Source organism: Bacillus cereus group sp. MYBK5-2, from assembly GCF_051915685.1.
Classification (GTDB): domain Bacteria; phylum Bacillota; class Bacilli; order Bacillales; family Bacillaceae_G; genus Bacillus_A; species Bacillus_A cereus.
In genome coordinates, this window is sequence record NZ_JBQAFE010000001.1 from 228256 (window position 1) to 284192 (window position 55937).

Below are 55937 nucleotides of genomic sequence, written 5' to 3' on the forward strand. Positions count from 1 at the left end.
AAGGCATTATGGTTTGATGCTGGTATAGGTACTACGGAAAATTTTGAAGATGATTTTGGATGTTCTGGGGAATTAGATAAACTTATAAAAAAACCTGATAAGTCGGTATCTGAAATTGAAAAAGAAGAGAAGGAAAAGAAACAAGAGTAGTCTTTGTACTATTCTTGTCTTCTCTATCCCATTTTAAGAAAAATACATTGGTAGGCTTTTTATAAGGAGATTTCCAATGAAGAAAGCAATGATTTTGGTTATATCTGCTGTGATACTCATAGCAGGAGGATATTTTACTATGGAATACTTAAAACAAAAAGAAAAAGAAGAAGAGTTTTGGAAAGTACAAGAGGCACGAGTAGAAAAGTATATTCATTATAATATCGAAGGTGTAAAATCGATTACGTTTACAAAAAAAGATGTAAGTCCAATGGGAGTTCCTTCTGTAGAAGGATATATAAATAATGATAAGGAATTATGGTTTGATGCAAGTATAAGTACTACAGATAAATTTGAGGATAAGTTTGGTTGTTCTGGGGAATTAGATAAAATGATTAAAAAACCAGCAAAATCGGTATCTGAAATTGAAAAAGAAGAGAAAGAAAAGAAACAAGAGTAGTCTTTTTAACTACTCTTGTTTTTTATTCTAGGGGTACCGCCCATCACCGTTAAGCTCACAGAGCAGGTTGCTCCTAAAATGAACTTCATTGCTATAAAAGACTCTAATTTTTCGTTTTGGGGCAAATATTATATAAAGTAATAGCTATCTCTAAATCACTAGTTTCAAAAAGCCTTCACGCAATGATGATTGCATGAAGGCTTTTGATGTTTTCTTATTTTTTTGTCTCGTTAACCCATGTAATAATGTCCTGGATGACGTATTCGGGAACGTTAGCAGGGATTTCGTATTCACTAGGAAGACTTAATTCCCCGTCACCCTCCGTGAAGAAATGATTCAATTTCGGGTATTTTTTGAACTGAACATTCCCGCGGTTTGAAAGTCCTTTCTGCCATTTTGTATATTCGTTTTTTACTGTTACTTGATAATCGCGTGCTCCTTGCAGAATGAGTAAAGGCTCTTTTCGTGATTTTGCCTCTTCAACTGGACGCCACCTAGAAACATCATACATAAAATGAGGTGACCCAAAATTGTAGCCAGCTGGAGGATGGTCAGGATTGAAAGTAGGATCCTGAATAAAAGCAGCTTGTCTTTTTAGTTCATCGATTTCTTCCTTTGACGCCCCAAGGTATTCATACTGATCAATGGAAATTTCAGTCAAAGGGCGTGCAGGTGGTGCGAGTAAGATGCTTCCTCGGACAAGTGAGGAAGGCGCTTTGCTCAGTATACGCGGCATTGTGCCAGCTCCTAGGCTATGTCCAAGAATGAAAATATTATTTGGATCAATGCCTTCCTGCTGCGCTGCTGATTTTGCTGCATATATGGCATCATCTGTAGTATCACGGTCTAACGTAATGGGTTCTGCACTCATCTTTAATGCATGTTCTAAGGTGCGTTTTTCATAGCGCAACACTGCAATTCCGTTGGATGAAAGGCCCACCGCAATGTCTCGTAAGATTTTTGTTCCCATATATGTGCTATCGCGATCATGGATGCCAGCACCATGAACAAGAACAACTACGGGCAGCTTTTCACCACGCTTATGTTTCGGAACTGTTAATGTCGCTGGTAACGGATAGGTAGAATTTCCAATGACGATTTCACGTTCTTGATAGGAGTTAGGTTGATCATAGCTAGGATGGGGGATGGTAAAAGATTCCTCGGGTGGCCTTTCTCCAATTTCATCTACTTTCCCGCCAGGTGTGAATTTAAGGAGTAGTGGTATGGTAGTTCCTTCGGTAGCTGCTGGAATTTCTACCGTCTGATGGACCAAGTTTCGTTCTTTTATCACAGGGGTTCCCATGCTTTTTATCCCGCTCCAGCCACTTTGTGTCCACCAGTTTTGTAATGTGGTTGCTGTAAACTTGGATTGAAAAGCAGTAGACGTCAACTGTAGTGCCTCTGCATATTTACTTTGCTGGAGATATTCAAAAAATAATGATGTAAGCTCCGTTAAAGAGACTAGTTTCTTTTCAGCAGATTGTTCCTCGTGTGTATCTGCGTGAATAGTTGTGGTAAGCGGGAAAGATGAAACGCCTAAAGAAAAGAGGAGGGGAAAGGTAAGTATTGATCTTTGTATTTTCTTTTTTTTATTCATGTTTTAACCTCCAATATGTGATGGTAAAAAACAGGTATGGTAATTAGAATTCTGGTGCGAAAACTTCAAAATATTTGCAAGCAATCTCCAAAACTTGGACATACTCATATTATTATTCTAAAAAAACGTAGCTTTCTTCTCTTGTCACATGCATATTAATCCCAGAAATAATCTTTCTTCCTTCACTTTATATTTTGATTATACGAAGCAAAGCTCTCGTTTTTCTTACTTGATACTTACAAATTCCTTAAGTAGGGGATATTTTAAAAATGGATTTGTGGCGGTACTCCTATGTTAAGAGATAGCTTAAGGACCGAGGATTATATTGTTTTTATAAAGAGTTGATGTTATGTTTGTTTTGTAACATATGGTGTTTTATGCATGTAGGAGGATTTATTGAAGAAATTATTAATATTGTTTTTATTAGCTACATTTTGTCTACAGATTACAGGATGTTCTAATAATATGGGTACACTAAGGGAGAAGTCTAAAACTTCAACAACTTCAACAACTTCAACAACTGTGAAGTCTAAACGCATCAATAAAGGGTGGTACAAACATATGTAATAGTTTGTATCACCCTTTGTTGATGTTAGAAGTCATAAAGAAAAGGTTGATAGTTAGATATTTTTCATAAAGAAAAGACACCCTAAGGTGCCTTCCTTCGACTTGAACCATCTTAATTTTAATAATATATTGGACTCCCATCCAACTATTATTTTACCATGTTAAGTTGTTTTATTCCTTGAGAAATATAGTGTTAACCTATATTTAAAAGAATTACATCGATTTGAACCAACTATTAATTAGGGGGATGCTGTATACTATCCCCAGAACGGAAATTATGAGCAATATGTATATGAGTCACATATCAAAAAAAAGACACTCTCAAGAGTGCCTCTCCTTAGCAGCCGAATCCGCCGCCCCAACAGCTAGCGCCAACGATGATTAATAAGATGAAGAGCACAACAAGTAAGGCAAATCCGCCGCCGAAACCACAGCCTCCACCACAACTACCTCCATAGCCCATATTAACTCCTCCTTCCATAAAGACCATTTATTAATGGATTTAATTTAATTTATGTTTTTAAGGGTGAATGGAGCAGGTCCTTAAAAAAATAAAAGGATTTTGGAAGTTAAAAAGAGTTGACGATCTTATTTTTGTCACCGGAATTTTGTCTTCTACATATTGTATTTTATTCTGTGTATTGGGGGAAGGAGGATCTTATGGCTAATTCTGAGATGATTTTACGTTTACTTACGGATTTAAAGATTGAACAACAATTGTTGAAAGAACAGTTAGAGAAAATGCAAACAACTGTGACTATTCTTGAAGAAAAATCAGTGACGCTTAAAGAAAAACCAGCGACTCTTAAAGAAAAAACAATGACTCCTGAAGAAAAACCATCTGTTACAAAGCAAAGAGCTTTTTCTGGACGCCCAACATCTTTTCGTGATTGGAGAGCAGCTGCTCAAAAAAATTCATAAAACTATAAAAAAAGAAGACATCAATTAAGATGTCTTCTTTTGCTTGTACAATCCAAATGAAGTTAAGAAGATATATCCATATTGCTTTAGAAATAAGAAGAAAATAACGATTGTCGACTCCTATTTTAGTTATCTATTATTTGTTTTAATTCATTTATTCGTATTATTTTTTGAGAGCCCCAGTAATGAGGCCTTTTTTATAATTGTGTTAAAGTAGAAACCCCTCAAGCATAGTGAGGGGTTACATGACTAGGGAAATGAATGGTTATTAGTGTTTAATGAGCTGAAGTTCAGGATATTGCTTCTGAATTTCTTCTAAATGATTTTCGTTTATCCCTTTTAAATTTTGATCAAAGAAGCTAGTTACTAGTTTATTAATGAGTGTATAATTTGCGGCTACATCTTCGTCTGGTTCATTAATAATAGGTGAAAATGCTGCTAAATCTGTAAAACTGGTATGGTTTGTTTTTGGAATTACCACTGTGTACACGCCCGGTTTTTCAATCGTTTTATTTCTTAAATAGGATATTTCCAATAATTCATTTTGGATTCCGGTTGTCTTTTGATTCTCCGCTTCTTTCATATAATGAATCGTCGCCTCAGCATTCATCAACATGAATGGTTTCTGAGGACCGTCTTTAGGCATTGGGTCGCCAAACAATCCGCCATCCATATCAATTGCAGCTTTAATACGCGTATCCTTTACTAACATTTGTGCGGAGGTTGCTCCGCCAAAAGAGTGACCGAACATTCCAATTTTGTCATAGTTAATTAAGTCTGCAATAGTTTTAAAACTTTTATCGAAATTACCTTTTATTACTTCGTTTAAAACAAAAGTAGTATCTTGTTCCCATTTTTGAACTATGGTATTTAAGGCCGTAGGTGTATTTTCAATTGGTATAGAGTCTACACGGTTTCCGTTAGGGAAAATCGTTGTTGCTGCATATCCTGTGAAATTAAGAGCGATTACTACATAGCCTTGACTAGCTAATTCCTCTAACTGGAATGTATTTTGTTGACCATATAATCCCATCCCATGGCCGAATAAAAGGAGGGGGAATTTTTCTTTAGCTTGAAGTGGCTTAGCATTTTGATAAGAATGTGTTTTTGTCAGCCCTAAATGTGTCGTTACGATATACGGAGCACCGTTTGTTACTGCCAATTGTTCGGCCAGTTCGTTTATGTTCTCAAAATAGACAGAAGGATTCCCTGATCCTTTTGCGGCAGGATAGTATACTTGTATCATTAACTCACGATTTCCATGATTATTTGGTACAGTTGTTTCTTTTCGATTTGTATCAATTAAATGAAAAGCTTTCGTGCCTACTGTATATTTTCCAGTAGGCTCTGGGAGTGTTATGATCGGAAAAAGTAAAGGTAATGTAAACATTGCGATAGCAGTTACGATAATTCCTAAACCTTTTAAAACTTTCATCACTAACTTTTTAGAAACGGCTGTAGTTTTTGGTTTCAAAAAAACTTGTAATGTTAAAACGAACAATAAGAAATAGGCGGGAATCATACGCCAGTTTGCACCAATTACAATGATGGTGACAAATAATAATGCATAATTTATTAGTAAAATGACTCCATTTTTTTTCGTCAAACCCCGTTTGATAAAGATGGGAATGATACTAGATAAAAGTAATACAGCAACAAAAATGATTTCTAACATTTTTAGCTCCTTTCCTAATCAACATAAATATAGATTGATAATTTAAAACCTTCTCAATTATATAACTATCTTTGATAATTGTATGCATGTAAGTAAGTTTAGAATGTTTTTATATGACATTTAAAAAAGTACTCATACGAGTACTTTTTCTTAAATGAATTATTATTTATTTTTAAACCGTTCCCCATAAATGATAAACCATACCGATAACAAAAAATACTAGTCCTAAAAATAAAACAATTAAAGCAAGCACTCCATTTTTATTATGTTCCATAAAATTAGCTCCTTTTTCATTTACTTACATACAAAAAGCCTTTAGTCGTAATTATGGCTAAAGGCTTTGATCTTCATACTTTTTAGTTTATAAAAAAGTTGCACTGCTGTATTAATTTGGAATATGATTATTTAAAGAGAAGGTGATGAGTACATGCAGGACAAAAAACAATTCCCGCTTATATCTGGAAATCTCTCATTAGATTTAGTAAATACAGAGCTAGTTAGGCGTGGACAACGTTATGATTTATTAATAACAGATGAAGATGTATTAGAATGGTTATATGTAATAAAGGTTAATCTTCCTTTTTGGAATGAAAAAACACTTATAGGAATTCAGAAGCGAATGAATCAAGTTACATCTAGTATATTAGAAATAAGAGAAGTACTGAGAAAACAGTTTGAGGCAATTGCTGATCAGCAAAAAATTTCTAATGATTTTATTACGTATTTAGAAAAACAAATTGAGAAGGCACCATTTACATATAAAATCATTGAACAACAGCTAGTATCTATCCCGGTTGGAGAAATCGAGGATGTACTCGCATCGTTAATTGCATTTGATGCTTTAACGTTAATAGCAGAAAATAAGCTGATTTTCCTTAAAAGGTGTTCAAATCCTGAATGTGTTTTATTATTTATAGATAAGAGTGGGAAACGAAAATGGTGTTCTATGAAAATATGTGGGAACCGGAAAAAGGTAGCAAAATTTCAGGATCGAAAATTTGAGGAAGTTTAGAGAATCAACTTATAATAGTTGATTCTTTTTTTGTATTCTATAACTAACCTCTAAAATTAATATTTACAGGTTAGTTATTGCCGAGTTATAATGGTTGGTAAATAAAGGAGGAGAACGATGAATAATATAACAGCAACTAAGCAAAAAGACCCTCAACCAATAAGTGTAAGATATTTTACAAAAATGAAAGGGAAAGGAAGAAGTCCATTACAAGTAAATGTAAAGGACTCTTTAACGGGACTACTAGGGGGATTTTTAACAATTCTTACCTTAACATATTTAACGAGCATAACCTCTACAGAATTATTAATGGCTCCATTTGGTGCGAGTTGTGTATTAGCGTTTGGAGTTTGGAATGCGCCATTATCTCAGCCACGTAATATTATTGGAGGACATTTGATTTCAACTTTCATTGGTCTATCAATATATCATTTGTTTGGGAATGAATATTGGACAATTGCTTTAGCGGTGGGGATGGCAATAGCCGTTATGATGTTAACGAGAACGACGCACCCTCCGGCAGGCGCCGATCCGATTATCGTTATTTTAGGGGCAAATAGTTGGAGTTATTTAGTAACACCAGTTTTAATTGGCTCCGTTGTTATTGTAGTTATTGCTTTATTCATTAATAATATGAGTAGTAAAAGAAGTTATCCAACTTTTTGGATGTAGTTTGTGAAGTGAAAAATAATTTAAGTGAGTATTCTATTCTTACTATGTTTTATTTTTTATATAGTAAAAGCCTTAGTCGTAATTGCAGCTAATGACTTGGGGCCTCATACTTTGTAGTTCATAAAGAAAAGACACTTTAAAGTGTCTTCTACAGATTTGAATTATTTAATTCATGTAATTAATATTCGTTAGCATAAAACTCTTTTATTAATTTCATTTCATTTGTATCTGGATTAAACTTAAATATTTTAATTTGATTCGATTCGTCTTTGTATGCAAATGTATTCTCACCAACTTGGGTCATATTGCTGGTGTTTAAGATAGGATCGCTACCGTGATCAGTAATTTCCACAGTTTTCTCACGATCCCAGAATGCAATGACAATAATCAAAATGATAAGACATACCCGTATAAAACGTAATTCTCTTGCAACAGGATGTTCCATCTGTTAGTCTCCTTTACTGTTTGATAGAGTTTGTTTATAAAAGAGATAATTGCAATGAATATAAATAAAAAAGACACCGTAAAGTGTCTTTTTTATTTTAGTTATGCGCATTACTTAATAAGACGCTAGTTCCTCAGTCTGGCTATGAGTAACTATGTAGGGTGATTCCATTATAACATTTTAACCAGTAATGGGTCTATATGGAATTTAATTGATTTTCTTTTTGATTATTCAGAACGATTAATTGGGTATTTGGATGAAGGAAGCAGTGAGGAAGAAGGGACTTAACTTGTTTTAGAAGAGTGTCTTCTTTTTTGTATCACTGTGAGTAAAGTGTAGCGTTATATTTCCCTTTACACGAACATAACGGTATACTATATTTAAGTTAAGTAAACTTAACTATTAAATGAAACGAAATAAAAGCATGGAGGAATAACGCTATGACTAGAACGTATAAAGAAGTAATTAATGAAATGAACCGAGCTTATAATGAATTCTACATTTTACTATTCCAGGAGTTAAAAGATGAGTTCGGTCTTACAGGACAGCAAGAGAGCATGCTATTTCATATTAATTTAAATGAAAACACGACAGCAAATCACATTGCGACTACCTTTAATGTATCCAAAAGTGCCGTTAGCCAAGTTTTATCTAAATTGGAGAAACAGAAGATGATTTCAAAACAAGTAAACCCTAATAATAAACGGGAGTATTTTCTTACACTTGGTCCAAACGGTAGTAAGTATATAGAGCGGTTGTCTGAGTTAGATGATGTATTAATTGAGAAATATTTTTCTAAAATCGATATAAATGCCCTTGAGCAAATGACCGAGACGTTAACGAGAATAAATAAAGTGATATTGGAAGAAAAACAGAAGGATCTTAATTGTAATGAGTAAGAACGTAGATGAAGCAATTAGTAGAAAGGAGGAGAAGCGTGTTATGAGTTACATACCAAATATGATTACGATAGCAAATTTTGTATGTGGACTTTTAGCTATTTACGCTGTTTTCGTTCACGATATTTATTTGGGAGCAGTTTTTATTATTACGGGTATGTTGTTTGACTTTTTAGATGGTATGGTCGCTCGGAAACTTGATTCTGTTTCGGAAATTGGTGGAGAGTTGGACTCATTTGCGGATTTAGTTACTTTTGGTGTGGCACCGTCTATTCTTGCATATAGTGTCGCGTTAAAAGATTTGCAGTCTATCGGGATGATATGTGCGCTTGCTTATAGTATTTGCGGAATGCTTCGGCTTGCGAGATTTAACACGCAGCAAAGCAAACTCCCAACCTTTATCGGCATGCCCATTCCATTCGCGGCAATGTGTCTCCTCATTTTATGTTTTTTAAAGAATCCAGTTTCCGTGGCGTTTGGTACATGTGTACTCGCTTATTTAATGGTGAGCAAAATCAAATTCCCTCATTTTAAAAAAGATATAGCTGAAAGCTTGAAGCCTGGGAGATTGGATTGATGATACGGAATTACAATGAGAAAGATAAAGGAGAATAACATGATTCGTATGGCATTAAGATCGTTCAACATACAAATGTATTGTTTGCTAGGCGTAATGTTATTGGGATGGTTGCTGACACCTTTTTCAGCCCAGTTCGTAGGGATAAGCATTGGCCTTTTGGTGAGTATGTACTGCGCCTGGATTTTAGGAAGACGTATTGAAAAGTTCGGAGATAGCATTGTAAAAAAAGAAAAAGCACCGATGCTCGGAATGATGAACCGGTTCGCAGCCGCAATTCTCGGCGCAATTATTATGTATGAAATTGAACACCATGAATTCATGTGGACATTTGCTGCTGGAATTATGAGTGGGTATTTCTTGGTTATTATTAATTTGGGGTATTACAGTATGAGGGATGAGAAGGAGTAAAGTGAAAACTAAGTTTAAGCATACTGTTGCCTAACAACGAATAGCGGATTAGTAATTAGAGTAATAATAAAAACTAACATAAAATTTAAGAAAAATTTTATATTTACCCCACTTTTTATTTTAAAAGTTTTTCCTATCCTATAAACAAGTTACATCAAGGAGGAGACTGAAAATGAAGAAGTGGGGATTTTTTATTTTTAATATATTCCCTATATTCGAAGACAAAGTAGAAGATTAAATATATGAACAAAGTACCGATTCTTAAACTATGTTCTAAATAATAGATGAAAATGTAAAGTTAGGGGATTCCACATGCATACAGGAGTTTTGATGAGTTATTTGTATACTTATTTTTTTACTATTATGTTTTGTGTTGTGTTTCAAATTGGATTTTATTTTAAAACGAAAAGAACTATATCTATTCTGCATTTTTTGTGGGTGTATGTTTTTCTGTTCTATCTTTCGCTAGTGTATAAGGTGACGCAGATTGCAACTGTATGGGATATAAGTAGATATGAAACGTGGATTCGTGTAAATCAAATCAACTTGACTCTATTTGATACGGCAGGTAGTACGACGTATCTTTTAAATATTGTACTGTTTATGCCATTAGGTTTTTTATTACCGACTATTTGGCCTCAGTTTAGAAAAATGAAAAACACGGTATGCGCGGGATTCTTTTTTTCATTGGCTATTGAGTTAAATCAATTACTAAATAATAGAATTACAGATATTGATGATTTATTTACGAACACCCTCGGGGCGATTATTGGGTATTTATTATATAAAGCATTATTTAAAATGATATATAAAAGAGAGGAAAAAAAGCTGGATACAAACTCTTCTCTAGTTATAAAATACGAGGCTATTTTTTGTTTAGTGTGTTCATTTGTAGGGGCGATGTTAATTTATCATCCAGCTTTATTTGGAAGACCTGTCATCATCCAGTGAGGTAATTACGAATTTCTTTTGAACGCTCGAGCGATATTTCAATTTGCAAAAAGCCTTTAACTTGTTATAGTTAAAGGCTTTTATCATCATAATTTTTACTTACCAATTACCCACTCTAACATCCGCCTTCAACCACTTCACCCAATCCAAATCTTCTACCTTAAGCAAACTAAGCGAAACACCCTTCATATCTAAAGAAGTTAACAGTGTACCAACCTTTACGAATGTCACTTGCAATCCTTCAAGTTCACACAAACGGCGAATGTCGTTTGCGAAAATGTATTGTTCCATTAATGGAGTTGCGCCGAGTCCATTAATGAGGATAGCGAAGTTGTCTCCTTTCCTCCAGCGATAAATGCTTTTTAGTTTGTTCATTAGTTCGATCGCTAATATTTCAGAAGAGGATAGTGCTTCTTTACGGTAACCTTTTTCGCCATGGATGCCGACGCCATAAAACACTTCATCGTCATTTAATGTGAATGAAGCTTTTCCTTTTACTGGATCGTTGGCAGGGGAAAGGGCAACTCCTAATGTGTGTAAGTTTTCAGTGATAGAGCGGCCAAGTGTTGTTAGTTCTTCTAGAGAATGGCCTTCAAGAGCGGCCACACCAAGTATTTTTTGAACGAAAACGGTGCCAGCTACGCCGCGTCTTCTTTTATTAAAAGAAGCATCATCTTCAATTGAAACGTCGTCATTTACGATAATATGGTCAATTTTTCTTCCTTCTTCTTTAGCGATCTGCTCAGCCGCAAGAAAGTTCTCAACGTCATCTTTAAAGTTTTTAATGATGAATAGTATACTTTTATCTTTTGGCATAAGGCGAGTTGCCGCTACAATTTGATCCACTGTAGGCGGAGTGAAGATGCTTCCGTTTACTGCGGCTGTAAGCATACCTTTTCCTACATAGCCAATATCAGCAGGTTCATGTCCGCTACCACCGCCACTTATAATAGCGACATCTTGCTTCATTTTTTCGATATCTTTTACATAAATGATGTTATTCGTTTCATCGTAATTTACTTTGTCGTTATGTTCAAAATAAAAGCCGTGCAGCATATCTTGAACGATATTTTGTACATCATTCATAATCTTTTTCATTGCTTTTGCCACCCTTTAATTACTTTGCTGATTGCTCCAGTAATAGTAGTAATTGATTGTTTATCATATTTTTCATAAGAGAAGACATAATGGAAGGATCTACTTCGCACTTACTTTCAATCCAATCTTTAATCGTTCCAACGAAGCCGTGACTATAAAAAGAGGCAATCGTATTTTTTGTCTCATCAGAAAGGCTGAATCCACAGCTTACAGATAGTTCATCAATAATCTTCATATATAAGTTTTTCGTATGCTCAAATAAATAGTGATTAAACGAGTTTTGCTCAATAACTTTAAAAGCATTTCGGTAAAATTTTTGATTTTCATAAAAGTAATCAAATAATAAATCAAAAATGTTTTCCCATTTTTCATAATCGAGAAAGTCTATAATATTTTCTTTCGTTTCTTCTCTATAAATCCAGCTTAATAGTTCAAATTTATCTTTAAAATGATAATAAAAAGTTTGCCTACGCATTTGACAGTGTAACATAATATCGCTCACTGATATTTTATGAAACGACTCTGTTTCCATTAAATATTTCAATGAGTTCGCGATTATCTTTTTAGAAATTATAGAAGAGGTCATCTGAATCATCCCTAGAATGTTAGTAATATAAAAATCCTATCTATAAATGAGAGCGGTGTCTTTAGACAGATTGTCCATTTTGTCCGTTTACTATAAAACGCTTTCATTTTAACATGAGTAGTAAGAAGAAGATTTCAAATATATCACAATATATTAAAGGAATTGAGGGAGAACTACAATGAAAAAGATTATAAACAAACCAGAAACATTAGTAATGGAAATGTGTAACGGAATGGTTATGGCTCATCCAGAGCTTGAGCTTTTGAAAAAATATAAAGTAATTAAGAAGAAAGAAATGAACGAAAATAAAGTAACGTTAATTAGTGGAGGCGGTAGTGGTCACGAGCCGGCACATGCAGGATTAGTTGGAAAAGGAATGTTAGATGCGGCAGTGTGCGGAGATGTGTTTGCGTCACCTTCACAAATTCAGGTATACCAAGCGATTAAAGAAACAGCTAGTAAAAAAGGTACGTTATTAATTATTAAAAATTATAGCGGCGATATTATGAATTTCAAAAACGGTGCGCATTTAGCGACGGAAGATGGAATTGAAGTCGACTACGTAAAGGTGGACGATGATATTGCGGTAGAAGATAGTCTGTACACAGTAGGACGCCGCGGCGTTGCGGGAGTTATTTTAGTTCATAAAATTGCTGGCGCAGCAGCGGAAGAAGGTATGAATTTAGGAGCGGTGAAAGCTGTAGCAGAAAAAGCAGCGGCTAACGTGCGCACAATCGGTTTAGCATTAACGTCTTGTACAGTTCCAGCGAGCGGATCACCTACTTTCACACTTGCGGAAGATGAAATGGAATACGGCGTAGGTATTCACGGCGAACCAGGAATTAAGCGTGAAAAAATGCTGTCAGCAGATGAACTAGCGAACCGTATGACAAATGATCTTGTAAAAGATTTAGGAGTAAAAGATGGCGAGGAAATCGCAATTCTAGTTAACGGTTTTGGCGGAACACCACTGCAAGAACTTTACTTATTTAACAACGCCGTTACGAGAGAACTAGCTGCAAGAAACATTAAAATTAATAGAGTATTTGTCGGTAACTATATGACAAGTATTGATATGGCTGGTATGTCTTTAACGGTAATGAAGTTAGATGAAGAGCTAAAAACATTACTATCAAAAGAATGTAATACACCAGCGTTTAAAGTAGACGGTCCAGTTGAAAGTGTAGAGTACGTAAATGTACTTGAAGAGACAGAAGAGAAGGAAGTTTCATTTGAACTAGAAACGGCGGAAGAACACGCTGTGATAAAAAATAATGTTATTACATTAAACAACATGATTTATCTCGTTGATAAAATGAGCGACGTTATTATTAAAAATGAAGTACCGTTCTGTGAGCTAGATACGCATGCTGGTGATGGCGACTTCGGAATGAGTGTGGCAAAAGGATTTAAGCAGTTAAAACGTGAGTGGCATTCGATTGTAGAACAAGAGAACGTAACGATCGGATCATTCCTTGACGGTTGTTCTATGATTATTATGGAACATTGCGGCGGCGCATCTGGTCCAATTTGGGGCGGTGCATTCCGCGCAGCTAGTAAAGCAGCAGGCGAAAAACGTGAGCTAACAGTGAAAGAATTCGCTGAAATACTGCAAGCAGCACTGCAAGGCATACAATCTATCGGTGAAAGATCATTCGGTAGAGGAGCGGTAGTTGGTGACAAAACATTAGTTGACGCACTTGCTCCATGTGTAGATTCTTGGTTAGATAGCGCCTCAAACGAAGTAGACGTAAAAACTGCCTTTGAAAAAGGAGCAGAAGCAGCGGTCAAAGGAGCAGAGTACACGAAAGAAATCGTAGCTCGCATGGGCCGCGCTGGTACAGTTGGCGAAAGAAGCTTAGGATATCCAGATGCAGGTGCACATGCACTTGGGGTTATCTTTACGGAGATTGCGGGTAGTTTGAAATAGGAATTGGAAAGTCCCTCTGCCTTAAGGTGGAGGGATTTTTCTGTAGTTTTCGAGAATAATAGTATGTGTCTTTTTGTATTACCAAAAACGACCGATTTTGGTGATACAGAAGGACATAAATCTCGTTTTTTATCGGACTTCTTTTTACTGTACTTTTATTTTCTTTATGAGTTATTAGAAAAATAATTGTCTATATAAGTCTTTATTTTTTCGAAATTCTTTTCCATAAATAAAATTGCTGGTACTTCAATTATTGGAAGATTATTTTCATTATCAAAAGGTGGACACGGTTTGGGAACTACCAAATAGTCAACTGAGCCTTTATCCCTAATATAATTAATTGAAACATCATAATTATTGGAAAAATATTCCTTAAAATCATCCTGATTCCTTAAAAATGGTAGAGAAAATATTGAACCATAATTTATACCAGCGTCGACAATTAATACAAAGCATATTTTTTTCATGATACACCCTCCTCGTATAATAAGTTGTAAGTTAATAATTGTTCCTTGAAAATTAAATAGTTTTTATATTCAAGAGCTACATCAAAAAAATGATGTATGGGTAAAATTTAGTCTTGGATACTGGGGGGGGTCCTAGATAATGGAAGTATATAAGTAAAAAGATATGGTTATAATTTAAGTCTTCGACACGATATAACATATCTCCTGTAAAAATTTTGTAAAATAGCCTGTGAAAAACTGGATTTTCACTTGTAAATAACAGAAATAGGAGATGGAGAGAATGTTATTTACTTTGGATGAAATTATGACGCCGAGGGAAGCATGTGATTGTTGGGAGATTACGCTGGATAATCTACACATGAAATTAAATAGATTAAAAAATAGTGATGTGTTGAATGGATTAATTAAAGAAGGAAAAGCAAAATATTATAAGCCAGAAGGAAAAAAAGAGGGGAATGGATATTTACAATAGAAGAGATTAATAAGGTGCAGCAAGTAAAATTATTAGAAATGGAACAAAGATTAGGTGATCGCATTGATCAAAGAAATAAATTAATTGAAAATGATATAAAAGATCGTAAGGAACGTGAAGAAAGAATAGAAAAAAGGCTAGAATTAAGAGATGATAACCTTATGGAAATGGTAAGAGAAATCCAAGATGCAAAACGTACTATCGTATTGGCTCAACAAGAAATAGCGGCAGCTAAAAAGAAGTCCTAGTAGAAGTTTTGGAAATGAGTATCATTTTTAAATTAATACAAGTAAAAGAGACCTTATATGGTCTCTTTTTTTAGGGTATTTTACTGTTTTCGCTCAAATGGATTGTCTTATACATCTAAGTTGTTTCTACATAAATATCTGTAATCTCACCTATTACTATATCTTTAAAAAATTTTCCAACAGAACCAATAAACCGTTATAAAAAGTATTTAAAATAATAACAAATAGGTATAATAATTCCCACTATAGAAAATACAATACTTCCTAAATTAAATGCAGAAAGTTTCGCACGATGAACTTGAATTTCACCTAAATCTACCCCTCCACTAAAATGCTTATCCATAACTTTAGCGACGTTTTGTTGTTGATTAACAAAATAAGGTATTAGCCATATACAGCAGAACAAAATAATACTACCAAAAAAGAGTGTGTCAATAATTGAAGCTTTCCAATTTAATGAAGTAATGACTATGAGAACAAATTCTCCCACCATAACAATTATCATAGTTACTACATATCTGGTTTTTTCAGAAACGTTTTTAAATACAGTCTCGTCCATAATTTTTTCTATTTTAGTCCATATTACACTGATTAACACGATTAGGCTAATTAAGAAAATAGTAAATAAAGCTTTAACTAAAAGGTACTCAAACACTACCGACACCACCTAGTAATTTCTAAATTAGAATATAAAGTTGATTTTTTTAACTCTATCAAAAGATTAAATTCAATAATCTATTAACTAGCTTATCGAAAAATTTATTGATTTAAAGATACAACACTATATGTATTAGTTATATAGGATAAGATCTCCCAAAATTCCTTTTCTAATATATATCTTCTAATCGTTGTTGGACTTCAATTGTCTAAATATTTTATTTAGCACTTTATATCAGTTAATGATTAGAATTTTCTGGATTATAATTCCGTGATATTATTAAGAAAATAATTATTATTATGATATCTCGATGTAATTGCTGCTAATGCTTTATCTTCAAGGGGAAATATAAGGTTTTCGTTACCGTAATACTAATAACAACCTAACAAATTGAATAGTTACCAGAAAATACTAAAATATGTCCCTCGGCAATTTACAGTATAATACACTTTTAGAAAAAATGGAATATTTAAGTATTTCTTTATTAATAATATGAATTAATAGAATGTTTATATTATTGTCCGGATTAAAGATAGCTCAGCTGTGGTGATCTTTATTCATTTTTTCTAGAGTTTATATTAACTTAACAAACTTTGTAACAGAACCATATATAAGATCAAATATGATACAAGCAATATGACAAGTTTTTTATTTTTTATACAGTAACCATTTGTTAGCCAATCTCCTTTCTATATTAAGAATATTCCGTTAATTTTTTATCAATTTACAATTAGAGGTTGAACTATTATATAATTTACAGAATTATGGTAATGTTTAGGCGAATAGAAGTAGTTGAGGAGGACGTAGTGATATGAGCACAAATATTTTAATGCATGAAGCAGTTATGCAACAACTTAATGATTTTTATCAAATGATGTTGTCGCAGCAAATTATAAAAGCAACTGAATTAAAGAAAGAAATAGATGAAAAAATTGAACAGATTAAACATGCAGAAGAAAAAGAAAATCAAAATTTATTATTATATTATTCTTTACTAGACCTAAAATATAGAATGCTAACTGATCGAGTGAGTATTCGAAAAGATAGTTTTGAAGCAATTGATACAATTGATGAATCGACAGATACACTCACAGCTTATTACTATCATTCTTTTAAAGCAGAACATGCTTTAATGTTTAGTAACTATAATGAAGCCAGAAGGCAATATGAAGAAGTATTAGCGGTTCGCTTCCGCAAATTGAATAAGCATGAAAAAGTTAGTGATTATTTCGATGTATGTTACGAAGCGAAACAAAAATTACTAAGCAAAGGGGCGTTAAAATAATGAAGAAGCTTGTATTAGCGACGTTAGGATTAGTGATAGTATTATCATTTAGTAACAATACAGGTGATACACAACATGCTCTAAAAAAGGAAGAAATTATACAATACTCACATGCTGATCATTTTTAATATCTCATTAACAAAGGGACTCCAATTATGGAGTCCCTTTGTTAATGGGATATTGCTTTAGTTTATCTAATTGTAATAATGCTTGTAAAAAGTGTAGATATTTTCTAAATTTGCAGAGGTAATTATTTGTTAATCTTTTAAAACATTGGCTTAGTAATACCGAGGGTTATTATAGATATATTAATCATGTAATTTGTCCATATCAAAATGAACGTTTTTTGCATTTAATATATTGTAAATATATTTTATTTTGGAAGGATGTGATTATATGGCTCATAAATCTACTGGAGTGTTTCGAGTTCCAGTTTCTGAAAATGGGATTATTCCAACTGCTCTCAACATTATGTTAAACAATGATTCACGCTGTCATACTAGTAATGTAACGGTAACTGTTAAGAGAAGTCGAAACACCTTTTTCCCAACTCAAAATGAATTAGTTGAAATCTCTCGTACTTTTGTTTCTTTAGAACCAAACAGAACAACTAAGATTGTGTTGTTTACTCCAGAATTCCAAGTAGAAGATTTCCTTGATGTCATCATTAGTGGAAATAGAGAGGATGTTAAGGATGTTCTTGTATATTCTTTCTTAGCAGATTCAGTAGGTCATAATCTGCCATCTACTGTTTTCAGAAATGCAGAATACACTTTTGCTTGCTGACACCGTGATAATGTATTCTTTACTGTCGTATATCTGAATTGAAATGTTACAAGTAGCATTTCACGGCATACAATCTATTGGTGAAAGAAGTTTAGGATATTCAGATGCAGGTGCATATGCGCTTGGGGTACCTTTACGGAGATTTCGGGTAGTTTGAAATAGAAATTAGAAGATCCCTTCTGCCTTAAGGTGAAGGGTTTTTTTAATATGTTTTTTGATATATATTGCTAAATATGTTCCCATAATTCATTCTATTGTATTGAAAATAATGTCATCTACATCAAAACAAACGGCTTATAAAAGGAACTAGTATTTGAGGTGGATTTATTAAAGAATTTTATATATAGCATGAATGAAAATGAGATAAATAAAACAATATTCCCTATTATGTTTTTAAGAATTAATTGAGCAGGTCCTTGTAAAAATAAAGAAAAGACACCAAAAGGTGCCTTCCGCCGACTTAAATTATTTTAATATTATCGATCTAAGTTTAAAAGCTATAAGGATTTTTTCTGTGGGATTTGTAAGTAGTTTTTACGAAATTATGAGTGTGTTTTACTTTGTATTTCAATAAGTTGATCTGGTAGCGTTTTTGTATAATATTCTTTTTCTGTTAGTTCAAATATAAACAATGCTTTTTTCCAGTTATAAATAACATCTTCTACATTATGTTGTTTCATTTTTAATAAATACTGACCTTTTAAATAGAATAGTTCACCTAATAGGTATAAAGTATTTAGATTAATTGCTAATTTGATGCCCTTATCAAGGTATTTTATTGCCTCTTCATGTTGATATGTGAAGTCTAAACATTTTGCTAAATTTAACATGATTTTTAATTTAATTTCTTTATCTCTAGGAAAATCTAACTTATTAAAATTAGTTAAACATCTTTTTAATATATTAATACTTTTTTCATATTCTTTATTTTCCGCATAAAATATAGCCATTGATTGCATAATATCTATTTCTCTTTCTGATAAAAAATCAGAATTAGTTAAAGTCAGTTTTAATGCATTATTTAAAAAATCTAAAGCAGTTTTTATTGATTTATCCACCATAAATATAGCAATTGCTTCATGCCACATTAGAAATTGTTTCTCATCTTTTGTTTGAAAATTATTTAAGTTTTTCTCTTTTTTTACTATTTCATAAAGTTCTTTATATTGTTTTTGCTTTAAGCAATCTTTTATTACGTATTTTACATTTTCTACATATTTTAATCTTTTGTTTTGAGTTAGTGCAAATATGTTATTCGGATCAATACCAAGTCTTTCTGATAATTGATATAACAATATACTAGATGGATAAATCATACCTTTTTCAATCTTGCTAATTTGACTTTGTGAACATATTCCATGACATAATTCGGATTGTGATATATTTTTTTTAATTCTAAGTTCTTTAATGGTAATACCCAAATCGTTAAATTCCATTTTGCCACCTACTATTTAGCACTTTATTAATATAAGAACATTCTCTAACCTTAATGTAATGTAAAATTAATATAGTTGCAATTATTGTTTTAAAGGGCTTATCGTTTCGATAAAATGGTGAGATTTTTTTATGTACAAAAAAGACACCCTAAGGTGCCTTACGCCGACTTGGACCACATTCGTTTAATATAAACCTATCTGTATTTTCACATGCTTCTCTAATTCCTCTATTTTCCATTTGATAAAATAAAATCCTAATATTACTAATAATTAAATAAATATTTCTACATATTCAAGATATTTACATAAATTACAAAAATGATACATTTAAGTTGTAAGCTATAAAAACTATTAAAGGGGGATTTATTATGTTCAAGAAATTAGTAGTAGGGCTATTGGCAACAGGTATTGCATTAACAGGAGGAATTGGGGCAGCTTCAGCTGATACGCAAAAAGCTGTGAGCTCTCCGAAGCAAGCAACATGCTCAATTCCTTATGAGTATTCTAATGGTAAATTCAAAAGAACTCTTTATTACTCAAATGGAGTATATGCTAATAGTTTTAATGAAAATGTTTGTGGCGGGACGATTACGTGGTACTTAAAACATGTTCAAAATGGAGTTGCTTTTTACGAAGGTAATTTAAAATAGTAGATTTTTTGAACCTCATTTATTGAGGTTCTTTTATTTGTAGTTTTTAAACCGATTCTCTATAAAAAAGACACCCTAAGGTGCCTTCTTGCGATTTGCTCCATTGTAATATGGTATTGGATGCCAGTCCAATTATTATTTTACCACGTTAAATAGTTTCGGTTATTGAGAAAAAAGACAACTCATTATTTGAATGCAAAAAGTCCTAGGGGGACTAGGACTTTTTGCTAGAATGAATATGATTTAAAAAAGGACTTATATAACGTAACATATGAATGTTTCGTAAATGTATCAAAAAAGTGAACAAAATAGTTATTTTAAATAAAAAAAGCTCCGCGATAAAAGCTGCGGAGCTTCATAAGGTCGAGTTATGTCGTACTCACAAGGGATTTTAACATGAATGTTGTGGTAAAAATACCGGTAAATTTATCCTATAACCCCCCCGCTGATTAGAGTTTCACTTCATTCGAAGGAATTCATGTTTTATAAATTAGATTATGATAGTTGATATTCTCCATATTGACCAGAAAAGAACTAAAAATTCTAGTGAAATTCCAAGTGTTCGTTTCCTAGTTTTTTGAAATTCTTTTATTAAATAGCCAACAGCACTAATTGCTATAAGAATGAAAAGAATAAGTTCGAGTGTAACTGGCATTTTATCTACTCCTAATACATTAATTTGTTATATAAAGATTATAAGATATTTTTGTGATTAGTAGTGAAAAATTCAATAGAATTATCTCTAAATGGAGTAAATGTTTCAACGGAACAATCAAAGTTTAATACAACAAGTGTTATACAATATACGCATGGAGAGCCGTGGGGCTGAAGAAATATTGAAGTATAAAGAGTTGTTAGATCGAAGGATTATTACCGAAGAAGAGCTCTAAGTGAAGAAAAAGTAATGATTGGGTATATAGATGAAACACTCAAATGAGCGTTTTTTTATTTATATATTCGCAAGTAAAATAACATAATATCACTATGAATCATTATAACAATATGAATTTTTGCATATTTTAAAATTCAATATATCCCTCAAAAACTTTTAATTGTATAATATATTTTGTCATATTTTTAGATTTTTCGACATAAACCAACAAAAATAGAGAACGTATTGGGAGAAGACATTATGTATACAAAACTATTAAAATCAATTACATCATTATCACTTATTGGTGGTGCGTTGTTATATACAAATGGCAGCGATGTAAAAGCTGCTGAAGTGGGTGTTTTTTCTGATGTGCCGACATCACATTGGTCATATCCTGCGATTAAAGATTTAGCGAGTAAAAATATTATTTCCGGTTATGGAAATGGGATATTTGGTTTTGGAGATGTTGCGACAAGGGAGCAAGTTGCGGCTTTAATTTATCGAGTGTTAGTACCGAATAAACAAGGCGGTTCGTTTAGTAATGATGGAACTCGTTACGTATTAAAGGATGGATCTACGTTTAAAAATCCTTACGGTGATATTAATCAAAGTTCTACAATGTTCCCAGAAGAGGTGTTAACTTTAACGAATTTAGGAGTTTTTAAAGGTGATGAAAATGGCCAATTTAGACCGAAAGCTTCTGTGAGTCGTGCGGAAATGGCACAAATTCTTACAAATGCTTTCCATCTTTCGGCAAAACAAAAACATACCTTTAAGGATGTTCCAAATCCATTTTGGGCAGAAAATGCAATTAGTGCGGTGCAGTCAAATGGAATCGCAGATGGCACAGGGAACGGGAATTTTGAACCGTATGGCACAGTAACACGTGAACAGTATGCGCAGTTTTTATATAAAACTTTGAAATATAAAAATGCCGATGTGAAAGACACAGGAGATGCGGCATTATTAACAGCTTTTAAAGAGGAAGTACAAAAGCGTATTAATACATACGAGACAAATATTACACTTCCATATAAAACGAAAAATAATAATACAGAAGAAGTGATGAATACACTTTTTAACGCATATAAAGAAGTTGCAAGTAAAAATGAGTATACAAATAATAATAGATCGAATGTTTCATATGGACTTTCTGGATCACCTGGAAATTATACGTTTACGCTTAAGATTACATATCGTGAAACGAAAGAACAGACGGAATATGTCATGAAACAAGCGAAAGCAATCGTTTCTTCTATTACTCAAGTTGGAATGGATGATCATGAAAAAGTGAAGGCGATTCATGATTACGTAGTAAAGCATGTTTCTTATGATACGTCTTATAAAGCTTACACAGCATATGAAGCACTTGTAAATCGTTCTGCGGTTTGCCAAGGTTACGCACTATTAACTTATCAATTATTAAAAGAAGCAGGAATTGAAAATCATTTTGTGACAGGAACTGGGGACGGACAACCTCATGCTTGGAATTTAGTGAAAATCGAAAACAAATGGTATCACCTTGATACAACATTCGATGATCCAGTGCCAGATGAGCAGGGCCGCGTCACGTATTCGTATTTCAATTTATCAGATGAACAAATCGCAAGAAATCATGAGTGGAACCGCGGAGACTACCCGCAAGCTACAACGAATTATTATAGTACACTGACAAACAAAATTGCGGCAGGTAGTACGAAAACGCCTGCATATCAACAAATATTAAAAGATACAAAGTTAAACTATTTAGGAAATGAATATATCGCAAATAACTATACCGAATTAAAAAATAAAATGCAGCAACGCTATAGTGCAAAACCAGAGAAAATTGAAGTGCTATACCAGCAATCAATGAATGGTGCACTGCAAGATGTGAAAAAGGCAATTGGCGAACTCGATTATCCGCAAGGGGCAAATCGAGTTTCTTATAAAGCGGAGCCTTACAATGCGAAAGAAGGGTATTCTTTAGTGACGATTACGTTTACGTATTAAGAGTGAGAAAAAGCATCTGTTTCAGATGCTTTTTTTATTGTATTAATTCGATAAAATATGACAGGGGAAAGCGAATTGGTCTGTTATGATAATTTTTGAAATTTTACATTTTGGAGGATTAATCATGAACAAAAAGAAGATTTTCGGTGCGTTAATAGGAATTGTAGCCTTATTTGTAATTATTAATGTAGTTGTTACGAAAGAGAAAACGACATCAACTAGTGAAAAAATGTACTCTGAGAAAGAATATAATAAATTAGTAGATGAACATTTTGAAGAAACGCAAAAGTTGAAAAGTGATATGAGTGTGTTAGAAACTGAAAAAAAATCTCTTGATGAGCAAGTGAAGATGACATTTTTTCAGATCCAATGTCACGAGCAGGGAAGTATAAGCGTCTATCTAAAACATTTTTAGAATTAGCGATCTGTTATTTGCCAATATTATTTTTATTTATGTATAGTAATACAATGAATTTAGGAGCCTTTGTAAATCCGAAAGAACTATACTTGACGCCAGGATTATGGGATAAGCAAGGTGTATCATTTCTATGGTCATTCTTATTTGAAACGCCATTTGCATTAATGAGAGGACTTTTTTTGACATTTATCCCCGTTGCGACATGTATGTTTTTCGTTTGCTCGTATAAAGCGAATCGATTGTATGAAGAGAGAAGATGATAGGATGGGGTCTCTTAAAGCTGATGCTTTGAGGGGCTTTTTTGAATTTAAAAATGCAACATCTAGGTTATATTGTAAAATATTTACTTTATAAACATTTGAATGTGATATAATTTTAATAATAATATTACTTAGGAGGATGATCATCATTCATACACTTTTAGGTATTATTGGAGTAATTGTTTTACTAGCTTTTGTTATCCACCCCGGCGTCCCAGACAAGCGTGTCCCTCTAAAAAATAAACTCGCAGTAATCCTTCCATTGATTGTTATAGCCGGTTTCATTTCCTTTTATATATGATTAAAATAAGAACTTATCAAGTAGAAAGAAGTATATATATTTTTCTACCAATGTGTAGTTCCACTAGGAGGTTGCTTATAATGAAATTTCATAAATACACAGTAACGCTTATGTTTCTAGCCATCAGCTCAAGCAATGACTTTTAGGTGTCATCACTGCTATTGTCCTCTTGTTAATCGCTGCATGGACCATACAGACGACCAACATAAATAAATTATTGTATTTCTCAATAAACAAAAATAACTTAACATAGTAAAATAATAGTTGGATGGGAGTGTAATACATATTATTAAAATTAAAGTGGTTCAAGTCGGAGGAAGGCACCTTAGGGTGTCTTTTCTTTATTTTGCTAATGAATAGCTTGTCCTCTTCTATATAACTCTTTAAAATATAAAATGTGCCATCTTTGCCCTTCCCTTATGAAGGGAGGGACAGGAATGAAAAAACGTAAAAAAAAGGCGACCAAAAAGACAGAATCCCAGTCTTTCGTAAGTAATCTAGCATCGTGGACGACAGTACTGAGAAATATTCATTACTTCTTCACGCAAAGCCAGTTTGTAAAACATATAATTCAATTCATCAAAGAACAAATTGGAATGTAAAAAAGTGCTGCTATGATTAGCAACACTCAACTCAAAAACTAAAGTAGATCGAACACTGAGCTGAAAGTACTGACCATACTTTCTTCGCACAAGACCAAAGTGATTTAGAAGCGGCAAAGATGTCAGTGTTCTATCTTCTACTAAGATTATATTTTATTTTGTCCATAATAGACCTATATATACGTTAATAAAAAAGAAATACCCCAGCGACCAACCGGGGTATTTCATGACCGATAGGAATGAAAAAACTTGGCGACCAAACCTAGCTTTTGTGTTATTCCCATAAAATTTAAAAACTAAGCAACATCTTGTTGCACTTTTATTTTATCATTATCTTTCTCTTATTGGAATACATTAGATTATTTTTTAGATAAGAGTCCAATACATATTATTAAAATTAAAGAGGTTCAAGTCGGAGGAATGAACTTTAGGGTGTCTTTTTTTTTTCTAAAAGAGAGTTTTGCTTTCAAGAAGATACATTTTCAATGGATTACTGCCATGAGTATATAGATAAAGTCCATTAAAACATGTATTTTTATGAATATGTATAATTACATGAAATTTCAGTGAAAAAGAGAGTATACTTTCGTATTGTGTAATAAAGATAAAGCCCGCCTACGGAAATAGGCGGGCTTTTTTTACTTATAAAGAAAAGACAACCTTTAAGGTGTCTTCCTTCGATTTGAAACATTTTACTAGGTTAAGTTTTTGTGATAATAAACTTTTTTAATTGGAATAAACCTACGCAGTACATCACTTTATTCTTAAGCATCATTCTCAACAAAAGTGAATATTTTCATTATCCTTTTCACTACAAAGGGTAGTAATTTAGAAGCTAAAAATGCAAGTACGAAAGCAATTGCCCATGTTTTTATCCATGATTTGAGAAATAAAGCTGTATATCCAACATTCATTGAAACCATGACGAAAGAGATAATACTAGATATACCTAAAATCATAAAGAAATTAAAAATTATCGGTTCAAATTTTTTATTGATTTTCAAAAATAACACCTATTTTCTATATATACTTTGCTGCCCGATTTCACCAACATCTAATCTTACAGTTTGAAATCTAGGTTGTCCAGTTTGTTTTACTTTGGTGCAATAGCAATATTGTTTGGAATAAAGTTTCACTTTATTATTTAAGAGCGAATAAATGAAAAATAAAATATCTAATAATATAGATAGAAATCCGCTTTTATACCTTTCAATAAAAGAATAATAGCATTATATATTATAAGGAATACTTGTCCTTAATTGTAAATGAAAGGGGGGAATTGGTATGAGTTATGGCTATGGTCACCCTCCAAAAAAATGCTTTGAACATCATAATGAAACTTTATCAACGGGTGTATTACGTAGACACTCCGCTACGTTATTTCTTACTGTTGAAGCTATGAATGTTGATCCAGATGATACTCGTAGAGTAACAGTTGAAATGTTTGATTGGTCATCAGGTTCTCCGGTATTATTACCATTAATAGACCCTTCAACACAAACATTGCCACCTAATCGATATGTTACTTTTCGTTCAGCAGCTCTTCCTCCAGCACTTTTTGCTTATGAAGTAAGAATCATTCGTCCGAAAGATAGAGATGTTGTTACGAATGTTTTTGGTCTTAGTGCAATCGTATTTAACCCACAAGAAGGAAATAATGTTTTACAACATGATTTAGCAAAATTAGACCTTAAATAGATTTTATAAAGGTCTATTTATTGAGCATGATTAAACAAAAGAGTAGGGTGTAATCCTACTCTTTTTTTAACGTTAACTAGAATTTTAAAAGAAAGCCTTCATCATTTTAGCATCTTTAATATTTACTATCACACCTTCTACCTTATCTTTCTTCTCATCTTTAGCAATTGTAATTTGTTCCTTATTATCAACCCAAACAAGAAATTCTTCTTTTGCGTCATCTTTATATGTAACGGTAATAGTAGAATGTGCAGATTCTCTCTTTTTTTGATCTAAAGTGATAGTTTTAGGTGTTCCATTTTGAACGGCTGAAACGATAGATTTTATCATTTCTTTATTATCTGTTTGAGATTTGGAAGTAGTATGATTTGTTGTTTTTAGTATTTCAATGTCTGAAATATTTGCGGAGTTTAATTGAAAGGTATATTGTGTATGTTCTTGCTTAACTTGTGAAGCTTTATCTGTAGCCGAGGTGCTTGTACAACCTATTAAATTGAAAGATAGAGCGGTTAGAGCGCATATAGATATGATTTTTTTCATAGTATCCCTCCTCAATTTAATTATAACAATTTTCTGTTAATTTAGGTAGTTATTGTAAGGTGGGTGAGGTGTGTTGAAGTGGTAAATCACGCTATTCTTTCTCTATCAAAAACAAAATTTAGATATTTTTTTAGATTTTATGTTTAACATTTCGAAAATAGGTGTACTACATATAATATAACAAATAATTCATTTTAAAGGAGGAAGTTAAAGATGGAAACGAAGTATAGTAAACCTTTTGTATATGAATTTATTACGGAGAAAGAGGTCATGAATGCGGCGAATGATCTAGTGAAGAAAGGAATAGAACAAAAAGATATTTACGTGTTAACACATGAGAAAGAGAGGACAGATAGAATCGCAGATAATGCAGACGTGAACACGATTGGAATAAAAGAGGAAGGACTTGGGACAAGCATTATTAATGTCTTTCAAAAAACGGGAGATCAGTTAAGAAATAAGATGCAGGAATTAGGGCTTAATGAGGAAGAAGCGAACTTTTATGAAGAAAAGCTGGATGAAGGAAAAATCTTGTTATTCGTTAAGGATTTAGAAAGAGTCGGTGAATGGTTACAAGAAAGAAGATGCATGTATTCTATTTAAATTTATATCCTTTACATCTATAAATCTATTACGAAAAGGAGATGGGAAATATAAGTGAGAGCGGGCTAAAAGAACAAATTACGGGTAAAGTTGAAAAGACAAAGGGACAAGTAAAAGAAGGAATTGGTGAAGTTACAGAAGATAGAGAGTTGAAAAATGAAGGGAAGTGGGAGAAGACGAAGGGAACGATAAAAGAAAAAGTCGGAAAAGTGAAACAAAAGATAAGTGATGGATTGGATAATAAAGAATAATACATGATTATCAAGCTTTGGTTACATACCAAAGCTTGATAAATCAAATATAAAAACAATATAGGAGGTTTAATTGTGGGACTTATTATTACGTGTATTGTAGGTGGACTTATTGGTGCGTTAGCTGGAATGATTACGGGAAAAGACTTTCCTTTAGGTATAGTTGGTAATGTGATTGCCGGATTAATCGGATCTTGGGTAGGTAGTGCATTATTTGGTCATTGGGGTCCTGAATGGGGAGGCATCTTTGTTCTTCCAGCGTTATTAGGTGCAATCGTCTTTATTTTAATCGTAACATTTTTCTCTAGAATGCTGCGGAAAGCGTAAGTATGATCATGAATAGTAATCTTAAGTTTTTTATATATAGCTATAAGGTTAATAGAGTGATAAATATACATAAAAAAGCATCCAATTAAACTAATTTGGATGCTTTTTTAATGTAATCTACATAGGAATGAGCGGGGGATGAAGGCCCCCACTCATTGAAATTACAATTTCTATTATGTATTAAACCATCGTTACTTTTTTACAATTATTTATTCTTACGACCTGCCTTGGTTCTATATGAGATAAGTCCTCGTTATTACCTATATCCACTACAATTGTATTCGTTAGTATATTAATAATGGAACCAACTAATTTTGTAGCATGATCGTGTCGATAAGAAAATTGAACAAAATCTCCCTTTTTAAAGCTGTGCTCTTCCATAGATAGATCCCCCTAAAAATAATGTTTATACATTATATATACACAAATTTATAAGGTTTAAACATTTGGTAGTATTTTTTACGTGTTAAGCTGAGAAAGGTGTAGAAAATTTATCCCGCTTTAACGGGCAGTAAGACCCCCACCTCAAAATTTAGCAGAGCAAAGAAATTAGGTGGGGGATCAACTGCCCATAAAAGTCCGATTGGTTCAACTAATAATCAGTGGGGGATGAAGAAAACCCCCACTGATTAAAGTTTCACTTTATTTATAATAAAAATAAAAAAATATGTTTAAAACTAATTTTTATGGGTAATTAAATAGTAAAAGTTCGAGATAAGGGGGCGGAAATGATGAATTTGGAAATAAATATTTTGCAAAATGATGTAGGTTATACGGTACAACTTAATGGTGAAATTGATGCGTATACGGCATCAGATTTGAAAAATAAGGTAATGCCTATTACAAGCGAAAAAGAGGTTCATATTGTAGTAGATTTTCATAACGTAGATTATATGGATAGCACCGGTTTAGGTGTTTTTATAGCGCTATTAAAAGCGGTTAAGAAAAATGATGGAAAACTAGAGTTTATCGGTGTATCTAAAAGGTTAAAAAGATTATTTGATATTACAGGGTTAACAGAAATATTAAATTTGAATTCCGATTTTGAAAAAGTAGAAAGAAGGTGACTAGGGATGATGGAGAGATTTGAAAAGATAGAAATGAAAATTCCTGCAAAGGCAGAATATGTGGCTATTATTCGTTTAACAATGGCTGGTGTTGCGAATCGAATAGGCTTTGCTTATGACGATATAGAAGATATGAAAATTGCTATTAGTGAGGCGTGTACAAACATTGTACAACATGCATACAAAGAAGACGTTGGAGAAATTACAATTGTCTTTGGGCTATATGAAGATCGATTAGAAATTATGGTTGCGGATAATGGGGTTAGCTTTGATTTTAATAACTTAAAAAGAAAAGTTGGTCCGTATGATATTAGTAAACCAGTAGAACATTTGCCGGAAAATGGTTTAGGTTTATATTTAATCAATACGTTAATGGATGATATACAAATCATGCATGATGAGGGCATGACGGTTTTAATGACAAAATATATACAAAGAGAGCAGGTGGAGAATGATGGAAATCCAATCTCAACCTACGAATCTTACTAAAGAAGACGTTATTAAACTAATTGCAGACTTCCAACAAAACCAATGTAATGAAGCGCAGGAAAGGTTAGTTGATCATTATAAAAATCTCGTATATTCCATTGCATATCGCTATTCAAAAGGCGGGCCGATGCATGAGGATATTATACAAGTAGGCATGTTAGGGCTCTTAGGTGCAATAAGAAGGTATGATTATTCGATAGGGAATGCTTTTGAGCCTTTTGCAATACCTACGATAGTAGGGGAAATAAAGAAGTATTTACGCGATAAAACTTGGGGCATTCACGTTCCAAGGCGAATTAAAGATTTAGGCGGAAAAATTAAACTTGCGATAGAGGAGTTAACAGATCACCTGCAACGTTCGCCGAAGATTATAGAAATCGCAAATCATTTAGGACTATCGGAAGAGGAAGTTCTAGAGATTATGGATGCGAAAAATAATTATCGAGTATCTTCCTTAGATGATGTAGTTGAAAATGCATCTGATGGTAGTTCGGTAGCGAGAATTGAATCTGTAGGTGAAGTAGAGCAAGGATATGAAGAGACAGAAAGGCGTCTCGTTTTAAAGGATATTTTTAACGTATTAAATGACACGGAAAAGAGTGTTATTCATTATATATTTGGAGAAAGTTTAAATCAAAAAGATACAGGGGAACGGTTAGGTATTTCACAAATGCACGTTTCTCGTATTAAAAGACAAGCGATAAGTAAATTGAAGCAAGCCGCATTTTTAGATACATAAAAATTAAAAATAATGATGTTTAAAACATGAGAAAAGGGGTACTTATTAAGTATAGGAGGAGATATGAAAATGTCACACGATGTGAAAGAACTAATCGAAGGATTGAATGAAGATTTAGCAGGAGAATACGCAGCAATTATTATGTATAACCATAATGCAGCTACAGTTTCTGGTATATATAGACAAGTGTTAAAGCCTTTCTTTGAATCTGAAATTAGTGATGAACAAGGACATGCCCTATATTTAGCGGAGAAAATTAAGACGCTAGGTGGTACCCCCACTACGATCCCTTTACCAGTGAAACAAGTAGAAGATGTTAGAGAAATGTTAGAATCCGCTAGACAATCAGAATATGAAACAATTAAGCGTTATGAAACGAGAAAAGAACAGGCAGCGAAATTAAATATGACAGAGTTAGTTGTAAAGCTAGAAGATATGATTGCAGATGAAACTAATCATATGGAAGAATTAGATCGTCTTTTAAATGATAAAGCAATGGTGTTAAATTAAAAGTAGAAATTTATAGAGTGAAAGAACAAATTCCTATTTCTAGGGGTTTGTTCTTTTGTTGTATAAATATGTTTGAGTAAGAAATTTTCATTTTGTAACTGAGTATGTAATACTAGAAAAATAGAAAATAATAATAGATTTACATTTTAAATAAGAAAAGGGGAAATAACTTGTGTCCATTTTAATTGTTGATGATAATCCGGTTAACATATTTGTAATTGAGAAGATTTTAAAACAAGCCGGATATCATGATCTTGTATCGCTCAATTCTGCACAAGAGCTCTTCGAATACATACAGTTTGGAAAAGATTCTTCCAGGCATAATGAAATTGATTTAATATTATTAGATATTATGATGCCTGAAATTGATGGACTTGAAGTTTGTAGGCGATTACAAAAAGAGGAGAAGTTTAAAGATATCCCTATTATTTTTGTTACAGCTTTAGAGGATGCAAATAAATTGGCCGAAGCTCTTGATATGGGGGCAATGGATTATATTACGAAACCTATAAATAAAGTTGAACTATTAGCACGTATGCGTGTAGCGTTACGCTTGAAATCAGAATTAAATTGGCATAAAGAGCAAGAAGAAAATCTTCGGAATGAACTAGATTTAGCTACGCAAGTACAAAGAAATTTATTAAGTAGCCCATTAAGAGAAGATCATATAAAAATTGAAGCAAGTTACTTGCCCTCATTTAAACTAGCTGGAGATATGTATTATTGGTATAAAATCGATGAAAATCGCTACGGTATTATATTATTAGATGTGATGGGACATGGTGTATCTGCTTCATTAGTTTGTATGTTTATTTCGTCTGTATTACGTGAAACGATTAAATGTTTAATTGATCCTGAACTCGTTATTAAAGAATTAAATAAATATATGACCCTTTTACATAATGAAAATGATAATATTCCCTATTATTTTACGGCCATATACTTAGTTGTTAATACAGAAGATAGAACAGTTGAATATGTCAATGCAGGGCATCCTTCTGGATATGTTTTAGTTGATGAAACAAATGTAGTTGAACTAGATCGCGGGAGTTGTGCGGTAGGATTTTTTGATGAAATAAAAGTTGAAAAGACAGTTATACCTTTTGAGAAAAATGCTCAAATCGTATTATTTACAGATGGTGTTCTTGAAGCAATTGCAAATGATGAATTTGAGGCTGAAGAGAAATTACGTACTTTTACAGAAAGAAAATGGGGAGATTTAGAAGGCGAGATAGAAGGGTTTTACAAGGAAGAACAAAAGAAAGCGCAATCAGATGATATGTGTCTCATTATGATACAAACGAATGCGAAATAAAAAGCGTATGAAATCCAAATAGAGGATTTCATACGCTTTTTATTGTATTTTTTGATAAATTTGTTCGCTAGGATTAAATTGAGTATAATGCGGCATTATATTTGAAAAACGAAGAGTTTCTTTATTCCCTAAACATAGAAAACCATTGTGACCTAAGCTTTCATAAAATAGTTGCTGCACTTGATTTTGAAGTTTACTTGTAAAGTAAATTAAAACGTTACGACAAAGTATAATATGAAACTCGTTAAAAGATTGATCGGTTACTAAATTATGCTGTGCAAAAATAATGTTTTGTAAAAGTGATGGATTAAAATAAGCAAAACGATTATCTGTTGAATAATAGTTAGAAAACGCTTGTGTACCGCCAGCTTGTAAATAGTTTTTCGTATAAGTTTGCATTTTATTTAACGGGAGGATACCTTGTTTTGCTTTTTCTAACACATTTGTATTCATATCTGTTGCGTAAATAACCGACTTTTCACTTAATCCTTCTTCGTGAAGTAAGATGGACATTGATAATACTTCTTCACCAGTTGCGCATCCAGCATGCCAAATTCTAATTTCGGGATGCTTTTTTAATTCAGGAATAACATGCTCTCTAAGCGCTTTAAAAAAGGCAGGGTTACGGAACATCTCAGTTACATTAATTGAGAAATCATTTAATAACTGTTCTAAAACCCCTTCCTCGTGAATTACTTTTTCAATTAATTTTGAAATGGTTGGGATATTAGAGAGCTGCATTCGATTACAAATCCTTCTATAAATAGATGTGCGAGCATATTGGCGAAAATCAAATCCTGATAGTTTAAATACCGCTTCCAATAGTAATTCAATTTCTAAGTTCGTGCGCTCATCCGTATCTACTGATGGATCAAAATTATAATACTTATTTTCCACTCCAACTAAACCTCACTTATTTTATTAACCATACACTCATTACCGAATAGAGTTGATGTAGATTTAATGGTTTACTTATATAATCTGAAGCGCCAGCAGATAAACATTTTTCCTTATCATTTGGCATTGCTTTAGCAGTTAATGCGATAATAGGTATTTCATGTAACCCTAAGTTCATTCGGATATTTTCCATCGTTTCATAACCGTCCATATTAGGCATCATAATATCCATTAAAATAAGGTCAATATTTGTATTGCTTTGTAGTATTTCTAAACACTCTATGCCGTTTTGGGCAGTAATAATGTTGGCATTTTGTTTTTTTAATGCATTTTGTAACGCAAATATATTTCGATGATCATCATCGACAATTAAAATTGTTTTCTCTTGGAAGACGTTATTTGTTTCTGGAGTAACGATAGTTTCTTCAACAACTTCAGCAGGAATAACATCTTCTATCGTTGCTGCGACTTCTAAATTGGATAACTGTATATCATGTAATCCATTTGGAAGGTTAGGAATATATACCGTGAAAGTACTACCTTCTCCTACATTACTCTCTAACGTAATCCAACCACCTAATAATCTCGCAAACTCTTTACAAATAGATAAACCTAATCCTGTACCACCATACTTTCGAATCGTTGCTCCATCTGCCTGTTGAAAGGCTTCGAAAATAAGCTGATGCTGTTCTTTAGCGATACCAATACCAGTATCTTTTACTGAAATTGTAATCCAATCTTTACTTATAGACTGCATATCATGACTCAAATTGGTTGTTTCTATCGAATCAAAATGTAAAGAAACGGATCCTTTTTCTGTGAATTTAAATGCATTGGATAATAAGTTTTTAATAATTTGCTCAATCCGTTTTGCATCTGTATAAAACAGATCAGGAATCGTATCACTGTCTTCAATAGTAAATTCGACATTTTTTTGTGCAGCTATATGTAAAAAGTTTTGATGCATATTGGCTGCCATGTCACTTATGTTCGTTGCCTCAAAAATGATGTCTAGTTTGCCTGCTTCTACTTTAGATAAATCTAGTATGTCATTAATTAAAGTAAGTAAGTCTTTCCCTGATGAATGAATGACAGTTGCTAATTCAATTTCATCGTCGGATAAATTGTTATCATGATTTTCTCTTAACATTTCAGATAATAGTAAAATACTATTTAACGGTGTGCGTAATTCATGTGACATATTTGCTAGGAACTCAGATTTGTATTTTGAGCTGCGTAACAACTCGCTTGCTTTTTCTTCTAATTCTGATTTGGTAATTTGTAAGTCAGCTGTCTTCTGCTCAGCCTCTTCAGTTCTAGACTCTAATTGTTCATTCGTTGTTCGTAATTCTTCTGCTTGCATTTGTAGTTCTTCCGCTTGCGTTTGTAATTCTTCTGATTGAACTTGCAACTCTTCTGTCATTGCTTGTGATTCATGTAAAAGAGTTTGAATTCGCATACGTCCCATAATGCTATGAATTGTTAAACCTAGATTATCAACGGTTTGTTGAATTAAATCTTGATGTAAATCTGAAATCTCAGTTACACTTACTAACTCCATTACTGCGATCACTTCATCCTCAAATAAGATAGGGATGACTAGTAAATTTTTAGGACGTATTTCTAATACGCCACTAGTGACATAACGAAACTCTTCGGGTATATCCCTGAGAATAAAACTTTTCTTTTCTAAGGCAGACTGTCCAATGAAACCTTCACCCATTTTAATGGATTGTTTTCCAATATCAGCACCTTGATCGGCGAAAGAAGCTTTTTTCACATAGTAGACAGTTTCTTCATATTCTTCACGTACATAAAATGCACCGCAAGAAGTTTGCGTTTTTTGTATAATTCCACTAAGAAGTTTTTTACCTAACATCTCAATAGAAGATACACCTTGATACAGTAAAATTAATTCTGCAAGCTCAGTTTGTAACCACTCTCTTTTTGATATTTCGTCTAGTAGGTGATTTGTTGTATGAGCAAGATCTTTTATTTCATCATGTGTATTTACATGAATTCTTTCCGTAATTTTTTCTTTAGAAGAAATGGATTTAATAGCTTGAATTACATTTTTAATCGTTTTTGTAATGGAATTCGAAATATAGAGTGAAACGATAATAGAAATACAAGAAAGTAAGAACAATAAACTGTATAACCAAATCTCTAATTTATTATTTTCAGTATCTAATTGTGCAGCTCTTTTTTTCGTTAGTTGCTCCTCAGTGCTCCGGAAGTTAGTTAGCTGTGATTGTAATGACTGAATTTGAGTCGTGTCGATTGTTTGTACATTATTACTATTATTATTTGCAATGAGTGGGTGAATCTCTTTATTAATCCAACTAGTAATGTTTTCGTTAATCTGTTTTAATTTTTCTTGCTGAGAGGGGTTATCCTCTAATAAAGCAAAAAGATCTTGATAATGTTTTTCGTAATCCTTTTCCGCAGAGTTAAGGGATTGCACGTAAGTAGGGTTATTAGAAATGATAAACCCTTTCGCTTTATTTTCAATTGTTAGTAACTCTTTCTCCACTTGATTCGTTAAATTGAGAACTTTAAAATCGTGATCAATAATAAAATTACGAGATTTTTGTAAGCTGGAAATCTCATTGTTTAACATAATGAAAGAAACAAGTAAGAACAAAATGATAACTAAATAACCAGCCATAATTTTGTAGCGAATACTAAATTTTACTTTCGAGTTCATTAAAAATTCCTACCTTCAAGGTTATTAAAACTTTTCTATTTTAAAGAATGAAAAACGTAATATATATTATATCAGTTTTCATAAGGTCAAACTAGAAATCCCCCTATTGTATTAGGGGGTTCTTTTTTAATAGAGGAAATCATTTTGAAATATAAAAACATATATGAAAGGTAGTAGACGAGGGAATAGAGGATAACAAACATTCTAAGAAGGGAAGAGTGTTCTTAAAGCTCTTTTTGCATCTATTCCTTCAAAAATAAATAATACAAGATCTCTCTTTTTTACAGTAAGGAAAAAGGATACTAGAGTGCTTAAATTTTTGATTGATGTTATTGTTCCATGTTTACTTATAAATAAATTAGCTTGAAATGTTGTCATTAAAGCATAAAAATGATGAATCTGAGTTATTGTAGGTGTTTCATTATAAGAAATAGTAGTAGAGTGAATGGCGTTCATCGTAATATTCCTTTCCATATAGTAAGCATAACAATATAAACATACCCGTTTTAAAAAATGTTAAACATATAAATAAGAAAAAATATAAGTATAGTTTTTTACGTTTAGAAAAGGTTAGGAAGGGTATACATATACTACAAAGAGATTGACTGAAGATGAATTGTAAGATGTCTATGTTTAGTAGATTAGTCTATCAAAATATACTTTTACTTTAAATAAAAAGGAGCCTGGTATACATGAATGAAATGATGATTAATATTACATTTGATTTAATTTACTTGTTAAGTAGTTCACTTGTAGTGCTTTTACTATTCGCTTTTTTCATAAATGGTTATGTTAATAAGAAAATTAGTGTATACAGAAATGAAGAAAAATAAAAATATATTATATAAAACTTTAGGAGGTTAATAGTTATGAATGTAGATAGAAAAATAGTAGGTGTTTTTAGAACAATTGATGATGCGGCACTCGTTATTAATGAATTAAATGATAAAGGATACTCAGCAGATAACATTTCAGCTATTGCAAAAGATCAGAAGGAAATTGAACACCTTGAAGAAAAATCGGGTGAAAAAGTAAATCATGAAACTGCACATAAAGCAGATATCTTTTCAGCAACAGGGCTTGTGGCAGGAGGAGTAGCAGGCGGACTCGGTGGTTTATTAACAGGTCTTGGTATACTTGCCGTTTCTGGAATGGGTCCAATCGTAGCAGCAGGACCGATCGCAGCAGCTATTGGAGGAGCCGGTATTGGCGGAGGAGCTGGAAGTTTAATAGGAGCATTTATAGGGTTAGGAATTCCAGAAGAACATGCTAAAAAGTATGAAGAATATATTTACGATGGCAATATATTAATTTTAGTAGATGCAAAATTAGATGATAAGTTAGAAATCTATAAAATATTTGATAAGCATAATGCCTATAACTCTGATTTCTTTAAATAAAATGTAAACAAAGTGAATATCATTTTTTGATCTTACAACTTTGGCGCGGCCGAGGAGTCGTATGACTATAAGAGAGGAAGGGCTTATAGTAAAAGATCAAGTTCTATTCTGTTATTTAAAAGGGAAGAGGTGTCTATTCGTGATTGTAAAAATATTAAAGGATAGTAGTAATAGTTTCCTTTGCACAGTTCAAAGTAAAAATGGAGATCAGTATGTGAAAAAATGGTTTAGTAAACATGAAAATAATAAAGAATTAGGGCGACCAACTTTTAAAGAAGTAGAAAAGGATTGGAAAGAAAATAGAGACTCGTTTATGTATCCCAATATTAAAGCGCTTTATTAAAATGAAACATAAAGCGCGTTTTATTATTACAAAATTGTCACACTCCTGTAAGGTAATTCAATAGATTAGTTACTTTTTCCATGTCATAATAAAGACATAAGAAAGCTAATCAAAAATTATAATTTATAGGAGAGTGTCAGTCATGATTGTAACAACAACGTCTGGAATTCAAGGTAAAGAAATTATTGAGTATATCGATATTGTAAATGGTGAAGCTATTATGGGTGCAAATATTGTCCGCGATTTATTCGCTTCTGTTCGTGATGTTGTCGGCGGTCGTGCTGGTTCTTATGAAAGTAAGCTAAAAGAAGCTCGTGATATCGCAATGGACGAAATGAAAGAACTTGCAAAACAAAAAGGTGCGAACGCTATCGTTGGTGTTGACGTAGATTACGAAGTAGTTCGTGATGGAATGTTAATGGTTGCTGTAAGTGGTACAGCTGTACGTATATAAGTAAATAAAAACCAGGCTCACCCTTGAAGTTTATGCTTTGAGGGGGTTTTTTATTTTTCTTTTGTTCATGACTAAAGTTAAAATAGAGAAGGGCCGATGTACTAGCTCGCTTATTTCAAATGTAGTATATTATTTCTTAAGAAAAAGCAAGTAAATGGAAGTTTTTGTATTTAAAGAAGGTGTTAATTTTATGACAAATAATAAAATTGCTATTTGAGGTACGAAGAGAATTAGTGGTATGAATAATTTTAGAAAGTGTATAGTTAATAGAAATAAACGATGGAGTATGTAAAGAGTTATATTACATAAAATTTATTATGAATGGAGGCGGTTACACTATGTTTTGGTTAGGATGTTTTTTAGGATACATTGTAGGTTCTATTATTACATGTGCGCTACTTTACTTTGGATATAGATCCAATGAAAATAAAAAAGCGGATATGCAAAAAGGGGAGGAGAGAAAAATCAATAAAAGAGGTGTATAGTAGGCGAAAGGTAAGGTGATAACATTGATGCAAAAATAAAGGACAGTTACATATTTCATATGATTACTATGTACTGTCCCGCTTATTCCTTTTGGATTAGGAAAAATTGTTTCCTGTCTTGCTGTAAAATTCATAGGCGAAATATCCAAATAAATAGCCTATTCCAGCTCCTAAACTAACTGAAAGCAGGGCGAAGTTCGGGAAAAATATACCGAAAATCAAACCGATCATACAGCCAACAAGCATTCCTATAGGTATTAAACTGTCTAATAACAGTTGAGCCTCTTTTGATTTTTTCTTACCTAATGTGCCGTTGTCATATTTATGTTTAAGCCTTCCAATTACATAGACTACAATTCCCCGACTATTAAAACAGGCGCAATTGCCGTGAGTAACCACATGTTAGAATCTCCTTTCGCTTTTTTAATTAAATTACATAAGCTACTTAAAATTCTATGCTACTAAATGGATTGATAGTTGAATGTACTCAATTTAATAATTCGTTAAAAAAACTTTCCCTTTCGTTTTTTCAGCAGACTGCACAATATCAACCGCAGCTCTTACATCCACTAAGTCATATGTAGAATGTACTTTCATAAAACGTAATTGCTCATTTTCTACTAAGCGAATTAAATGACGAAACGTTTCTTGCCATTTATAAGGTGACACTTCTTTATTCCAATGTCGTAAATGAAATATGTTCGCGTGCACTTTTGCTTTCGTGACAATCTCTGCCCAGTTTACTTGTATTCCCGACAGAAGTCCTATAGTTAAAAAGTGCCCATTGGGACGTAAGGAGAAAGCTAATTCATTTCCATCCGGTCCCCCAATAGAATCAATCGCAGCGTCTGCACCTCTGCCGTTTGTTAATGTCATAACTGTTTCATAAAGCGGGGCAGTCGAAGTATCAATTATATGATGAGCGCCAAGCTGAAGTAATTCGTCTGTATGTGTACTATTTCTTGTCACGGCAATGAGTTGGAAATTTAAAATTTGCGATAACTGCGCAAAAAGATGCCCGATAGCGGATCCACAAGCATTCACTAACAAAACATCATTCCGTTGTAAGTTTAACGTTTCCGTACATGTAACCCAAGCCGTAAGGGGATTAATATACATTTGTGCCGCGGTAAAATCATCAATAGAATCGGGAATAGGGACTACAAAATCAGCCGATGTTTTCACATATTCTTGCCAAGTACCTTCCCCGCGTAACGGTAACACACGTTTACCGATGAGGTCTCTAGAAACAAAAGCTCCTACATCTTCTACAATACCAACACCTTCATAACCAGGTATGTTAGGTAAAGGGATTCTATGTGCGTACGCTCCGGTTATTGGAATTAAGTCAGATGGATTAATCGGTCTAACTAGCATACGGACGAAAACTTCATTATCTTTCAGTGGTTCTATATTTTTATATTCAACTTGTAATACGTCTTTTGGATTGCCAAACTTATGAAATTGAATGCATGTTCCAAGCAAAGTAATTTGCCCCCTTAGTTTCATTGGGTTTATTATAGCATTTTTAGTTTGGGTGGTTATTTTGTTAATGATAAATAGGGTTTTTAATTTACGTATTTATCAGAATTTTATAAAATGTGTATATAACTATAAAATGGGGGGATTTCTTCATGTGTACTAGTTTGACGTTACAAACTAAAAATTTCCAACATCTTTTTGCAAGAACAATGGATTTCACATTAGATATGAATCAGGAAGTAATAATCATCCCTCGGCTTTATCAGTGGAATAATATAACTGGTGAAACGATCCGAGCGAAAAAGGCTGTTGTCGGAATGGGAATTAATCATGAAGGAAGGGTCATTATGGCGGACGGAGTAAATGAAACTGGTATGACGTGTGCTACTCTCTATTTCCCGGGATTCGCTACTTATAGTAACAGTATAGATAACAATAAAACGAATTTAGCGCCATTTGATTTTGTAGCTTGGAGCCTCACGCAGTTTAATTCTGTTGAAGAGTTAAAAAAATCTGTTGATAACATTTCTCTTATAGATATACCATTACCAGTTTTAGGAATTACGCCACCGCTACATTGGATTTTAGCAGATAAATCGGGAGCGTGTATTATACTTGAGCCGACAGCTGATGGAATAAAAGTGTATGACAATCCAATAGGAGTGATGACTAATAGTCCGGAGTTTAGTTGGCATTTACAAAATTTAAGACAATATATTGGTCTTAAATCGCAGCCATTTGCGCCAACGGAGTGGGGCGATGTACCATTAAGTGCTTTTGGCCAAGGTTCAGGATCGATGGGACTTCCTGGAGATTTCACACCGCCATCAAGATTTGTGCGGGCAGCGTATGGCAAACAAAACATTCAAGGTATAGAGAACGAAGAAGAGGGGATATCGGCTATTTTTCATATTTTATCGAATTGTGAGGTTCCTAAGGGGGCAGTAATAACAGAAGACGGTATATTAGATAATACGATCTATACGAGTGCAATGTGTATGGAGTCTGGAACATATTATTACCATACTTACGATTGTAGACAAATTATAGCTATTCATTTATTCCATGAAAATTTAGATACAGCTGAGATTAAAACTTATCCGTTTCAGCGGAAACAAAAAATATTTTATGAAAACTGAAGCGCCCTTGAAAAAGTGAGACTAATAAAAACACCTCCATTTAATTTGCATACTTAGTATGCGAATTTAGGAGGTGTTTTTTATCATTTACCAATATTCAGGTTTACCTCTTGCTATTCTATTAAGCCGAAGCTCTCTTCATTCTCTCAAGTAAACTAGATAACACATGCGTACGATAAGATTCTAGTTTTTTACCTTCATAAGTACGGATACCTAATTTTTTAAGTTCTTTTACATACCAACCTTTGCTTCCGAAATACATGTGATCGCTCCCCTTCAACTTTGTTTTTATTTATTCTGATTGCATATGGAGGTACAGGAATTATTAATGAAGGAAATGAATTTCGCGCGAAAATGGTTAACTTTGTTGCAAAAGACATATATACTAAAGATAGTATACAACGAGGTGGACAAGACGTGATTATAGAGAAGCACGAAATTCAAATTGACCAAATTACTAGCGGTAAAGTGAATATCTTTACTTTCTATCGAAATAGAAAGCAAATTGATGATCATTTTTTACGATTGCAAGAACCATCGCTTACAGCAAACTACTTCTTCCATTTTCATTTTGATGCAGAGAGCTTGCATCTACTGCAGAAAGAGTTTCCGAGCGTATATCCGTACGACGGTAGTGAAACGATTCACGACTGGACGGAAAAGATGAAAGCTGAATTGCAACATCAGATCCAAACAGGTAAATGGAATAAACGCGTACGTATCGGTAATCGCATTCTAGATGTGGTGTTTACGTGGTGTGACGAAGATATAGTAGAGTGAAAAAGAAGCGGATGACGCTTCTTTTTTTTAGCGCTGGAACAAAACGAGCTTACCTGCAGTAGATGTACAGCGATGTGTTTTTTCATACAATCCTTTTTCTTGTAAGATAGATTCACCTTTTGCTTTTGCTTCTTTTTCAGTTGCCGCCTCGAATGATTCGTCTAATGCTTTTGAACCATCTTTTTCAAAGACTGTTAGAACGTATACTCCCATGAAAATTCCCTCCAATAATTAAAATCAGAATCTTATAATTATTTTGACATAAAATGCTACAATATGCAAAGAAATATATGACATTGCGTGGTAAAATAGAATGAAACTTTAATCATCGAGAATATTTTTATTCTCGATGATTATTAGTTTTCAGCGATTTTAATTTTGATAAAATGAAACTTTTGAAAGATAGGAAGGATCGTTATTTGTGAAACAAGTAAAGTTTATACATGCGGCTGATTTGCATTTGGATAGTCCGTTTAAAGGGATGGAGATGAATGTTGCGCAGTCTGTTTGGGAGAGAATGAAGCAAAGTACGTTTGAATCATTTGAGCGTATTGTTGATAAAGCAATTCAAGAGCGCGTTGATTTCGTATTACTAGCTGGGGATTTGTATGATGCGGAGACGAGAAGTTTGAGGGCGCAAGTGTTTGTGCGTGAGCAAATGAAGAGACTTTCGCAGTACGATATCCCTGTTTTTATTATTCATGGTAACCATGATCATTTAGGAGGAAGCTGGGCAGCAATTGAGTTTCCGGAAAATGTTCATGTATTTACTGAGCCTTATGTAGAAGAGAAATCATTTTATAAAAATGGTGAGCTATTAGCTTCTATTTATGGTTTTAGTTATTTGCAGCAAGCGGTAACGGATAATATGACAGCGCAGTATACGAAAATGAGTGATGCGCCTTTTCATATTGGCATGCTTCACGGAAGTGTGGAAGGAGATGCAGAGCATAATCGCTATGCACCGTTTCAAATTCGTGAGTTGAAAGAAAAACAGTTTGATTATTGGGCTCTTGGCCATATACATAAACGTGAAATTTTATCAGAAGAACCATACATTATTTATCCAGGGAACATACAAGGTCGTCATCGTAAGGAAACAGGCGAGAAGGGTGCGTACCTTATTGAACTTACGAAACAAGGAACGCAGTGTTCATTTTTCCATACGGCAGATGTTGTATGGGATGAAATCGAAGTTTGTATTGATAGACTTGAAACTGTTGATGAACTTATGACGAGCCTATCTACTGCGCTGAATGAATGCCGAAGAGAAGAGGAAGGTACGTTATTAACTGTCGTATTCACAGGACAAGGCCCACTTTCCCCTTATTTGCGTGACGAAAAGCGCGTGGAAGAGATTTTTCACATTTTAGCATCTGGCGAAGAGCGAAAAGATTTTGTATATGCGATGAAGTGGAAAAATGAGACGGTTTCTTTTGCGGAAATCGAACGTTTGAAAGCGGAAAATCATTTCGTAGGTAGTGTGCTAAAGGAGTTAGAAGCTTTCAGCAATATGGACGGAGTATTGCGCACCATTTGGACATCTCCTGTAGCGCGTAATAGTATTGAATCTTTTACAGAAGAAGAGAAGAAAGAGATTCAAAAGGAAGCAGAAAATATTATTTTAGAGCAATTATTCCAGCAAGAGAGGGATAAAAAATGAGAATTGAAAAACTCCATATTTATGGGTACGGAAAATTAGCAAATGTGGAAATGGATCTTTCCTTGCTGACGGTGTTATATGGTGAAAATGAAGCGGGGAAATCGACAATTCGCTCATTTATGAAAAGCATTTTATTCGGTTTTCCGACGAGAGGACAGCGCCGTTATGAGCCGAAAGAAGGTGGGAAGTATGGCGGTGCGATGACTGTGCAAACAGAGCAGTACGGTCGTTTGAAAATTGAGCGATTGCCAAAGACGGCAGCTGGCGAGGTGACCGTTTATTTTGAAGACGGGAAAACGGGCGGAGAAGAAATTTTAAACGATATATTAAGCGGGATGAATGAAAGTTTATTTGAATCTGTCTTTTCATTTGATATGCATGGCCTTCAAAACATTCATCAGCTTGGCGAAGCGGATATTGGCAATTATTTATTTTCGGCAAGTGCAGTCGGAAGTGATGCGCTATTGCAGTTAGATAAAAAGCTAGAAAAAGAAATGGACCAGCGCTTCAAGCTGAGTGGTCGTAAACCAGAAATTAACGTGTCATTGCAAGAGATGAAGAAACTTGAAGAGAAGATGAAAGAGTGGCAAGGGAAAATTGGCACGTATGAAAAACAAGTGGAGCAGTTAAAAGAAAGTGAAGAGAAGCTTGCTTCTGTTCGCGGGGAAAAAGAGAGTGCAGAAAAACGAAAGCAAGATTATGAAATATTAGCAGCGCTTGAGCCACTCGTTATTGAAAAGCGTGCGCATGAGAAAGTGTTAGAGAACGAGAGCGGGCAGTTTCCTGTAAACGGAATGGCGCGTTATGAAGCAATTAAGGCAAAGATGGAGCCGCTTCAATTACAAGTTGATTCGCTCCACAAGAAAATTGAGACAGTGCAATCGGAAATTGCCTCGATTCAAATAGATGAAGAGTTTTTACAAAAAGAAAGTTATGTAGAAGAACTTCGTATGCAGCATATGTCTTACGAAAATGCACGCCAAGAAATGCGTGATATGAGCGGGAATATTACGAATATAAAAGAAGAAATCGCAGAACTAGAACAACAAATTGGTACTACTTTTGAAAAGGAAACAGTTCTTTCATTTGATATGAGTTTGGCAACGAAAGAGTTAATTACGCAAACAGTGCAAAAGGCGCGCGAATTAGAAACGCAAAAAGCACAGCTCGATGATCGTTTTAAAGTAGCGCAAGAGCAATTAGAAGAACAAGAAGAAAATATAAGACAGATTAAGAAACAAATGTTAGTGGATGAAGAGAGAAATGTGTTAGTTGAGAAAGAGAAATCGTTCCAAGATGCGGCGTTTATCGGTATGGGCGCAGAGAGAATGAAGCGCAAGTATGAAGAGAAAGCAGAAGCAGCTAAGCAAAAGAAAAAGCAGTGGCAAAGAGTTTGTCTTCTGTTACTTCTTATTAACACAGGCGTTTTATTCACAAGCTTATTTATAGATAACCGAGCGCTCTTATTTATTAGTGTCATTGTTTTTGTAGGGATTGTTCTCGCCCTTGTTTTATATAAAAATCCATCAAATGGATTACAAGAAGAGCTCCTTACACTTCAGCAAAGTGCTGGCGGGAGACAAAGTGAAGAAGCGATGTCTGTTCGCTATCAGTTAGAAAAAGATGAAGAGATTCGGAAGTTATTTGAGCGTGAGTCTTATAAGTTACAGCAGTTGGAACGAGCGTATGATAAAGTCGTTTCATCGTATGAGGAATGGGAGAGAGAAACGTTCCAGGCGGGAGAACAAGTCGATGCATATAAAACGCGCTATATGTTTCCTGAATTTTATACGTATGCACACATATTGCCGGCGTTTGAGCGTATTGAAAAAATGCAGCAATTATATCGTGAATTAGAGAAACAAGGCACGCGAAAATCTTCATTATATGAAATGATTTCGCAATTTGAACATAAACTAGAAACTGTTATCGGTAGTGCGGAGTATAGTAAGCTACATGAGGCACAAAGCCGTATGCAAAATGAGAAAGAGAAGCGCCAAACTTGTAAGCAGTTAAAAGAAAAACTGGCGGAATGGCAAGAAGAATATGAGTTTATGCAAGAACAATTAAAGCAATTACTAATAGAACGAGATGGTTTATGGCATATTGCAGCGTCTACAGATGAAGAGATGTTTTTAGAAGCGGGTAAACTAGCGGAAAAACGTGAAGATGCAGAGAAACAAGTGGGGCGTTTATTACCGCAAATTGATCTGTTAGAACAGCGTTTAACGAGTTTATCATTAGCTGAACATTACGAAGCTGACGGTTATGACGGAAAATTAAAGCAAGAACTGACAGTCGTGCAAAACTGTCTGGCGCAAGAGAAAGAACTGACAGAGCGTATTGCGAAACATCGTATGGAAATTGCGAATTTAGAAGAAGGTAGTACGTACGGCGATTTAATGCATGAATGGGAAATGAAAAAAGCGCAAGTGCGTGAACAAGTGAAGAAGTGGGCTGCTTATGCGGCCGCAAAAACGGTGTTAACGAAAACGAAGCAATATTATCATGAAGTACATCTTCCTCGTATTTTACAAAAGTCAGAAGAGTATTTCGTCTATTTAACAGGCGGACGATATAGTAAAATCTTTTCACCGTCAGAGTCAGAGCCGTTTATTGTAGAGCGTAACGATGGTATGCGTTTTTACAGTCATGAACTAAGCCAAGCGACAGCGGAGCAGTTGTATTTATCGCTGAGATTTGCACTAGCAAAAACATTTGAGCATGATTATCCATTTATTATTGATGATAGTTTCGTGCACTTTGACGCGGTAAGGACGAATCGAACGATTGAACTTATAAAGGAAATTGCAAAGGATAGACAAGTCATATTCTTTACATGTCATGCGCATTTACTCGCGTATTTTACAGAAAAACAGATTATAAAATTAACACATATGCGTAAAGAAAATGAGTTGTAGTGTGCTATACTAAAAGTAACTGATTTGGTGGAGGAATTCGAATGAAAAAGAAAATTGCAGAGTATGAAGTTGGTGAACAAGTCGATATTTTCTTGTTAATTAAAACAGCGACAAAAGGTATCGCAAGCAATGGAAAGCCATTTTTAACAGTAATCTTACAAGATCCAAGTGGAGATATTGAAGCGAAGCTATGGGACGTATCACCAGAAGTTGAGAAACAATATGTAGCGGAAACAATCGTGAAAGTAGCTGGAGATATTTTAAACTACAAAGGACGTATTCAATTACGTGTGAAACAAATCCGTGTTGCGAATGAAAATGAAGTAACAGACATCTCAGACTTCGTAGAAAAAGCACCAGTGAAAAAAGAAGATATGGTTGAGAAAATTACGCAATACATATTTGAAATGAGAAACCCGAACATTCAGCGTCTAACAAGACATTTATTAAATAAGCATCAAAATGAATTTTTAGACTATCCAGCAGCGACAAAAAACCATCACGAGTTCGTATCTGGACTAGCTTATCACGTCGTATCAATGCTTGATTTAGCGAAAGCTATCTCAAATCTATACCCATCATTAGATAAAGACTTACTATATGCAGGTGTTATTTTACATGACCTTGGTAAAGTAATTGAATTATCTGGCCCAATTTCTACAACGTATACGTTAGAAGGAAACTTACTAGGCCACATTTCTATTATGGTAAACGAAATTGGTAAAGCAGCAGATGAATTGCAAATCGATGCAGAAGAAGTATTAATTCTTCAACACATCGTCCTTTCTCACCACGGAAAAGCAGAATGGGGTAGCCCAAAACCACCATTAGTAAAAGAAGCAGAAATTCTGCACTACATCGATAACTTAGATGCAAAAATGAACATGATGGACCGCGCATTAGGACGCACAAAACCAGGCGAATACACAGAGCGTGTCTTTGCTCTTGATAATCGTTCGTTTTATAAACCGTCGTTCCATAATTAATAGTGTGAATAAAGTGGCCTCATTAAGTTTTAATACGCTTAGTGGGGCTGTTTTTATAGGAAGTAAATAATATGATACAAAAAATATCTCGGATTTGAGATAAATCACTTGCTTTTTAATCACTTGAGGTGTAAAGTGATAGTAACGAAAGCGATTGAGTCATATGAAAAACATACACTCAGTTGTTTTCGATTAAAAAACAAAGTAACTTATACAGTAAAAACTAAGATGAATTTACAAAAACATAATTAAGAATAAATTGAAAAGCTAAAAACCATATTAGTTGTGGGAAATGTTATTTTTTTAGTTGTCACTTGACTAGTAAAACGAAACGGAGGAATAACCAATGTATGAAATTAAAGGGCATCATCACATTTCAATGGTTACGAAAAATGCAAATGAAAATAATCAATTTTATAAAAACGTGCTTGGCTTACGTCGTGTGAAAATGACAGTAAACCAAGATGATCCGTCAATGTACCACTTATTTTATGGAGATAAAACAGGAAGTCCAGGTACAGAATTATCATTTTTTGAAATTCCATTAGTAGGAAGAACATATCGCGGTACGAATGCGATTACTCGAATTGGATTGCTCGTTCCTTCAGACGAAAGCTTACATTACTGGAAAGAACGATTTGAGAAATTTGATGTGAAACATAGTGAAATAACAACATATGCAAATCGTCCTGCTTTACAATTTGAGGATGCTGAAGGTCTTCGCTTAGTACTACTCGTTTCAAACGGAGAAAAAGTAGAGCACTGGGAAACTTGGGAGAAATCAGAAGTTCCTGCAAAGCATCAAATTCAAGGAATGGGTTCTGTAGAAATGACAGTGCGTAGACTTGATAAAATGGCGAGTACACTTACAGAGATGTTCGGTTATACAGAGGTTAGCCGAAATGATCAAGAAGCAATTTTCCAGTCCATTAAAGGAGAGGCTTTTGGAGAAATCGTTGTGAAATATTTAGATGGTCCTACTGAAAAGCCGGGCCGAGGTAGCATTCACCATTTAGCAATTCGCGTGAAAAACGATGTAGAGCTTGCCTATTGGGAAGAACAGGTGAAACAAAGAGGCTTCCATTCTTCAGGAATCATCGACCGTTTCTATTTTAAAAGCTTATATTTCCGCGAATCAAACGGAATCCTATTTGAAATTGCGACAGATGGCCCAGGATTTACAGTTGATGGAGATGTGGAACATTTAGGAGAAAAACTTGATTTACCACCATTCTTAGAAGGTCAGCGAGCAGAAATTGAAGCGAATTTAGCACCTATTGAAGAGAAGTAATAGTAGAGAAAAGATAAAATAAAATTTAAAACTATTGGAGGAATATAAAATGAACCAATTAAAAGGAATTCACCACGTTACAGCGATTACAAGTAGTGCAGAAAAGAACTATGAGTTTTTCACTCACGTTTTAGGGATGCGTTTAGTTAAGAAAACAGTAAACCAAGATGACATTCAAACGTATCATCTATTCTTTGCAGATGATAAAGGTAGTGCCGGAACAGATATGACATTCTTTGACTTCCCAGGTATTCCAAAAGGAGTACACGGTACAAATGAAATTTCAAAAACTTCATTCCGTGTTCCAACTGATGCAGCATTAGAGTATTGGGTGAAACGCTTTGACCGTCTTGAAGTAGAACATACCGGAATTAAAGAGCAATTTGGTAAGAAAACTCTTTCTTTCGTTGACTTTGATGATCAACACTATCAATTAATCTCAGATGAACTTGATAAAGGAATCGAATCAGGTACACCATGGCAAAACGGGCCAGTACCATTAGAATACGCAATTACTGGTTTAGGACCTGTATTCATTCGTATCGCAAACTTTAGCTTCTTTAAAGAAGTGTTAGAAAAAGTTTTATTATTTAAAGAGGTTGCGCAAGAAGGAGAATTCTATTTATTTGAAGTGAACGAAGGCGGAAACGGTGCCTCTGTCATCGTAGAACATAATACAGTTCTTCCTGAAGCACAACAAGGTTTTGGTACAGTGCACCATGCGGCATTCCGCGTAGAAGATCGCGCTGTATTAGAAGAATGGATTGAGAGAATCAGTAGCGTAGGGCTTCCTTCATCTGGTTATGTAGATCGTCACTTCTTCGAGTCATTATACGCAAGAGTTGCACCACAAATCTTATTTGAATTTGCAACAGACGGCCCAGGATTTATGGGAGATGAGCCATACGAAACACTTGGCGAAAAATTATCTTTACCTCCATTCCTAGAGCCAAAACGTGAAGAAATTGAAAAATTAGTTCGTCCAATTGATACAGTAAGAAGTACGAAGGAATTTATTAAAGAGTAAAAATAGAGATAGTAAGTAGGAGAGCAAGTAGTTTTAGCGGAGTGCTGGAACTGCTTGCTTTTTTATTTATCCTAGTAAGTTTTCTGACAATTATTTCTCAAGTTATTAAAAAGGAAAACTTTGGTATAATTAATTAAAATATTAAATTTTCTGACAATTATTTTTTCAATGCATAGAAAAGGAGTGGTAATATACAATTTCGATAATTGTATAAAAATCCTAATTTTGCAATTTTGGAGAAAAGGAGATGCGAGTGTATGGGAGCAGATGTAGTAACGCGGGAGCAAATGAAACATTCTTTAGATGATTGGTATCGTGTAATGTTGCAGCAAAATATAGAGAAAGCTACGGAAATGAAAGAGGAGATTGAAAGTAAGATTAGTGGGTTGGACGTGGATCAGGATGTATTGCTTTATCATGCGTTGTTGAATTTTAGATATGATGCATTGGTTGATTGGATTTCAGTTAGAGAAGATAGTTTTGATAAAGTGGAATCTTTCGAAATTCCAATAGAGGGCTTTTTAGCTTATTATTATCACTTCTTTAAAGGGTTTCATTGCACATTAATTTCAAATTATAACGAAGCGAAAGAACAGTATGAGCAAGCTGAGAAGTTATTGGAATATGTTGCCAATCCGATAGAACATGCGGAGTTTCATTATCGGATGGGGAATTTCTATTATCATTCTTATCAACAAATCAATGCGATTGATTACTTGAAAAAGGCAAAAGAAGATTTTACGAAGCAACCAGGATATGAGATTAATTTGGCTTTATGTGAGAATATATTGGGGTTATGCTATGTTGATTTAAATCAATTTGAGTTAGCGGAGGAGATATTTAATCATTCACTAAATATTTTTCAACAAATTGACCATGAAAAATATATTTTAATGGTTAGAAATAACTTAGGGTTGCTATATGCAAATCAGAATTTATCAGAATTAGCAATTCGGCATTTATCCGAAGTAACAAAGAAAGCCCCTAATCATTTTAGAGCACTTTACTTGGAAGCTGATGAATATTTAAAAATAAATGAATTTGAAAAAGCGAGTGTCATAATAAGTAAAGGATTACATATTTGTAATCAGTTGAAGAATCAAGAATATCAATACCGATTCATGGTTTTAAATGTAATGAATACAAATGTTGATGCATTAGAGGAGGCTGTTATAGCGGGAGTTTCTTACTTTGAAAGAGAAGAATTGTTTGACTGTATTCAGGAATATACAGAACGCTTAGCAGATCAATTTTATAATATAAACAATCATGAAAAGGCTAGTAAATATTATCGCATGAGTAATGAATCAAGGAAAAAACAGGTGGCAAAAGGGGCGTTAAAATAATGAAAAAAATTGTATTAGCATTAATTGGATTTGCATTTACTTTTTCAGTTTTAGGTTCCCACGATTTTAATGCTATTGCTCTTAATAAGGGAGACACAGGTGGAGCACCGGCAAGACTAAACTATGTTAGCTTTAATAAGGGAGACACAGGAGGAGCACCAGCAAGACCAGACTACGTTAACATTGGTGACACAGGCGGAGCACCAGCAGATAATAAAGGCGACGGCGGAGTAAGCCAACTATAATAACAAAGAAAGGGACTTCAACATGAAGTCCCTTTTTCTATTTTCAGGTCATGTAGAGAAAAGAATTGACTTACTTTAAATATGTAACTATAATAGTTACAGAATAACCATTAGTAACAGAAATGAGTTATATTTTTTTAGTATAATTGTAACTGTTTTAGTTACAATTAAAAAGAGGACATAAAATAACCAAAAAATGTAAAAACTTTAAATAACAACAAGAGAAAGGAGACGGGAATGTTGAAACGGTTTAAGTTTTATTTGATTAGCGGTATTGTGCTCGTTTTGTTAATTGTTTGTAACTTCGTTGAGAAGCCGATTGCGAAGGTTGGAGAAGTGAAAGATACTGTTATGATGAAGCTGAATACGAAAGAGAGTATGGCGCAAATTGATGGACAGACGATTTATTTTAAACAAATTGGTGAGGGAAAACCTCCTTTACTTATGTTGCATGGGTTTGGTGGTTCTTCTGATGGGTTTAGTGATATTTATCCGGAACTAGTGCGAGATCATACGATTATTGCGGTTGATATTTTAGGGTTTGGGCGTTCTTCTAAGCCGGTTGATTTTCAGTATTCGTTTCCTGCGCAAGTGAATTTATATTATAAGTTAATGAAGAAGCTCGGATACGATCAGTTTGCGGTGCTCGGCCATTCGATGGGCGGAGAGATGTCCCTTAATTTAGCGTATTTATATCCGGATGCAGTGACGCATCTCATCTTGGCGGATGCTACAGGGATAGAGTCTTTCCAACAAAAAGAAAGTTATGAAGTACCACCGCTATCGACGGACTTACAAACTGTAACTGAGATTGCGAAGTATAATAAAAATGAAGTAAAAAATAGTCGTGATGATAAAGAGCATTATGATCAGCTTACGAAAATGAGAGAGCGCCGCATTGCGATGGAAGCTGATAAAATTAAGGTACCGACTTTAATTATATGGGGACGACATGATAAAAGTGTTTCTTGGAAAAATGGTGAACTGTATCATGGGCTATTTGCAAATAGTACGTTTCATATTATTGAAAAAGGATACCACGCACCGTTTCGTCAGGAACCAATTGAGTTTATGGAATATGTACAAGCATTTTTCGCGAAGCATCCACAATAAAAATTTTAAGCATAAATCCACTTCTTTCCTCATAAAGTGAAACTAATAAGGCTTGTCTAAGGAAAGGAATGAAGTGATTTGGAAACTTTACCATGGTGGGTTTATCTTGTAATTGTCGGGATTGTACTAAGTGGCTACATGGTTTTATATACTTCGAAAAAAGAGCAAGATATGGATAATGAGTTTATCGAAAAAGAAGGCGAAGTGTATATGAAGCGCTTAGAAGAAGAGCGCGAGAAACGTAATCAGGATAGTGATAAAGATTCGGTATTGCTTTAATAGAAATTTTGAAAGGTTACCACCTAGTAGGATTTTACATCTAGGTGGTAGCTTTTTTCTTCTGGGGGAGCAGTATATGTTCATCAAGCTAAGGTTATATTAGTTTAATTTTACATGTATAAGAGAGTCATAATAAACTTTTATTGATGGTATTTATATATATTTTTCCTCATAAGAATGGAACTAGCGGGGATTTTACTGGGGGGGATTAACAATGCATAGGGATGAAACTTCATTACATCCTGATACAGGCGTTACGTCTGTAATGTTTGTTGAACGTTCATTAAATGAAATTCGTTTTTGGTCTAGAATCATGAAGGAGCATTCTTTTTTTCTTCGATTGGGATTTAGATGTGAGGATACTCAATTAATTGAAGAGGCGAATCAATTTTATCGGTTGTTTGAACATATTGAACAAATAGCGCATTCCTATACAAATGAAACAGATCCTGAGCAAATAAAAAGATTTAATGCAGAAGTACAACAAGCCGCAACTAATATTTGGGGATTTAAACGAAAAATTTTAGGATTAATTCTCACATGTAAATTGCCAGGACAAAATAACTTTCCACTTTTAGTTGACCATACAAGTAGGGAAGCTGATTATTTTAGAAAACGTTTAATACAATTAAATGAAGGTAAATTGAATGCCCTTCCTGATGCTATTATTAAAGAAAATGTTTTCTTTTTACGGATTATGGCAGACCATGCTAAATTTATTGGCCATCTTCTTGATCCGTCGGAAAGAAAGCTTGTAGATACAGCACGAAATTTTAGCAATGATTTTGATGAATTGATGTATCAAGCAATTGACTTAGAATCTATGAAACCACAATCCCAAACAGCTCCTCTTTTAGATCAATTTTTAGATCAAAATCGCGTGTCAGTTGCATCTCTTCGGGATTTTAAGAAAACAGCACGTGATTTAATTGAGCAATGTAAAATAAAGAGTATCATTCATCCATTATTAGCAGACCATGTTTTCCGTGAAGCTGATAGATTTCTTGAAATCATTGATATGTATGATGTTCATCTTACAAATATTCAATCACAACCTAGATATTAGAAGATAAGGAAAGATACTATTTTTCCTTAAGCTGAGAAGTTAACAATTTATTGTTAGCTTCTTTTCTTTGTGATTAAAATTTCCTTTTAAGGACTACATAAATCCCTTTGACCAAATATGTAATTCTTTGTAAAATGTTATATATGGAAAGATTATGAATATACAGGAAATCTATGGTTAGTAGATTTTAATAAATTATTCGGGGGAAATTTATTAATTAAGTATATTAACTTTTTCACATTAAATTTTACAACTAAAGGGGTAGTAGTAATCATGAAGGCAAAGAAATTAGTAAGTTTAGCATTACCAGTTATGTTATTGAGCGGTTGTATTACAATTGAAACGGATGGTAAGAAAGCTAATGAACCAAAGAAAGAAGAAACACAACAGGTAGAGAAAGAAAATAAGGCTTCTGAAAAAGAGAGTAAGTCAACTGATAGCAAGAAAGAGGATAGCTTATCTGTAGCGAAAGGTGAAGGTACAAACAGTAGTTCATCAAGTAGTCAACCAAGTTCTTCTTCAAATAATTCAACTTCTTCACCTGGTAAGGTAACTGGTTCAGATGTTGAAAGGTACAAGGCAGATATCATAAATAGTGCTACTCAAATTGAAGATACAATGAAATTAATTGAAGGAATAGCAGATTCAGACGTAAAATCATATAAACAAAAGAAAAGTGAAGTACAACTAAGTTTAGGTGGAGCAAAGGCAACAACGAAGAAACTGAAGAATTTACAAGCGCCCCCTGAGTTACAGGGAGAACAGGCGAAGATAAAGCAATCGATGGAACTGTATGCGGATTGTTTTCAACTTCTCTTTGATGCATTGGACCAAGAAGACGAAAGTAAAATGCATCAATCAGTAAGTAAAGCACAAGAAGGTTCGAAACTGTTTGAAGAGGCAGCGAAGAGTATCGGTAGCAAAACCAACTAAGAATAAATTATTTTAAGAGGTACTTGTGGGTGCAGTTGGTGCAAGTGAAGAGTTAGGAATTAGTTATGGAAACACATTACAAATTTATCAAATGGACGATAATGTTCGTATTCGATATGTAAAACAATAAATAATTGGTGAAAAACTCTGTAATAAATTTTACAGGGTTTTTTGTTAGTTCTAGTTTATTTTTTTGTCTTCCTAAGCGCTAAGCATACTAGTATAAGTTGAGAAATGAACAAGAAGATTTGATGGGGAATATTGAATTTCCGATAAAAAATAACAATAGTAGACGCGTTTTTTCACGGTTTAAATCATAGTAACTGTAACCATCTAAAGCCCAATTCATACACTATGATGGAGGCTTTTTACTTCATAACCGGATGAAAAAGGAGTGTAATCATGAAGAAACGTACTGTTAATGAAGCAGGAAGGAATGTGCCACAACCAATCCGCAGCGACGGAGCAGGTGCGATTGATTCTGGACCTCGTAATGTTATGCGGGATATTCAAAATCCGAATATGCTTGTTCCGCCTATAACGGATGCAGGGTTAGTTCCTAACTTGAAGTTTTCATTCTCGGACACTTCTATGATTTTGAAACAAGGCGGGTGGTCTCGGGAGATTACTGTTCGAGAACTACCGGTTTCGACGACGATTGCAGGAGTAAATATGAGTTTAACGGCCGGTGGAGTACGAGAACTACATTGGCATAAAGAAGCGGAATGGGCGTATATGCTTTTAGGACGGGCACGCATAACGGCTGTTGATCAAAATGGACGGAATTTTATTGCTGATGTTGGACCAGGTGATCTTTGGTATTTTCCGCCTGGTATTCCGCATTCCATTCAAGGGTTGGAACATTGTGAATTTCTACTCGTTTTCGATGATGGACATTTTTCTGATTTATCTACTTTAGCTATTTCTGATTGGTTTGCGCATACGCCAAAAGAGGTGTTGTCGGCTAATTTTGGAGTACCTGAGAGTGCTTTTCGTTCTATCCCTTCAGATCAAGTTTATATTTATCAAGGAGAGGTGCCAGGTTCCCTTGAAAGTCAGGAAGTTCAATCACCGAAAGGAGAAGTTCCTTTAACATTTAAACATGAATTGTTAAAACAAAAGCCGATTAAGACGCCTGGTGGTAGCGTTCGAATTGTAGATTCCACAAATTTCCCTATTTCCAAAACAATCGCAGCAGCGCTCGTTGAGGTTGAGCCTGGTGGAATGAGAGAACTTCATTGGCACCCGAATAATGATGAATGGCAATATTATTTGACAGGGGAAGCGAGAATGACTGTGTTTCTTGGAAATGGTACCGCTCGTACATTTGATTATAGAGCTGGCGATGTCGGATATGTACCGTTTGCGACGGGGCATTATATTCAAAATACAGGTACCGAAACATTATGGTTTTTAGAGATGTTCAGAAGCAATCGTTTTG

The 55937-nt window shown here is 33.9% G+C and carries 63 protein-coding genes and 6 pseudogenes (2 of these 69 only partly in view); 49 read left to right on the forward strand and 20 right to left on the reverse strand.

Annotated features, from left to right (window positions below; translation table 11 throughout):
- Together ACTFP3_RS01280 and ACTFP3_RS01285 are read left to right on the forward strand one after the other, a co-directional pair.
- Window positions 1–150, forward strand: partial view of a DUF1433 domain-containing protein gene (locus tag ACTFP3_RS01280; RefSeq protein WP_326035695.1) — the end only. It extends 234 nt beyond the left edge of the window; the window shows 150 of its 384 coding nt (coding positions 235–384); its start codon lies beyond the left edge, outside the window; the stop codon is at window positions 148–150.
- 76 nt (window positions 151–226) lie between these two features.
- A complete protein-coding gene (locus tag ACTFP3_RS01285) occupies window positions 227–610 on the forward strand; it encodes a DUF1433 domain-containing protein (RefSeq protein ID WP_063246238.1) in 384 nt (127 codons plus the stop codon).
- 214 nt (window positions 611–824) lie between these two features.
- On the opposite strand, the gene ACTFP3_RS01290 is transcribed toward ACTFP3_RS01285, so the two are convergent.
- Window positions 825–2207: an alpha/beta fold hydrolase gene (locus ACTFP3_RS01290; protein ID WP_440009141.1), complete on the reverse strand. Its 1383-nt coding sequence runs from the start codon at window positions 2205–2207 to the stop codon at window positions 825–827.
- 904 nt (window positions 2208–3111) lie between these two features.
- On the reverse strand, window positions 3112–3237 hold the full coding sequence (locus ACTFP3_RS01295) for a YjcZ family sporulation protein (RefSeq protein WP_000540377.1): 126 nt from the start codon (window positions 3235–3237) through the stop codon (window positions 3112–3114).
- A 197-nt stretch (window positions 3238–3434) separates the two neighbouring features.
- Between ACTFP3_RS01295 and ACTFP3_RS01300 the strand changes: the two genes are divergently transcribed.
- On the forward strand, window positions 3435–3695 hold the full coding sequence (locus ACTFP3_RS01300; protein ID WP_000013698.1) for a hypothetical protein: 261 nt from the start codon (window positions 3435–3437) through the stop codon (window positions 3693–3695).
- A 268-nt stretch (window positions 3696–3963) separates the two neighbouring features.
- On the opposite strand, the gene ACTFP3_RS01305 is transcribed toward ACTFP3_RS01300, so the two are convergent.
- Window positions 3964–5370, reverse strand: a complete 1407-nt coding sequence (locus ACTFP3_RS01305; RefSeq protein ID WP_000889696.1) for an alpha/beta hydrolase family protein — start codon at window positions 5368–5370, stop codon at window positions 3964–3966.
- Between the two features lie 427 nt (window positions 5371–5797).
- Here ACTFP3_RS01305 and ACTFP3_RS01310 point away from each other — a divergent pair, with 427 nt between their 5' ends.
- The gene (locus ACTFP3_RS01310) at window positions 5798–6382 is read left to right on the forward strand and encodes a CGNR zinc finger domain-containing protein (protein WP_326035691.1); all 585 of its coding nucleotides are present in this window, start codon (window positions 5798–5800) and stop codon (window positions 6380–6382) included.
- 117 nt (window positions 6383–6499) lie between these two features.
- Window positions 6500–7054 carry an HPP family protein gene (locus ACTFP3_RS01315; protein WP_001059994.1) on the forward strand — a complete coding sequence of 185 codons (555 nt, stop codon included), beginning with the start codon at window positions 6500–6502 and terminating at the stop codon, window positions 7052–7054.
- A 178-nt stretch (window positions 7055–7232) separates the two neighbouring features.
- Here ACTFP3_RS01315 and ACTFP3_RS01320 read toward each other — a convergent pair whose 3' ends face one another.
- Window positions 7233–7499, reverse strand: coding sequence for a YmzC family protein (locus ACTFP3_RS01320; RefSeq protein ID WP_326035690.1), 267 nt, complete (start codon window positions 7497–7499; stop codon window positions 7233–7235).
- Window positions 7500–7939: 440 nt separating this feature from the next.
- Between ACTFP3_RS01320 and ACTFP3_RS01325 the strand changes: the two genes are divergently transcribed.
- The 4 genes from ACTFP3_RS01325 to ACTFP3_RS01340 all read left to right on the forward strand — a co-directional run bounded on the left by ACTFP3_RS01325 (window position 7940) and on the right by ACTFP3_RS01340 (window position 10337).
- The gene (locus ACTFP3_RS01325; protein WP_023521311.1) at window positions 7940–8398 is read left to right on the forward strand and encodes a MarR family winged helix-turn-helix transcriptional regulator; all 459 of its coding nucleotides are present in this window, start codon (window positions 7940–7942) and stop codon (window positions 8396–8398) included.
- On the forward strand, window positions 8391–8975 hold the full coding sequence (pssA, locus tag ACTFP3_RS01330; RefSeq protein ID WP_000042263.1) for a CDP-diacylglycerol--serine O-phosphatidyltransferase: 585 nt from the start codon (window positions 8391–8393) through the stop codon (window positions 8973–8975). Before ACTFP3_RS01325 ends, pssA begins: the two co-directional genes overlap by 8 nt.
- A gap of 39 nt (window positions 8976–9014) precedes the next feature.
- Window positions 9015–9386 carry an ATP synthase subunit I gene (locus ACTFP3_RS01335; protein WP_149149372.1) on the forward strand — a complete coding sequence of 124 codons (372 nt, stop codon included), beginning with the start codon at window positions 9015–9017 and terminating at the stop codon, window positions 9384–9386.
- Between the two features lie 312 nt (window positions 9387–9698).
- Window positions 9699–10337, forward strand: a complete 639-nt coding sequence (locus ACTFP3_RS01340) for a VanZ family protein (protein ID WP_326035689.1) — start codon at window positions 9699–9701, stop codon at window positions 10335–10337.
- A gap of 99 nt (window positions 10338–10436) precedes the next feature.
- Here ACTFP3_RS01340 and dhaQ read toward each other — a convergent pair whose 3' ends face one another.
- Window positions 10437–11435, reverse strand: coding sequence for a DhaKLM operon coactivator DhaQ (gene dhaQ / locus ACTFP3_RS01345; protein ID WP_326035688.1), 999 nt, complete (start codon window positions 11433–11435; stop codon window positions 10437–10439).
- 19 nt (window positions 11436–11454) lie between these two features.
- A complete protein-coding gene (dhaS, locus tag ACTFP3_RS01350) occupies window positions 11455–12021 on the reverse strand; it encodes a dihydroxyacetone kinase transcriptional activator DhaS (RefSeq protein WP_000204212.1) in 567 nt (188 codons plus the stop codon).
- A gap of 178 nt (window positions 12022–12199) precedes the next feature.
- Between dhaS and dhaK the strand changes: the two genes are divergently transcribed.
- A complete protein-coding gene (gene dhaK, locus ACTFP3_RS01355; RefSeq protein ID WP_326035687.1) occupies window positions 12200–13951 on the forward strand; it encodes a dihydroxyacetone kinase subunit DhaK in 1752 nt (583 codons plus the stop codon).
- Window positions 13952–14115: 164 nt separating this feature from the next.
- On the opposite strand, the gene ACTFP3_RS01360 is transcribed toward dhaK, so the two are convergent.
- Entirely contained in the window at window positions 14116–14418 is a 303-nt protein-coding gene (locus ACTFP3_RS01360; protein WP_326035686.1) for a hypothetical protein, read from the reverse strand.
- A gap of 280 nt (window positions 14419–14698) precedes the next feature.
- Here ACTFP3_RS01360 and ACTFP3_RS01365 point away from each other — a divergent pair.
- Both ACTFP3_RS01365 and ACTFP3_RS01370 read left to right on the forward strand, forming a co-directional pair.
- A pseudogene (locus ACTFP3_RS01365) lies at window positions 14699–14901 on the forward strand (hypothetical protein); the annotation flags it as partial.
- A pseudogene (locus ACTFP3_RS01370) lies at window positions 14887–15138 on the forward strand (DUF3967 domain-containing protein); the annotation flags it as partial. The pseudogenes ACTFP3_RS01365 and ACTFP3_RS01370, both read left to right, overlap by 15 nt.
- 196 nt (window positions 15139–15334) lie before the next feature.
- Here the strand turns inward: ACTFP3_RS01370 and ACTFP3_RS01375 are convergent.
- Window positions 15335–15793 carry a hypothetical protein gene (locus tag ACTFP3_RS01375; protein WP_000464477.1) on the reverse strand — a complete coding sequence of 153 codons (459 nt, stop codon included), beginning with the start codon at window positions 15791–15793 and terminating at the stop codon, window positions 15335–15337.
- 814 nt (window positions 15794–16607) lie between these two features.
- Between ACTFP3_RS01375 and ACTFP3_RS01380 the strand changes: the two are divergent.
- The 3 genes and pseudogenes from ACTFP3_RS01380 to ACTFP3_RS01390 form a co-directional block, all read left to right on the forward strand.
- A pseudogene (locus ACTFP3_RS01380) lies at window positions 16608–16970 on the forward strand (tetratricopeptide repeat protein); the annotation flags it as partial.
- A 110-nt stretch (window positions 16971–17080) separates the two neighbouring features.
- Window positions 17081–17209, forward strand: coding sequence for a hypothetical protein (locus ACTFP3_RS01385; protein ID WP_000737558.1), 129 nt, complete (start codon window positions 17081–17083; stop codon window positions 17207–17209).
- Window positions 17210–17477: 268 nt separating this feature from the next.
- The gene (locus ACTFP3_RS01390; protein WP_000940664.1) at window positions 17478–17867 is read left to right on the forward strand and encodes a hypothetical protein; all 390 of its coding nucleotides are present in this window, start codon (window positions 17478–17480) and stop codon (window positions 17865–17867) included.
- 542 nt (window positions 17868–18409) lie between these two features.
- On the opposite strand, the gene ACTFP3_RS01395 is transcribed toward ACTFP3_RS01390, so the two are convergent.
- Window positions 18410–19303 carry a helix-turn-helix domain-containing protein gene (locus ACTFP3_RS01395; RefSeq protein WP_326035684.1) on the reverse strand — a complete coding sequence of 298 codons (894 nt, stop codon included), beginning with the start codon at window positions 19301–19303 and terminating at the stop codon, window positions 18410–18412.
- A gap of 368 nt (window positions 19304–19671) precedes the next feature.
- Here ACTFP3_RS01395 and ACTFP3_RS01400 point away from each other — a divergent pair, with 368 nt between their 5' ends.
- Window positions 19672–19953, forward strand: coding sequence for an LCI fold-containing protein (locus tag ACTFP3_RS01400; RefSeq protein WP_000473837.1), 282 nt, complete (start codon window positions 19672–19674; stop codon window positions 19951–19953).
- A gap of 490 nt (window positions 19954–20443) precedes the next feature.
- Here ACTFP3_RS01400 and ACTFP3_RS01405 read toward each other — a convergent pair whose 3' ends face one another.
- Complete coding sequence (locus ACTFP3_RS01405) at window positions 20444–20608, reverse strand: hypothetical protein (protein WP_001145511.1); 165 nt, start codon at window positions 20606–20608, stop codon at window positions 20444–20446.
- Between the two features lie 100 nt (window positions 20609–20708).
- Between ACTFP3_RS01405 and ACTFP3_RS01410 the strand changes: the two genes are divergently transcribed.
- From ACTFP3_RS01410 to ACTFP3_RS01430, 5 genes and pseudogenes are all read left to right on the forward strand, one after another.
- Window positions 20709–20843, forward strand: a complete 135-nt coding sequence (locus tag ACTFP3_RS01410) for a hypothetical protein (protein WP_264299186.1) — start codon at window positions 20709–20711, stop codon at window positions 20841–20843.
- A gap of 242 nt (window positions 20844–21085) precedes the next feature.
- Window positions 21086–22819, forward strand: a complete 1734-nt coding sequence (locus ACTFP3_RS01415; protein ID WP_440009148.1) for an S-layer homology domain-containing protein — start codon at window positions 21086–21088, stop codon at window positions 22817–22819.
- A gap of 124 nt (window positions 22820–22943) precedes the next feature.
- Window positions 22944–23201, forward strand: a pseudogene (locus tag ACTFP3_RS01420) (hypothetical protein); the annotation flags it as partial.
- Window positions 23162–23497, forward strand: a pseudogene (locus ACTFP3_RS01425) (DUF2812 domain-containing protein); the annotation flags it as partial. The pseudogenes ACTFP3_RS01420 and ACTFP3_RS01425, both read left to right, overlap by 40 nt.
- A gap of 738 nt (window positions 23498–24235) precedes the next feature.
- Window positions 24236–24400, forward strand: a complete 165-nt coding sequence (locus ACTFP3_RS01430) for a hypothetical protein (protein ID WP_000746319.1) — start codon at window positions 24236–24238, stop codon at window positions 24398–24400.
- A gap of 764 nt (window positions 24401–25164) precedes the next feature.
- On the opposite strand, the gene ACTFP3_RS01435 is transcribed toward ACTFP3_RS01430, so the two are convergent.
- Window positions 25165–25404 (reverse strand): DUF2798 domain-containing protein, encoded by a 240-nt coding sequence (locus tag ACTFP3_RS01435; RefSeq protein WP_242259572.1) that lies wholly within the window; start codon window positions 25402–25404, stop codon window positions 25165–25167.
- A 280-nt stretch (window positions 25405–25684) separates the two neighbouring features.
- Between ACTFP3_RS01435 and ACTFP3_RS01440 the strand changes: the two genes are divergently transcribed.
- A complete protein-coding gene (locus ACTFP3_RS01440) occupies window positions 25685–26098 on the forward strand; it encodes a hypothetical protein (RefSeq protein WP_000120217.1) in 414 nt (137 codons plus the stop codon).
- Window positions 26099–26182: 84 nt separating this feature from the next.
- Here ACTFP3_RS01440 and ACTFP3_RS01445 read toward each other — a convergent pair whose 3' ends face one another.
- Window positions 26183–26638, reverse strand: coding sequence for a hypothetical protein (locus tag ACTFP3_RS01445; RefSeq protein WP_326035682.1), 456 nt, complete (start codon window positions 26636–26638; stop codon window positions 26183–26185).
- 213 nt (window positions 26639–26851) lie between these two features.
- Between ACTFP3_RS01445 and ACTFP3_RS01450 the strand changes: the two genes are divergently transcribed.
- From ACTFP3_RS01450 to ACTFP3_RS01460, 3 genes are all read left to right on the forward strand, one after another.
- Complete coding sequence (locus ACTFP3_RS01450; protein WP_053565103.1) at window positions 26852–27241, forward strand: general stress protein; 390 nt, start codon at window positions 26852–26854, stop codon at window positions 27239–27241.
- A 50-nt stretch (window positions 27242–27291) separates the two neighbouring features.
- Window positions 27292–27492 (forward strand): CsbD family protein, encoded by a 201-nt coding sequence (locus tag ACTFP3_RS01455; RefSeq protein WP_000004267.1) that lies wholly within the window; start codon window positions 27292–27294, stop codon window positions 27490–27492.
- 75 nt (window positions 27493–27567) lie between these two features.
- Complete coding sequence (locus ACTFP3_RS01460) at window positions 27568–27819, forward strand: GlsB/YeaQ/YmgE family stress response membrane protein (RefSeq protein WP_000522903.1); 252 nt, start codon at window positions 27568–27570, stop codon at window positions 27817–27819.
- Window positions 27820–27999: 180 nt separating this feature from the next.
- Here the strand turns inward: ACTFP3_RS01460 and ACTFP3_RS01465 are convergent, their stop codons facing one another.
- On the reverse strand, window positions 28000–28200 hold the full coding sequence (locus ACTFP3_RS01465) for a hypothetical protein (protein WP_000391018.1): 201 nt from the start codon (window positions 28198–28200) through the stop codon (window positions 28000–28002).
- A gap of 347 nt (window positions 28201–28547) precedes the next feature.
- Here ACTFP3_RS01465 and rsbV point away from each other — a divergent pair, with 347 nt between their 5' ends.
- The 5 genes from rsbV to ACTFP3_RS01490 all read left to right on the forward strand — a co-directional run bounded on the left by rsbV (window position 28548) and on the right by ACTFP3_RS01490 (window position 31939).
- Entirely contained in the window at window positions 28548–28886 is a 339-nt protein-coding gene (gene rsbV / locus ACTFP3_RS01470) for an anti sigma b factor antagonist RsbV (RefSeq protein ID WP_002106052.1), read from the forward strand.
- Between the two features lie 6 nt (window positions 28887–28892).
- A complete protein-coding gene (rsbW, locus tag ACTFP3_RS01475; RefSeq protein WP_000970572.1) occupies window positions 28893–29375 on the forward strand; it encodes an anti-sigma B factor RsbW in 483 nt (160 codons plus the stop codon).
- Complete coding sequence (gene sigB, locus ACTFP3_RS01480) at window positions 29338–30114, forward strand: RNA polymerase sigma factor SigB (protein ID WP_440009152.1); 777 nt, start codon at window positions 29338–29340, stop codon at window positions 30112–30114. The genes rsbW and sigB overlap by 38 nt, the downstream gene beginning before the upstream one ends.
- A gap of 69 nt (window positions 30115–30183) precedes the next feature.
- Window positions 30184–30624: a ferritin-like domain-containing protein gene (locus tag ACTFP3_RS01485; protein WP_000017741.1), complete on the forward strand. Its 441-nt coding sequence runs from the start codon at window positions 30184–30186 to the stop codon at window positions 30622–30624.
- Between the two features lie 172 nt (window positions 30625–30796).
- On the forward strand, window positions 30797–31939 hold the full coding sequence (locus tag ACTFP3_RS01490; protein WP_000025517.1) for a fused response regulator/phosphatase: 1143 nt from the start codon (window positions 30797–30799) through the stop codon (window positions 31937–31939).
- 39 nt (window positions 31940–31978) lie between these two features.
- Here ACTFP3_RS01490 and ACTFP3_RS01495 read toward each other — a convergent pair whose 3' ends face one another.
- From ACTFP3_RS01495 to ACTFP3_RS01505, 3 genes are all read right to left on the reverse strand, one after another.
- Window positions 31979–32836, reverse strand: a complete 858-nt coding sequence (locus ACTFP3_RS01495) for a CheR family methyltransferase (RefSeq protein WP_000429036.1) — start codon at window positions 32834–32836, stop codon at window positions 31979–31981.
- A gap of 16 nt (window positions 32837–32852) precedes the next feature.
- Window positions 32853–35543 carry an ATP-binding protein gene (locus ACTFP3_RS01500; protein ID WP_440009155.1) on the reverse strand — a complete coding sequence of 897 codons (2691 nt, stop codon included), beginning with the start codon at window positions 35541–35543 and terminating at the stop codon, window positions 32853–32855.
- A 204-nt stretch (window positions 35544–35747) separates the two neighbouring features.
- Window positions 35748–35999 (reverse strand): hypothetical protein, encoded by a 252-nt coding sequence (locus ACTFP3_RS01505; RefSeq protein ID WP_140335724.1) that lies wholly within the window; start codon window positions 35997–35999, stop codon window positions 35748–35750.
- Window positions 36000–36235: 236 nt separating this feature from the next.
- On the opposite strand from ACTFP3_RS01505, the gene ACTFP3_RS01510 reads away from it, so the two are divergent.
- The 5 genes from ACTFP3_RS01510 to ACTFP3_RS01530 all read left to right on the forward strand — a co-directional run bounded on the left by ACTFP3_RS01510 (window position 36236) and on the right by ACTFP3_RS01530 (window position 38225).
- Window positions 36236–36376 (forward strand): hypothetical protein, encoded by a 141-nt coding sequence (locus tag ACTFP3_RS01510; protein ID WP_001004570.1) that lies wholly within the window; start codon window positions 36236–36238, stop codon window positions 36374–36376.
- Window positions 36377–36412: 36 nt separating this feature from the next.
- Entirely contained in the window at window positions 36413–36943 is a 531-nt protein-coding gene (locus ACTFP3_RS01515; RefSeq protein WP_001100088.1) for a general stress protein, read from the forward strand.
- Window positions 36944–37082: 139 nt separating this feature from the next.
- A complete protein-coding gene (locus ACTFP3_RS01520; protein ID WP_000635860.1) occupies window positions 37083–37286 on the forward strand; it encodes a DUF4028 family protein in 204 nt (67 codons plus the stop codon).
- A 142-nt stretch (window positions 37287–37428) separates the two neighbouring features.
- On the forward strand, window positions 37429–37740 hold the full coding sequence (locus ACTFP3_RS01525) for a YbjQ family protein (protein ID WP_000637511.1): 312 nt from the start codon (window positions 37429–37431) through the stop codon (window positions 37738–37740).
- A 338-nt stretch (window positions 37741–38078) separates the two neighbouring features.
- Window positions 38079–38225, forward strand: a complete 147-nt coding sequence (locus tag ACTFP3_RS01530) for a hypothetical protein (protein ID WP_000498628.1) — start codon at window positions 38079–38081, stop codon at window positions 38223–38225.
- 96 nt (window positions 38226–38321) lie between these two features.
- Here ACTFP3_RS01530 and ACTFP3_RS01535 read toward each other — a convergent pair.
- Window positions 38322–38626, reverse strand: a pseudogene (locus ACTFP3_RS01535) (hypothetical protein).
- 91 nt (window positions 38627–38717) lie between these two features.
- A complete protein-coding gene (locus tag ACTFP3_RS01540) occupies window positions 38718–39710 on the reverse strand; it encodes a zinc-dependent alcohol dehydrogenase family protein (RefSeq protein WP_326035680.1) in 993 nt (330 codons plus the stop codon).
- Window positions 39711–39859: 149 nt separating this feature from the next.
- Between ACTFP3_RS01540 and ACTFP3_RS01545 the strand changes: the two genes are divergently transcribed.
- Entirely contained in the window at window positions 39860–40846 is a 987-nt protein-coding gene (locus ACTFP3_RS01545) for a choloylglycine hydrolase family protein (protein ID WP_440009159.1), read from the forward strand.
- A 121-nt stretch (window positions 40847–40967) separates the two neighbouring features.
- Here ACTFP3_RS01545 and ACTFP3_RS01550 read toward each other — a convergent pair whose 3' ends face one another.
- Window positions 40968–41108 (reverse strand): YflJ family protein, encoded by a 141-nt coding sequence (locus tag ACTFP3_RS01550; RefSeq protein WP_000273537.1) that lies wholly within the window; start codon window positions 41106–41108, stop codon window positions 40968–40970.
- A gap of 155 nt (window positions 41109–41263) precedes the next feature.
- On the opposite strand from ACTFP3_RS01550, the gene ACTFP3_RS01555 reads away from it, so the two are divergent.
- The gene (locus ACTFP3_RS01555; RefSeq protein ID WP_000582785.1) at window positions 41264–41626 is read left to right on the forward strand and encodes a hypothetical protein; all 363 of its coding nucleotides are present in this window, start codon (window positions 41264–41266) and stop codon (window positions 41624–41626) included.
- Window positions 41627–41653: 27 nt separating this feature from the next.
- Here the strand turns inward: ACTFP3_RS01555 and ACTFP3_RS01560 are convergent, their stop codons facing one another.
- Window positions 41654–41839 carry a YhzD family protein gene (locus tag ACTFP3_RS01560; RefSeq protein ID WP_000539552.1) on the reverse strand — a complete coding sequence of 62 codons (186 nt, stop codon included), beginning with the start codon at window positions 41837–41839 and terminating at the stop codon, window positions 41654–41656.
- Between the two features lie 208 nt (window positions 41840–42047).
- On the opposite strand from ACTFP3_RS01560, the gene ACTFP3_RS01565 reads away from it, so the two are divergent.
- From ACTFP3_RS01565 to ACTFP3_RS01620, 12 genes are all read left to right on the forward strand, one after another.
- The gene (locus ACTFP3_RS01565) at window positions 42048–43289 is read left to right on the forward strand and encodes a metallophosphoesterase family protein (RefSeq protein WP_025688422.1); all 1242 of its coding nucleotides are present in this window, start codon (window positions 42048–42050) and stop codon (window positions 43287–43289) included.
- Complete coding sequence (locus tag ACTFP3_RS01570; RefSeq protein WP_326035678.1) at window positions 43286–46210, forward strand: AAA family ATPase; 2925 nt, start codon at window positions 43286–43288, stop codon at window positions 46208–46210. Before ACTFP3_RS01565 ends, ACTFP3_RS01570 begins: the two co-directional genes overlap by 4 nt.
- A gap of 41 nt (window positions 46211–46251) precedes the next feature.
- The gene (yhaM, locus tag ACTFP3_RS01575) at window positions 46252–47196 is read left to right on the forward strand and encodes a 3'-5' exoribonuclease YhaM (RefSeq protein WP_000726638.1); all 945 of its coding nucleotides are present in this window, start codon (window positions 46252–46254) and stop codon (window positions 47194–47196) included.
- 346 nt (window positions 47197–47542) lie between these two features.
- The gene (locus ACTFP3_RS01580; RefSeq protein ID WP_440009161.1) at window positions 47543–48487 is read left to right on the forward strand and encodes a ring-cleaving dioxygenase; all 945 of its coding nucleotides are present in this window, start codon (window positions 47543–47545) and stop codon (window positions 48485–48487) included.
- Window positions 48488–48536: 49 nt separating this feature from the next.
- Window positions 48537–49514: a ring-cleaving dioxygenase gene (locus ACTFP3_RS01585; RefSeq protein WP_086385435.1), complete on the forward strand. Its 978-nt coding sequence runs from the start codon at window positions 48537–48539 to the stop codon at window positions 49512–49514.
- Window positions 49515–49771: 257 nt separating this feature from the next.
- Complete coding sequence (locus ACTFP3_RS01590; protein ID WP_098771958.1) at window positions 49772–50860, forward strand: tetratricopeptide repeat protein; 1089 nt, start codon at window positions 49772–49774, stop codon at window positions 50858–50860.
- Complete coding sequence (locus tag ACTFP3_RS01595) at window positions 50860–51105, forward strand: hypothetical protein (RefSeq protein WP_326035677.1); 246 nt, start codon at window positions 50860–50862, stop codon at window positions 51103–51105. The genes ACTFP3_RS01590 and ACTFP3_RS01595 overlap by 1 nt, the downstream gene beginning before the upstream one ends.
- A 237-nt stretch (window positions 51106–51342) precedes the next feature.
- Complete coding sequence (locus ACTFP3_RS01600; RefSeq protein ID WP_326035676.1) at window positions 51343–52218, forward strand: alpha/beta hydrolase; 876 nt, start codon at window positions 51343–51345, stop codon at window positions 52216–52218.
- A gap of 78 nt (window positions 52219–52296) precedes the next feature.
- Window positions 52297–52497, forward strand: a complete 201-nt coding sequence (locus tag ACTFP3_RS01605) for a sporulation YhaL family protein (RefSeq protein WP_000449223.1) — start codon at window positions 52297–52299, stop codon at window positions 52495–52497.
- Window positions 52498–52711: 214 nt separating this feature from the next.
- Window positions 52712–53563 carry a DUF2935 domain-containing protein gene (locus ACTFP3_RS01610; RefSeq protein ID WP_025688413.1) on the forward strand — a complete coding sequence of 284 codons (852 nt, stop codon included), beginning with the start codon at window positions 52712–52714 and terminating at the stop codon, window positions 53561–53563.
- Window positions 53564–53836: 273 nt separating this feature from the next.
- Window positions 53837–54496, forward strand: coding sequence for a DUF7018 domain-containing (lipo)protein (locus ACTFP3_RS01615; protein ID WP_000644846.1), 660 nt, complete (start codon window positions 53837–53839; stop codon window positions 54494–54496).
- Between the two features lie 402 nt (window positions 54497–54898).
- Window positions 54899–55937, forward strand: the 5' portion of a protein-coding gene (locus tag ACTFP3_RS01620) for an oxalate decarboxylase family bicupin (protein ID WP_098771954.1). The gene runs 158 nt beyond the window's last position; 1039 of the gene's 1197 nt are visible here — the first part of the coding sequence; it begins with the start codon at window positions 54899–54901; the stop codon falls past the right edge of the window.

Excerpts from the sequence above, each read along its gene's own strand:
- ACTFP3_RS01285 (WP_063246238.1), top strand. The coding sequence starts at position 227 with ATGAAGAAAGCAATGATTTTGGTTATATCTGCTGTGATACTCATAGCA.
- ACTFP3_RS01290 (WP_440009141.1), bottom strand. The coding sequence starts at position 2,207 with ATGAATAAAAAAAAGAAAATACAAAGATCAATACTTACCTTTCCCCTC.
- ACTFP3_RS01295 (WP_000540377.1), bottom strand. The coding sequence starts at position 3,237 with ATGGGCTATGGAGGTAGTTGTGGTGGAGGCTGTGGTTTCGGCGGCGGA.
- ACTFP3_RS01300 (WP_000013698.1), top strand. The coding sequence starts at position 3,435 with ATGGCTAATTCTGAGATGATTTTACGTTTACTTACGGATTTAAAGATT.
- ACTFP3_RS01305 (WP_000889696.1), bottom strand. The coding sequence starts at position 5,370 with ATGTTAGAAATCATTTTTGTTGCTGTATTACTTTTATCTAGTATCATT.
- ACTFP3_RS01310 (WP_326035691.1), top strand. The coding sequence starts at position 5,798 with ATGCAGGACAAAAAACAATTCCCGCTTATATCTGGAAATCTCTCATTA.
- ACTFP3_RS01315 (WP_001059994.1), top strand. The coding sequence starts at position 6,500 with ATGAATAATATAACAGCAACTAAGCAAAAAGACCCTCAACCAATAAGT.
- ACTFP3_RS01320 (WP_326035690.1), bottom strand. The coding sequence starts at position 7,499 with ATGGAACATCCTGTTGCAAGAGAATTACGTTTTATACGGGTATGTCTT.
- ACTFP3_RS01325 (WP_023521311.1), top strand. The coding sequence starts at position 7,940 with ATGACTAGAACGTATAAAGAAGTAATTAATGAAATGAACCGAGCTTAT.
- pssA (WP_000042263.1), top strand. The coding sequence starts at position 8,391 with ATGAGTAAGAACGTAGATGAAGCAATTAGTAGAAAGGAGGAGAAGCGT.
- ACTFP3_RS01335 (WP_149149372.1), top strand. The coding sequence starts at position 9,015 with ATGATTCGTATGGCATTAAGATCGTTCAACATACAAATGTATTGTTTG.
- ACTFP3_RS01340 (WP_326035689.1), top strand. The coding sequence starts at position 9,699 with ATGCATACAGGAGTTTTGATGAGTTATTTGTATACTTATTTTTTTACT.
- dhaQ (WP_326035688.1), bottom strand. The coding sequence starts at position 11,435 with ATGAAAAAGATTATGAATGATGTACAAAATATCGTTCAAGATATGCTG.
- dhaS (WP_000204212.1), bottom strand. The coding sequence starts at position 12,021 with ATGACCTCTTCTATAATTTCTAAAAAGATAATCGCGAACTCATTGAAA.
- dhaK (WP_326035687.1), top strand. The coding sequence starts at position 12,200 with ATGAAAAAGATTATAAACAAACCAGAAACATTAGTAATGGAAATGTGT.
- ACTFP3_RS01360 (WP_326035686.1), bottom strand. The coding sequence starts at position 14,418 with ATGAAAAAAATATGCTTTGTATTAATTGTCGACGCTGGTATAAATTAT.
- ACTFP3_RS01385 (WP_000737558.1), top strand. The coding sequence starts at position 17,081 with ATGAAGAAGCTTGTATTAGCGACGTTAGGATTAGTGATAGTATTATCA.
- ACTFP3_RS01390 (WP_000940664.1), top strand. The coding sequence starts at position 17,478 with ATGGCTCATAAATCTACTGGAGTGTTTCGAGTTCCAGTTTCTGAAAAT.
- ACTFP3_RS01395 (WP_326035684.1), bottom strand. The coding sequence starts at position 19,303 with ATGGAATTTAACGATTTGGGTATTACCATTAAAGAACTTAGAATTAAA.
- ACTFP3_RS01400 (WP_000473837.1), top strand. The coding sequence starts at position 19,672 with ATGTTCAAGAAATTAGTAGTAGGGCTATTGGCAACAGGTATTGCATTA.
- ACTFP3_RS01405 (WP_001145511.1), bottom strand. The coding sequence starts at position 20,608 with ATGCCAGTTACACTCGAACTTATTCTTTTCATTCTTATAGCAATTAGT.
- ACTFP3_RS01410 (WP_264299186.1), top strand. The coding sequence starts at position 20,709 with ATGTTTCAACGGAACAATCAAAGTTTAATACAACAAGTGTTATACAAT.
- ACTFP3_RS01415 (WP_440009148.1), top strand. The coding sequence starts at position 21,086 with ATGTATACAAAACTATTAAAATCAATTACATCATTATCACTTATTGGT.
- ACTFP3_RS01430 (WP_000746319.1), top strand. The coding sequence starts at position 24,236 with ATGAAAAAACGTAAAAAAAAGGCGACCAAAAAGACAGAATCCCAGTCT.
- ACTFP3_RS01440 (WP_000120217.1), top strand. The coding sequence starts at position 25,685 with ATGAGTTATGGCTATGGTCACCCTCCAAAAAAATGCTTTGAACATCAT.
- ACTFP3_RS01445 (WP_326035682.1), bottom strand. The coding sequence starts at position 26,638 with ATGAAAAAAATCATATCTATATGCGCTCTAACCGCTCTATCTTTCAAT.
- ACTFP3_RS01450 (WP_053565103.1), top strand. The coding sequence starts at position 26,852 with ATGGAAACGAAGTATAGTAAACCTTTTGTATATGAATTTATTACGGAG.
- ACTFP3_RS01465 (WP_000391018.1), bottom strand. The coding sequence starts at position 28,200 with ATGGAAGAGCACAGCTTTAAAAAGGGAGATTTTGTTCAATTTTCTTAT.
- rsbV (WP_002106052.1), top strand. The coding sequence starts at position 28,548 with ATGATGAATTTGGAAATAAATATTTTGCAAAATGATGTAGGTTATACG.
- rsbW (WP_000970572.1), top strand. The coding sequence starts at position 28,893 with ATGATGGAGAGATTTGAAAAGATAGAAATGAAAATTCCTGCAAAGGCA.
- sigB (WP_440009152.1), top strand. The coding sequence starts at position 29,338 with ATGATGGAAATCCAATCTCAACCTACGAATCTTACTAAAGAAGACGTT.
- ACTFP3_RS01485 (WP_000017741.1), top strand. The coding sequence starts at position 30,184 with ATGTCACACGATGTGAAAGAACTAATCGAAGGATTGAATGAAGATTTA.
- ACTFP3_RS01500 (WP_440009155.1), bottom strand. The coding sequence starts at position 35,543 with ATGAACTCGAAAGTAAAATTTAGTATTCGCTACAAAATTATGGCTGGT.
- ACTFP3_RS01505 (WP_140335724.1), bottom strand. The coding sequence starts at position 35,999 with ATGAACGCCATTCACTCTACTACTATTTCTTATAATGAAACACCTACA.
- ACTFP3_RS01510 (WP_001004570.1), top strand. The coding sequence starts at position 36,236 with ATGAATGAAATGATGATTAATATTACATTTGATTTAATTTACTTGTTA.
- ACTFP3_RS01515 (WP_001100088.1), top strand. The coding sequence starts at position 36,413 with ATGAATGTAGATAGAAAAATAGTAGGTGTTTTTAGAACAATTGATGAT.
- ACTFP3_RS01525 (WP_000637511.1), top strand. The coding sequence starts at position 37,429 with ATGATTGTAACAACAACGTCTGGAATTCAAGGTAAAGAAATTATTGAG.
- ACTFP3_RS01530 (WP_000498628.1), top strand. The coding sequence starts at position 38,079 with ATGTTTTGGTTAGGATGTTTTTTAGGATACATTGTAGGTTCTATTATT.
- ACTFP3_RS01545 (WP_440009159.1), top strand. The coding sequence starts at position 39,860 with ATGTGTACTAGTTTGACGTTACAAACTAAAAATTTCCAACATCTTTTT.
- ACTFP3_RS01550 (WP_000273537.1), bottom strand. The coding sequence starts at position 41,108 with ATGTATTTCGGAAGCAAAGGTTGGTATGTAAAAGAACTTAAAAAATTA.
- ACTFP3_RS01560 (WP_000539552.1), bottom strand. The coding sequence starts at position 41,839 with ATGGGAGTATACGTTCTAACAGTCTTTGAAAAAGATGGTTCAAAAGCA.
- ACTFP3_RS01570 (WP_326035678.1), top strand. The coding sequence starts at position 43,286 with ATGAGAATTGAAAAACTCCATATTTATGGGTACGGAAAATTAGCAAAT.
- yhaM (WP_000726638.1), top strand. The coding sequence starts at position 46,252 with ATGAAAAAGAAAATTGCAGAGTATGAAGTTGGTGAACAAGTCGATATT.
- ACTFP3_RS01580 (WP_440009161.1), top strand. The coding sequence starts at position 47,543 with ATGTATGAAATTAAAGGGCATCATCACATTTCAATGGTTACGAAAAAT.
- ACTFP3_RS01585 (WP_086385435.1), top strand. The coding sequence starts at position 48,537 with ATGAACCAATTAAAAGGAATTCACCACGTTACAGCGATTACAAGTAGT.
- ACTFP3_RS01590 (WP_098771958.1), top strand. The coding sequence starts at position 49,772 with ATGGGAGCAGATGTAGTAACGCGGGAGCAAATGAAACATTCTTTAGAT.
- ACTFP3_RS01595 (WP_326035677.1), top strand. The coding sequence starts at position 50,860 with ATGAAAAAAATTGTATTAGCATTAATTGGATTTGCATTTACTTTTTCA.
- ACTFP3_RS01600 (WP_326035676.1), top strand. The coding sequence starts at position 51,343 with ATGTTGAAACGGTTTAAGTTTTATTTGATTAGCGGTATTGTGCTCGTT.
- ACTFP3_RS01610 (WP_025688413.1), top strand. The coding sequence starts at position 52,712 with ATGCATAGGGATGAAACTTCATTACATCCTGATACAGGCGTTACGTCT.
- ACTFP3_RS01615 (WP_000644846.1), top strand. The coding sequence starts at position 53,837 with ATGAAGGCAAAGAAATTAGTAAGTTTAGCATTACCAGTTATGTTATTG.